Raw genomic sequence first — 57,671 nt, forward strand, 5'->3', positions numbered from 1 at the left:
CCTATACATATCTTGCCTTTCACGTAGTATGCGTTCACACCGCAGGCATCTGCAATCTTTGTCACTGCTGACTTTATTGTGTCTCCGTCAAAGCTCACTGATATTGCTTCTTCTGAGGTCAGTACGGCTTCTGAGGCTGATACGTTCCAGCCTCCAGACAAAGTGCCCAAGAATGTCTGTAAATCTGTGATAAGCGTAGAGGCCGGGCCGGTATAAGAGAATGTGTATAGCGTCAGTTTGTCACCGTCGGTAGTCTCAACAGTCTTAAAGAAAAGGGTCTTGCCAAGAATGGATGACATATCGGAGAACTTCGGACTCCACTGGTATATTCCGTCACCACTGCCTGCCGGGGCGTATGTCTCCAGCATCACGTAATCTCCAAGGGTGGTCCCGGCAGGTATTACACCACCTCGCGAAGATTTCCATGATAACGTCAGGCTTCCGTCGCCGTTGATGTTGTCAATCATCTGACCGGAGTCTATTACGGTATCGCCTGTTATGAAGTCGGCTTCACCTATGCCTGTTATTTTGGTCAATTCTTCATATGTCATATTTCTGTATGTATTTCTGGATGTGGCTCTATGAGCGATAAAGTGAATTTTGCCATTCTTTGGTTCCACTGCTGAAATGGCTGACAGTCTTGATAAATCATGTGATACACTGTGTCTGGAAAGTAAGAGGTCTTTAGCATGAAATATCCTTGACCCAGTACCTCAGAGCATAATAATGAAAACTTGTCTATGAATTCACGGTCACTTTTCGCACAAAGGTGTATCTCCAGACTCACGCTCTTGCTGTCTTTCTTGCCAATGGAATCCTCCAGACAAGCTATTCCGTGCTTCAGGGCGTTACTGTTACTCACCGGCTTTTTTAAGGGAGCAGGGGCTATAAGATTGGACAATGATCCGTCTTCAAGCCCTAAACCGTATCTTTCCCATGCGTCAACCCATCCCGAGGTCAATGCCGACTTAAAATATAACTTTCCTTTTGGCATATCATAATCGTTTTAACGTACTTCGAATATCGTTCAAATGCTCAGTGAACGTTGTCAATATCTCTTGGTTTGAGTTCCTTATCGCAAGCAGGTACTCGTTCGCGGTGCGCATCCTCGCGTTGATTTCCTTCACTACGTTCGAGTCAGGTGAAGTAACGCCTCCTAACGCCTGGATAGATTCCAGTATTCGCACTCTCACGTCGTTTCCTTGCTCCAATGCCATCTGCTGCGCCATTGCTATACCAAGGTATGTCTCAAACTGGTCGTATGTCGCTGCCTCTGCCATATTCATCGTCGCTGTCTGGTCTGCATGGTCGCCAAGTCCAAGCATTGTAAGTATCTCCTTCGATTGCTCCGACATTGCGTCACGGGTCTCTGATATGGCGGCTCCAAGGTTCTTCAGTAGCGTCGCTCGCTCCTCATCGGTAAGACCCTCGTTCTTCATTATCGACGCATACTTGGCCTTCCATTCCTCAAGCTTCTCGTCAAATTGGCCGTTAAGCACAAAGGTATCGATAAACTGCCGGGCCAGGGTCTCTGAAATAGACTTGCTGAAATCTTCCGCACTCGCTTCCATATCCATCAATGATGACAGAAACGTGTCGCGCATACCGTCGAATGTCGTATCTTCTTCCATCAGCTCTGTCAGTCCTATAGCGTCCATAATCCCGTTGGCTTCCGAGGCAAGACTGTCACGCATCTCTTCCATCGCCTTCCGCAGTTCTTCTAAGCGTCTTAGTCTTTCTTCCTCGCCTAAGGTCTCGTCTTCCATTATCTTGCGGTAGGCTTCATTCCAATCCTCTGCCCACTTGCTGAACTTCTCGCCGAGCACGTTCTTCTTTATCAGTTCCTCCGCCATCGTCTTTGCTATCGCCTTGCTCCATTCTTTAGCGTCTTTGTCCAACGATGTAAGAGTGTCCAAAAATTTGCCCTCAAGATCTCCGAAGGGAGATTCCCAATCATCAGCCTTAGCATACCCCATCGAGTCCATTATCCGCTGAGCCTCTTCCGACAGGTTCGCCCGCATCCCGTTCAGTTCTTCCCTCAGGGCAATCAGTCCGGCAGATTTCTCAGCGTCTGTCAGGGTCTCATTCTCTATAAGTGCTGCAAAGCGTCCCTTCCATTCCTCAAGCCAAGTGTCAAAGGCCTCGCCAAGCAGACTCTGTTCCACTAACTGCTCTACCATCACGCGGGTTATCTCCCTCGACCATTCCTCAGCGTCGCTCTCCATATCTGTCAGTGTGTCGAGGAAACTGCTATGGAGATCATCAAATGCCGACGCGGCTTCACTCACGTCTTCTGCCATCAGGTCTGAGAATCCGGTCATCTCCATTATCTCCGATGCTCCCGCCTTCAGACTCTCCCTCATAGCGTCAAGTTCCGCCTTCAATGCGTTCACTACTGTCATATCACCGGCTTCCACTGCTGCCTTATACCGGCTTCGCCAGTCATCAAGCCATTTCCCGAAATCCTCACCTAATACAAGCTGCTTCACAAGGTCTTCCGTCATTGTCCTCACTATCTCTTTCGACCAGTCCTCCGCATCGTCCGTCATGCTTGTCAGTGTTGAGAGAAACGAGTCCTCAAGACTGCTGAAATAGTCATTCGTATCGTCCGTAGGGTCATAACCCACTATGTCGAATATCTCGTCGCGTTTCGCAGTCCCCTTTTCCACAAGACTATTCCACCTGTCTCTGAATCCCTGTATGTCTGACTCTGTCAGCTGACTTCCTTCGTCTTCTCTCGTCTTCATGAGCGCGGCCCAGTCTTCATAGAACTTCTTCAGATCCTCGTCCATTATGTTGCCGATGGCGGCGTTAAGCATAGCCTTTGCCATCATCTCCGAAAAGTCATTCGAGAAGTCTTCTGCCGAGTGTTCCATGTCCATCAGCGATGACAGGAAATTGCTGTGTAGGCTCTCAAACGTCGTTTGGGTCAGGTTCTCATTTATCGAGGCTTCCAGCTCTGCCAACTCTCCGGCAAGGTCAGCGTAATTCTCCCAATACTCTGACTTGTCATACTTGCCCGCTCCTACAATCGCATCCCAGACATCATAGAGATTGTCTCTTATGTCAGCTATCTGTTCTGGAGTCAGCTTGTACATGTCCGCAAGGCTTCCAACTTTAAACATCGTCGCCGTACTGCCGTATTTGTCCCTGTTCTTAGCCAGCAGGGCGTTTATTTTATCATAATTCGCAGCGTCAAATTCACGGCTCCAATAGTAGGCATTACTGTGATGGGCTGAATGATAACCCATCTGAGCCTCCAGTTTTGCCGCCTCGTTTTGAATCTTTTCAAGTTCCAGCTTCCTCGCCTCGTTATACGACTCAACTGCACTGCCACCTGCTTGTTTGTCTATCGACTCTTTTAGCTTGTCTATGCTCTGGGCAAGACGTTCGTTCATCTTGGTCAGCTCTTCTGTCTTCTCTGCCACCTCCTTTTCGTTCCCGTTCGTCAGCCAGCTGCTTATGCCGTCCGATGACAACAGTCCAAAGCTCAACACCGAACCTAACGCCCCTGTCACCGTATCTATGATATTTCCTAATCCCGATATTAGCGATTCTCCTATCTGTTCTATAAACTTTCCGCTCAGGATATTCTTCAATATTCCGTTAACCGCTCCCAACACGGTGTCTATCAGACTCGATATAAGCGTGCCAATGCCATCCTTCAGTATGTCCAGTATCTGCAACACCGCAGCCACTATCTGACCTATCAGACCTGCCTTGCTCAGACCTTCCGACAGGCTGTCCGTTACCACATCACCCACTTCGCCCAGACTCTCCGTAGCTCCCTCAACGCCGTCGCTTATCTCTTTCCCGGATTCTGCAAGCCCCTTCGCTGCCTTGTCCGCTTCCGACAGGGCTTTCAGTCCGTCAATACCGCCTTTCAACTGCTCAAAGGCTCCCCAAAGCTCGCTCAATTGAGTAAGCCCCGAAGTACTGAGAAATGTACCAATCTCGCTCATCGGCTGAATCACGGCCTTGGCGGTCTTCTGCAATTTGGATCCTGATGTCGTGACTGCCGAAGTAGCGTCACTATAAGCCGAGCCGGCATCTGTAATTATATTGGTTATCTCATTGACTCTCGTCTGCGCTGCCTTTATGGCTTCCTCGTTACCTGTGTTCTTTGCAATGTCGAGATCATTGTTTGCTTCTTCAAGCTTCGGAGTGTATTTCAGCAGTATGTCATTATATGCCTCCTCTGCCTCCTTTTGTTTAGCTAGAGACTGCTGATACTCTACAATGTCATTCGCGAGACTATGGAAATCCACGTCAGAGGTTCCAATCTGACCTCTTATCTTTTCCATGGCATCAACAATCACCTTCTGTTGGTCGGCTCCAAGGGTCTTGAACTTGTCTGTGCCTGAGAAGTCTTTCAACTGCTTAAGCAGTGGTTCAAGTTGCGACTTTACCACAAGCCCCAAATTATCAAACACCGTGTACCAGTCTATCTTGGCTGCAATGGCATTTGCTTCCACGGCAGACTGAGCCGCTGCCTCTTCTTTCCTCAGCTTCTCTGTTTTCCATGTCTTCGTCTCCTCACTGTCCGAGGATGATTGCACGTTGGCAATTTTCTTCGAGTATTCGCGGGCAATGGCAAGTTTCTGTTCCTGAAATGTGCCATACATCTGCAAATATGACAGCATTGCCTCTTCCTCGCTGTCTGCCTGCTCCGATAACAATTTGCGTGTCTCCTGCTGAATAGCTTTCTTACGTTCTTCATATTGCTTTATTTCGGCATCGGTGTATTCAGTATTTACCGTAGAGGAATCAAATTCCTTGCCCTCATTTGCCGAGTCTGCCTCAAACAAAGCTCGGGCATTGTCTATCTTCTTTTGTTTGAGGTCTTCATATTGCCGTTCAAGTTCCTCTGCCTTCCGCTTGCTGTCAAGGCGTATTTGCCGCAGGCTCTTATCCGCGCCTTCTGCCATAGTGTCTATCTCCGCCTGTTCCGCGTCCAGCAAAGCATCAATGCCGTTTCTTTTCGCCTCCAGTTCCTGCTTACGTATGGTTTCTTGAAGTTTCTTGCGCTCATTGATGCTTTTCTTCAGCTCAGTCAGTTCCTTGCGTGCTTCTGCTGTATCCTTTCGGCTCTGTTTGCCATCAGGATCACCGCCGAGGTCCTCATATATCTTCTTCTTCGTCTTCAAATCCTCCTGAGCGTCCTCCCAGTCCTTCTCAGTGTATTTCGAACGATTCTTCTTTATCTCATCTATTTTCTTGCTGGCACTCTTGTAGGCATTCTCTGCTTCCTTATATGCCTGACCGAGTGTCTTAACCTTTGTCGTAGTCTTCTCGGCATGCTTTTCCTCCGTCTGAAACAGTTCGTCTGCCTCCTTGACTGCTTCATTCAGCTCCTTCTCGTTGTTCCTGAGCGAAGTGAAATACGCTGCCGTCTTGCCATAAGTGGCATCACCCCTCAATAATCCACGGATGCTCATTTCCGTTTCTTTGCTGATAGTGCCTGTCTCACGCAGTTCCTTCTGTATCTTCTTCAATGCCTTCGACGTTTCCTTCTCTCCAATCTTATCCTTAAGCACACCACGCAGTTTACCCATCGAAGAGGAATAGTTCTCGCCATAGTTCTTGTTCGCCTCGCTTAGTGCCGCCTCCCTGCCTCGTGCCAATGCAGCTTCACGTGCCGCCTTTGCCACTGCCTTGTATGCTCCTTCAACATCAGCAAGTGTTGCTATCTCCTTGCCAAGTCCGCTCAGATAACCTCCATACTGATCGAGAATCTTCTGTTTCACATCACGATACTCATTCGTACCTTTCTCTGCCTTCTTCAGTTTCTCAAACAAGGTGTCTATCTGCTTCTGCTCAGCTGCCATCTCCGCTTGTGTATCACTGAAGGTAGCGTTCATCTGTTTCTGAGCTTCAGTAGCTTCACCGGCTCTGTTCCTGAATATCACAAGCGCAGACGCAATGCTCAACACCGCAGTCGCTGCTGCCACGTATGGATTCGCAAGCATGGTCTTGTTCAATAGCTGCTGAGCCGCCGCCAACGAGCGCAGCAGCCTTATCTTCAATGTATATTTTCCGTTCAGCAGGTCTGTCACCACGGAAACGCCCACCACAGCCGTCTTATAGCCTCCGTATGTAGCCACCAACGTCATCAACACCTTGCCTACTGTCTCATAGTTCTTCGCCAAACTCGTGCCAATCTCAATCGCACCCTTCATCACGCTCTCAGTGTTGGCTCCTATCTCGCTTAGCGCATCATTCACCGCTCCTTCCAGGTTACTGTAAGCTCCGGCAAGCGTCTTCGACTGCTCTTCAAGCATTCCGTAATACTTGCCGCCCTCGCTCGTCGCGTCAATGAATGCCTTTCTCACCATCTCCGCGCTTATCGCTCCTGCCGACATCTCGTCTTTCAGCTTCCCGATGCTCTTGCCCGTTGTCTGAGCCATCTGGTCAAGTGGGTTGAACCCCGCGTTCACCATCTGCATCAGGTCTTGACCCATCAGCTTGCCTGTCGCGCTCATCTGCGAGAACGCCAATGACAGCGACTTGAATTTCTCCGAGTCGCCCATGCTCACGTCACCTATAGCCTTCAGGTTTTCCATTATCTCATTCAGAGGCACGCCAAACCCAAGCATCTGCTTTGCCGAGTCTGCCAACTCGTTCATCTGCATCGGGGTCTTCACCGCATACTCCCTTATACTGTCAGTCAGAGCCTGTGCGTCCTGCTTGTTGCCCAACAGCACCCTGAACGAGGTTTCAAGGCTCTCCATCTCCTTGCGTGCCGCAAACACGTCACTCACAAATTCCTTCGCGGCCGTCACCGTGAAAAAGCCCATTGCTGCCCTCTTGATGTTATCGAATCCGGCTGCTCCCTCATTGCCTGCGTCTCTCAGTTTCCCGCCAAGCCTCTCCGTTGCGGCCGTTGTCTTCTCGATGGCGTCCGTCGCTTCCTCTGCGCCTTTCGCCTCCTCGCGAGACGCAGTCTTCCCTGCCTTGCCGTTCTTCTCCATCGCCGACGTGTTACGCTCTATCGAGGCCGACAGTTTTTCCATCGTCCCCAACAAGCCTTCCATCCTCTTGCTGTAGTCATCCGTCGAAAGCCCTGTCTTCTTCACCTCGGCAGAAGCCTTCTCCATCTGTTCCACCACGCGCTTAGACCCGGCACTGAATCCGCTGTCGTCAAGCCTTATCGGTATAGTCACTTCTTCCATCTTTCTTTCCTTTAATCATTTCTTCCAGTTTACGCATCGCCTCCGGGTCATCCCCGTCAAGCAGTTTCCCGCCTGCCGACTCTGGCACGCTTTCCATTTCCTCATTGCTCAGGTATATCGTGCTCAGTCTGTCTGCCAACACTAACTGAAGGTAGTCATAACTTTGCTCAAAAACGATTTCCTCGTCCCTGTAGCCCATTTCCTTCAACTGGCAGATAAAAGTGCCTATCAGCGTCTTGCCGCCAAAGGTCAGCGTGTTCCTCTCGCTCTTCTTCTTCACCTTAATAACTTCCGCCATGTGCTCACGCTCTTCGTCTATTCCGTAGTGCTTCATTATCATGTCCATATTCTCGCGGGTCATGACTATCATCAGCAGCGCGGCAAGGTGTTCCGTTTTCAGACTGCCCATAATCCTCCGTCTCGTCTTCATTCCCGAACCGTTATACAGGTCCTTCCTCGTGTTCGGAGTTGCGTGTATCGCCAATATTTGGGCACAGATATCCTTCTTAGTTTCCACAAGCCTCAGACATTCAACATGCGGTTCCAACTGCATCATACGCATGTCTATCTCCAACGCTTCCATATAACTTTTCAAAACTAAGGTTTTAGCAAGGGTCAAAGGATATAGGTAAAGCGACTTCCGCCCTACCTTGAATTCGTGCGGACGCTGAATTATTATATCCGCGAATTCTTTCTCAATGTTTTTCGTTTCTTCCATAGTGGAGAGGCGGGAGTCGAACCCTTTCCTACGCTTTATTTCCTGTCACCGGACAACCTCCCCATTTAAGAGGTGCAGCCTTCCACCGCACCTCACCTACAGCTCTCGTGGTCACACCAACGGCACCGTACCGATGCTGATGTCAGCAAGGTTGCCGTCCTCGTCTGTCTGACCCTTAGTCTTCCATTTATAGACGGCTACGGCTCCGTCTGTGCTGTCGTACTTCACAGAGATGTGCTGACTCACACCGGTAAGTTTCACCGTACGTGCACCTTTACGCGACGGCTTCACCTCCACGTCACCAGCATCCTCAATAAATCCGGGCTTTACTTCCTCCGAACCTATTCTGCGCTCGATAGTAAGCACATACTTGTCAGGATCCTTGTAGCGGCCTTCTGCCTCGCCACCTTCAATCGTGGCCTCAGTCTCCTGACCCTCTTCTACACTCAGGCTGGTTGTGCCTTCCTTGATGTCGTTATAGGTTGTCTCACCCATTACGACCGTGCACTGCTTCCAGCCCATCACCTTTTTTGTCTTTGTTTCTGCCATTGTTCTAATCTTATTAAAATGTTATTCAAATACTTGTAGCCCCCGTGCCTGGCGATTCATCGCCGGGTCCTTCTTCCCTTCCTCGCCTTATAAATGACTAACGCCACCCCAAGCCCAACAATCAATAATAGTAATATGTCATTTAGCCCTGGCGTTCTCTCCTGCGAGGTCTTTTCTTCGGTCTTTTCCGTTTCACGCACGCTCCCCTTTTGGAGTGTGTCCCGAGCCAGGTGCTCCACACGGGTCATTCTACCCGCCACACTGTCTGTAGTCGCGTTCGCAATCAGATTGTCTCCCGATTTCTTCAACGACAGGCGTGTCCGTCCCTGCTTGCTCGAATACTCGGCGCCCTCGGGAAGGCTCAGTATCGCCTTCATCGGTATTGTCAGACCTACACTGTCCCCCGTTATGGGAAGAATCAGTGTCTCCACTGTCACGGATTCTCGGCTTACCCATTGCAGGCTGTCGCCTCTGATGGTCGTCCGTTCCTCTGTATGATGACTCCGGCAGCTCGCTGCGGATAGGGCAATCATACCAATAACGGCATGTATTAGCACGCTGCACAGCTCGCTCCAGCCTAATGATAGCTTTATAAAGTTTCTCATTCTCTTCACGCATTTCTGTCAGACTCTGGCTCACGTCCGAATACATCTCCTTATATGTGTCATGCACTTCCTTCGCCGTTCGCGTACGACGCAAGTCGCGGCTCAACAGCCATGCTATAGCTGCTCCTATACCGCCTGGCACTGCCCACTGTAAATAATGAAGTATTGTCTCAAACATGTTCCTTATCTAACTTTATTACTCAAACATTTTTCACCCGTCTCTCCACTACACCCTCAGCCCCAAAAGAGCCACCGTTCCAGGCAGTTTCGCTGCCTGCCTTTCTTCACATTATTCGTGTCTCTTTCAGCCACTTCTTCACGTCGAAGCTCGGGCATGCCTTAGCCGCAAGTTCGTTATGACCTACTACTTCAGCACCGGGATGCTGCCTTAGGAAGTTCTTCACATACTTCTTCAGGGCTTCCTTCTGAGCCACAGTACGTGTGTCCTTGGCTGTCTGGCCGTCAACTGCCAAACCACCTACATATACCACGTGGCGGCTTGTGCCGTTATAGCCGGCGGCTCCATTCGTCACCTCCCAAGGGTCAACGTTTTCGTCCTCGTTGTATGGTACAAGGTTCTCCACGCCTCCGTTGAGATGTATCAGGTCTGAATAGCCTACCTGCTTCCAACCGCGACCGCCCTTCGATTTCGGGTCGGTGTGCCAGTGCCGGATCTCGGCACTGGTCACCTCACGACCTTCTCGCGTGGCTGTGCAATGGATTACGAGTCTCTTCAACTTGCCCATGGTCATTCAACAGCTGCTTTTGCCGTGGTCAGCGTAAGTTCTGCCTTCTTCGACGGGTCACTGTCAAGGGCCAAGGTCAGAGTGCCTGTACGGTCGGCTCCGTTTGCGTTGCCGCTTGCGGTCACGGTTATCTTGTTGTTATAGTCAAGTACCGCGTAACCCTCAGGCACACTGCCCACAATGTGGTAGTCACCGCTCGCGGTCACAACCGCACTCTTCACGCCGCCATCAGCTTCGAACTCAAGTGCAGCAGGCTCAACCTTGATCGTCTTCGACTTCACGCCGAACTTCGGATCTGAACGGGTGTCCAGCACTATCACTTCCTCGCCGAAGGCAATGTTGGTGTCAACCTGCATCTTCATCTTCAGGAAGTAAAGCTCGCCTGCGTTCGTCAGCTTGTCTATCTGGATCACGTTCTCGTCATCAGGCAGGTTCACACCGGCAAAGAGGTTGCCTGTCTCGTCTGGAGCACACAGGGTTGCTACAATCACTCCGCTTGGCCAGCCTGCAAGGGTCTCAATCTTCACGCCCTTGAAACTCTTGCGGTTCAGCATCGTCTCGTCGCTGTTCTTGTCCTCACGCTCGGTCAGCTCCTTGTCGTAGGCTTCCCAGTCTGCCATGCTCATCAGGTAACGCAGGTTCTCGTTCTCCTTGATGGTCTCGGGGATGGCTTCCTTCACCGCATACAGCTTGTCGATCATCGACACGGCTTCTGTGCTCACGCGGATCACGTCATCGTCATGCTCCATGCGGTACAAGATTCCGTTGAACAGCTCGTCATCGGTGTTGCCATATACGCCGTTGATGTAGTGGTAGCCCAACTCAAACTTCACCTGCTTCGACAGGGCGTTCAGCAGTTCGCTCTGCACCTGAGGCGGAAGCTCAGTGAACACAAGGTCGCCGGTTGGTTGGAATGGACGCCAGATGTTGTACAGCAGGTTGGGATTGAACGTGGTGAATGCCATGAACTCCTCAGGCTCCAACACGTGCTCCGAATAGTTGAAGTGACCTTTTGAGTCCTTCCAGTCGGGCATCTCCTTCACTTTCTGAAGCATCTTGCCTGTCTTCAAGCGAGGGATGCTCAGCTTCTTCGTCACGTTGGGTATCACGCAGATCAGTCCCTTATCGACTATCTGGCAACCCAGTACGGCAAGGGTGAACAAGCGTTCAAGTACCTCGCCATTGTAGTTGGTGTTTTTAATTACTAATGCCATTTCTCTATAATTTAATATGTATCGTATTTCTTCTCAGCCCCCGTGCCTGCGGATTCATCCGCAGGTCAGCAAGCCCTATCGGTTACGGCCTTCGTCGTATTTAGCTTGTATCTGAGCCTTTCGCTCGTCCCAGCAGCTCTTCACTCCAGTGCCCGCATTGATGTCTTCCATCACGCGCTTCGTGGCCTTCAGTTCGCTCAAAGCCTTCTTGCCTGCATCGAAGTCTGATTCAAGCAACGCGGCAAACGCCGGACGCGTCTGTGCCGTTATCTTGCCACACTTCTCTGCCTCGTTCAGGAGGTTCTCCTTCTCTGCCTTGACGGCTGCTTCCTTCTCAGCCTTGTAGGCGTCGTTCTCGCTCTTCAGACGGCTATTCTCTAATGCAAGCGCTTCTGCACCGCTCGCCGTCTGTGTCAGCTGCGCTACTATCTGAAGCGCGGCCTCCTCCGAAGCGCAGTCCTTGAACTTCGGGGTCTTTTTCAGTTCTTCTAATAATGCCATTTTGTTTTCGTTTTGTGGCTCAATCATGAGCCGGTTATTGAATGTATTGTATATCTCCTCTGGGGTCATCTTCTCCGACAGCAATGTCTCGGACGATACACTCAGGTTTTCCTCAACATCATAGATTCCGTCTATAAAGCCTTGCGCTAACGCTTCCTCTGCGCTCAGCCAGTGGTCTCTGCCATCAAAGTATTGGCTCCTTATCTCATCCTCGCTCTTCCCAAGCCGTTCCGCATACATCTTGCACAGAGTGCCTTCAAGCACCTCAAGCTCCTTGATGCAGTCTTGCATGTCTTCCTTCGTCCCCCAGCAGCCGCCTCTCACCGTGTGGATCATCAGCCTCGCATAACGGCTCATCTCCACAGGCTTGCCACACAATGCTATCGCGCTCGCCATGCTTGCCGCTATTCCGTCTATATATATGTGTATGTCGGCCTTGCTCTGGCGCAGAGCGTTGAATATCGCTATGCCGGGATATACCTCTCCGCCCACGCTGTTAATCCTCACGTCTATACGGCCGTACTGCTTCTCGGCTTCAAGAAGGTTGCGCATCACGTCGCCGCAACTCACCTCGCCGCCTATCTCGCCGTACAAAAGGAGGCAGCAGCTGCCGTTACCTGGAATGATATTGAAGAATTTTTTCATCGCTTTTTCTGAATTTTGCTGCAAAGTAAATACTTTTTTTCCTTCCTTCCAAATCACGGTTTTATCATGAAACGTTATACAACTATAAAGCTATCATATACTTACATCTAAAACTCCTGATTTGCAAAACTCCTTTTTTTTCACCAACTTTGCACCAAAATTTTCAATAGCAATGGCAGATTTGACTAATCAACAGAAAAGGGATTGGGCAAAGACCCTTTACCTTAAGGAGAACCTTACGCAGCAGGAAATTGCCGACCGCGTAGGGGTCTCACGCGTATCCGTCTCCAACTGGATCCGACAGAACAAGTGGGAGGAGCAGCGCACTGCTCTCACTCTTACTCGCGAGGAACAGGTGCGCTCGCTCTATCGCCAGGTCGGAGAGATTAACAAGACAATAGAGGCAAGACCTGAAGGTGAACGCTTCGCTAACTCAGCCGAGGCTGACATCATCGGTAAACTTTCCAAGGCCATCAAGCAAATGGAAACTGAGGTGGGAATCGCCGAAGTCGTTTCCGTACTCACCAAGTTCATAGAGTTCCTTAGGCCGCAAGACCATCAGAAGGCTAAGGAAGTCGTGTCTTGGGCTGATGCTTTCATTAAATCTATATTGTAGCATGAAACAGATTGATAAAAACGCTCTCGCTAATTGGGAAAAATACAAGGAAAACGTTTATCGTTCAACTCCTGTTGACCAGAATATGTCTCATGCCGAACGTGAGAAGCATCGCGCCTGGCTTGAGGCTCATCCCGTCGAATGGATTAAGTTCTTTTTCCCTGGATATGCAAAATACGAGTTCGCCGACTTCCAGAAAAGGGCTATACGACGAATCCTCGCCAACGACGAATGGTTTGAGGTGCTCTCATGGTCGCGTGAGCTGGCTAAATCCACAGTCACTATGTTCATCGTCTCTTACCTCGCCCTCACTGGCAAGAAGCGAAATATCATTCTCACTTCTAACAGCAAGGACAATGCCGTCCGTCTTCTCGCGCCTTATCGAGCCAACTTCGAGGCTAATGGACGAATCATCGCTTATTATGGCAAGCAGCAGTCCATCGGTGCGTGGACAGAGGAGGAGTTCATCACCAAGTCGGGTGTCGCTTTCCGGGCCATCGGTGCCGGACAGTCACCGCGTGGTTCACGTAACGAGTCCATTCGTCCTGACGTACTACTCGTAGATGACTTCGACACTGACGAGGATTGCAAGAACCCCGACATCATACAGAAACGGTGGGAATGGTGGGAACAGGCGCTTTATCCCACTCGGTCAACTTCTGAACCTACACTCATCATCTTCTGCGGAAACATCATCGCCAAGGACTGCTGCGTAACTCGTGCAGGGGAGATTGCTGACCATTGGGACATCGTCAACATTCGCGACAAGCATGGTAAGAGCACATGGCCAGAGAAAAACTCCGAGGAGCACATCGACCGCACACTCTCCAAAATATCCACAATGTCACAACAGCATGAGTATTTCAACAATCCCATCAGTCAGGGCGAAATCTTCAAGGACGTGGTATATGCCAAGGTGCCGCCGCTTTCCAAGTTCAAGGCACTCGTCATCTATGGAGACCCCGCGCCTGGCGAGTCTAAGGGAAAGAAGGGAACGTCTTTCAAGGCGGTCATGCTACTCGGAAAACTCAACGACAAGCTCTATGTCATCAAGGCTCGACTCGCTCACGCGCTCAACGCTGAGTTCATCGACTGGTACGTCGAACTCCTTCAGTTCGTCGCCAACAAATCTAATGTCTATTGCTGGATGGAGAACAACAAACTTCAAGACCCTTTCTTCCAGCAGGTCTTCAAGCCGCTCGTACAAAAGGTCAGGAAGGACAAGGGCATCGACCTCTACATCCGAGGCGATGAGGAGAAGAAGACGGAAAAGGCCACTCGCATCGAGGCAAATCTTGAACCAATCAACCGTGCGGGCAATCTCATCCTCAACATCGACGAGAAGGACAACCCGCACATGAAGGAACTCGAAGACCAGTTCAAGCTCTTCACTCTTAACCTCAAATATCCTGCCGACGGTCCCGACGCTGTCGAGGGTGGACTGAGAAAGCTCAACTCCCTCATCTCAGCCCTCGAACCGCCCGTCAAAATCAATGCATCACAACTTCGTTCTAAAAATAAGTACAGACTATGACAAACTTCATATCTATAGCTGACTACGATGCCAGCATACATCGGGAAATTCTCGACAGCCTCGTGCGTGAGGACATTTCTATCATCGACATCTGCGAGGACAGGGCCATTGCCGAAATGCGCTCTTACCTCGCCAAGCGATACGACTGCGACGCCATCTTCTCTCAGGCAGGTGACAACCGTCATCCCCTCGTCCTCATGATGGCTCTCGACATAGCCATCTATCACATCTTCTCCATTCACAACCCCGTCAAGCTATCCCAACTCCGAAAGGATCGCTACGAGAGGGCAACCGAATGGCTTAAGGCGGTCGCTAAGGGCGACATCTCCATCGAGGGAGCACCGCCCGCACCTTCTGATATTCTGGTATCAAACCAACCAATGAGAATTGTTTCAAATCCAAAAAGACATAATCACTTCTAAGATATGGCACGCAAAAAGAAAAACAACAGAATTTCCGTCGGAGGTCTCAGACCTATGCCGGGACAAACCAAGCCGAACACCATCATTCTTTCGGCTCCTAAACGCTTCGGCATCGACATCTCGTCGTTCATCAGCGCCGTCAATGCGGCTGACAACATAGATTTCTACCGTCGTACTCGTCTCTATGACCTCTACGACGACATAATGATTGACACTCATCTCACCTCCGTTATAGAGCGCCGGCGCAATGCCGTCAACGGCACTCACATCTCTTTCCAGCGCGACGGCATTCCCGACGAGACCATCAACGAGCAGCTGCGCTCGCCATGGTTCGGCCGACTCGTGGGCGACATCATCGATGCCAAGTTCTACGGCTTCTCGCTCATGCAGTTCTATCGCGACGAGCACGGGTGGGTCAACTACGACCTCATACCTCGAAAGCATGTTGACCCCGTACGTCGTGCCATCATGCGCTTCCAGGACAACATCTCAGGCACTCCCTGGGACGAATATCCCAACCTCCTCTTCGTAGGACAGCCGCGAGACCTCGGTATGCTCGTCAAGGCAGCTCCGTGGGTCATCTACAAGCGCAACGATGTCGCCGACTGGGCACAGTTCGCTGAAATCTTTGGTATGCCCATAGAGGACTATACCTACGACAATGGCGACGACGAGGCGCGTGAACGTACCATTCAGGACGCCAAGGAGGCGGGTGCGCTCAAAAAGTATATTCACGCAAAGGACGTCGAACTCAAACTGCTCGAATCCGGAAACAAGACTGGTTCAAGCGACCTCTACGACAAACTTTGCGAACGCTGCAACAAGGAAATGTCCAAGCTCTTCCTCGGCAACACCCTAACCACCGAAGCTCAGTCAACTGGCTCTGAGGCTCTCGGCAACGTCCACAAAAAGGAAGAGGATCAAATCCTCAAAGCCGACCAGAAGTATGTCCTCAACGTACTCAACTACGACATGACCGACATCTTCACCGCCATGGGCATTGACACCTCTGGCGGCGAATTCGTCTTCCCCGAACCCAAGTCCATCGACCTCACTGCCAAGGCAAACATCCTCGTACAGCTTAACTCCAACTGGCGTCTCCCCATCTCCGACGACTATCTCTACGACACCTTCGGAATCGAAAAACCAGAAAACTACGACCAGCTCAAAGCCCAGATCGAGGAATCCCACCTCCTCACCCAAGTCCTAAACTCCAACCTCCAATTCCCCCAATCCGACGAGACCCCATCCACCTCCCCTACACCCCCTACAAAACCTACACCCTCCTCATCCGCCAAGCCACCGTTCCCGACAGTTTCGCTGTCGGGCAAATCCCCCATCTCCTCCTTCCTCCGCCGTTTTTTCGCATTAGCCCCTCTACACCGAGGGGCAGCTTTAGAATGGTAGTCAACTCCCTCTACTACAATTCCCCTCAGCCCTTCAAGGCCGAGCAAACCACCATCTCCATCTCCGATGAAGTACTCACCGCCGCCCTCCAATCCATCTACTCCCAAAATCCCAACCCAACCACCCCCACAATAGAACCCCACCTCTTCGCCGCCATCTCCAAAACCCTCCTCTCCGCCCTAAAAGAGCCACAGTTCCCGGCAGTTTCGCTGCTGGGCATTGACCCCATCCTCCCCGCCCTCCGTCATTCCATCGATGTCTTCGCCGCCTTCAAGGTCCACCGTGCCCAATCCGACATGGCAGCCCGCCTCCTTGATTCCAACGGCAATCTAAAGCCGTTCGAACAGTGGAAAGCAGAAGTCCTCCCTATAGCCTCCCACCAGTGCGGCACTTGGCTCGAAACAGAATACAACACCGCAGTCCTCCGTGCCCGTCAAACCGCCCAATGGCAGCAGTTCCTCGCCGAGAAGGACGTCCTCCCCAACCTCAAATGGCTTCCCTCCACATCTCCCACCCCCGGAGCCGACCACCGTCTCTACTGGAACACCATCCTCCCCATCGACCACCCCTTCTGGGACCAGCACCGCCCCGGCGACCGTTGGAACTGCAAGTGTTCCCTCACTTCCACCGACGAGTCCCCCACGCCCGTCCCCTCCGAAGAAGAGCCACCGTTCCCGACGGTTTCGCCGTCGGGCAACAATCCCCATCCCGGTCTCGCCGGCAACCCCGCCAAAACCCGCGCCATCTTCTCCCAAGACCACCCCTATTTCCCCAAGGACTGCAACCACTGCGCCTTCTACAAGCCCAACGTCAAGTCCCGACTCCGCTCCCTCTTCAAGGCGCAAACAAAAGACTGCTACAACTGTCCATACATCGATGGATGTATTGATAGGGTAACAAAGACTCGCAAAGAAAAAAAACACTTCAAGAACCAAGCTATTTTAGAGGAAGCCATTAAGTGGGCTGATACACATCTAAAAGAATATATTTTGGATAATAATAAAAAAGCATATAGATTATATTTACATGACAAAGAAGGCAATACAGTAGTAATTAATAAAGATTATATAAACGAAACTTATTCAAAGAATAAAAGAAATAGAAAATTGGCAAAGACAATGAGTTTAGCGACAATGGTAGAAGAATGGATGCCATTAGCAAAAATCGTAAGAACAGAGGATGGAATACATCACTCGTGCAACTTTCTTGTCTTTGAGGCGACATACCTTGATGTTACAATAGAAGCGAAAGCAAGAGACCATGGGGCATATAGCATTCTACATACTATGAGAATAAAAAAGTTGGAAAATCCCCCCGAACGCACGGCTAACGCCGCCGATATGAGTGGACTAACCAACTTCTCGTCGCAAAATTAGCAATATTTCCACAATCCCCAAACAAAATCCTCAAAAATATTATGAACATTAACGATTTTAAACGAAAAATACAAGAAAAGCAGGCTCAAATAACAAAAGCCATACACCATTCTCTCCCAATCAAGATTGGAAGAAAAGCCGCCGACCACTTTCAGGACAACTTCCGAAAAGGCGGTTACGTCAACAACGGTCTCATGCCCTGGCCACAAACTCAACGCCAAAAGGCGGGAGGCGACCATGCCTATTCCCAATATGGTCCTCTCCTCTCTGCCCGCAACTATCTCTTCGGCTCCATACGCTACGTCCCAGGCGACGCAACCGTAACCGTAGGCACTTCCGTACCCTACGCTGCCGTTCACAACCAGGGAGCAACCGTCACCACTCATCCAACCGTCACACCCAAAATGCGAAAGTTCGCATGGCGACAGTTCTTCTCTGCCAAGGAAAAGAAGGGAGACCAATCCCCCGAAGCCTCCAAGTGGAAAGCACTCGCCCTCACTAAGAAGCAAAAACTCGATGTCACGGCCCGCATCCCGCAGCGTCAGTTCATCGGACCGTCCGCTGAACTCAAACAAAACATTCAGAATACAGTAGAAAACGAAATCAGAAACATTTTAAATTCATAAAACAATGGAACAGTTCTTACTATCACTGCTTAGGCACATCGCCTACAACTTCCCGCAACTCTCACTCGTAGCAGAAGACTGCGGACAACTCGAAACCCAGGAAGACAACTATCCTGTCACTTTCCCATGCGTACTCGTCGGAAACACAGACATCAGCTGGACCGACCTCGACGAGCAAGGCTCATCACAACGAGGAACCGCCACCATCACCGTACGCCTCGCCATCGACTGCTACGACGATGTCCACATCGGCTCCACACAAGAATCCTCCATCGCCAACCGCTACCGCCTCGCCACCGATCTCCACAACTCCCTCCAATCCCTCGAATTCGACAACCTCCCCAACATCTACCCCCTCACCCGCCAGCGCTCCCGAGACTACACCCTTCCCGGCAACATCAAAATCTACGAATCCCTCTACACCTTCCTAATCTCCGATTAAAAGCCACCGTTCCCGGCAGTTTTGCTGCCGGGCATCACTTCCCCTCCTCTTCATCCCGAAACAGCTCCAGCTGCTTCGCCGTCAGCCTCGGCATCCTCACCCGTGGAACAGGCTTCAGAGCAATATCTTTCAATTCTCCCACCTTCTTCCTTATTATCGCCATAATCCTCCCTTCGCTGATAAAAAACTCCTGTTCCGAAAGCAAACGCAGAGCATCGTCGAAGCGTAATCTCTGCTTCTCCGTCAACTCATAGTAACGACGGCACAATGCCTCGTCACGCAACCTAATCAATTCGCTGTTCCGTCCTTTGCCCATATTGATAAAAAAACACTGCAAAGATAATCAATAATCATAAAAAAACAAAAGAATGACCGCACTTTTTTATCAGTACAGCCATTCTCGTTTACTCTGTCAACACTTTCTTCCTACAATCGGCAGAAACTCGGCTCAAGCCGTCTCCAAACACCATCCTTGTCTCTCTTCGAGAAATAATAGTTCAAAGCCGTACCCTGAACAACGTTGCTCTCCTTGAACAACTGCATTATCTCACCATACTCACTGTCAAACTTGCTTTCAAGCTCATACAACTTGCTGATGCTCTTGTAGTCCAGCTTGCCCTGCTTGTTGCGTTCCAACAGCGTCATCGCCAACTGGTAAATCGGGTCATCAGCACCCTTCTCGCTCGCCTGCATGTACTTCTTGAGGTACTCCAACAGCCGCTCCGCTGCCATATCAGCACGCTCGTCAAACGTCTTTACCTTGTTGCTCCTTATCTCAAGCTTCAGGTCACCGTGGACAATAGTGTAGCTCGTCTGGTCGCCAAACCGCGTCATGCCATACTCTGACATCACCTTCTTGAACGACTCGCTCTCGCCGTCAAGCCACTTCTTAAATCCTACAACTTCCGACTCTATCAGCTCAACCTTACCGAACACGTCATTCATAAACGCGTTCCTCAGAGTCTCGTAAGCCTCCTTACGGTCTTCACGCTGCTTCTTGTCCTCACTCTGCAACTGCTCCAACAGCTGCCTTCTCTCTTCAGGACTTAACCCTGCCAAATCAATTTTTGCCATAAAAAATTATTTTAAAAAGATAATAAAAAAGTTCTTCATTCTCTCCTCCTCAGCCACCGTTCCCTGCGGTTTTGCCGCAGGGTCCATCACCCTGCTCTCTCCTCCTTCTTCGAGTTTATCGCCCTCATCTTCTTAGTCAGCCTCTTTAGCTCCTCGCAGTCCAGTTCCCTGAACTCCTTACCCGCTATCCGAGGCTGCCGACAAAACTCATTCACCTTCCCCCAGTCAGCCGTATCAACACCATACAACTGCATCTGATGCAAAGCCATCGAACGGCACTTCTTCTTCTCCCTGATCAGAGCGGCGCGTTTCAACGCCTCGCCCACCGGCTCTCTGTTAGGAACCATCCTCTCCATCGAGTCGCAGCAGCTGTAATACTCGCTCTCAGTCATCTCGCGCAGATGCACCGTCCGGCCAAATGTGAACTGTTTCACTATCTGCTCCTTCAGCTCTTCCCTGTCGCCACTGTAAGGCATTCGGTTCAATGCTGAATAAAACCTTGCATAGTTTTCCATTCTCATCTCTCCTGTATTGTCCGCACGCCACTCTCATAATACACCGTCAGACCGCAGCTGCTCGCCACGTCAAGCTCCAACTTGCACCCCTTCGACTGCTCCCAGCCGTCCATCATGCAGATAGCGTCACATTCAAGCAGCATCTTCATGTCCGCCTTCATGTGTACACGCCAGTCCTCACTCTGGTCAACGCCATTGTCAAACGGGTTCACCGGCTCATAACCACAGAACCTGCAATAAGCAGCACATAGCGCAAAAGCAACCTTACGATCCTCCAAGTCATGGTGCGCTATCGCACCGCTAATGTAAATCTTCTCTTTCTTCATAATTCTTAATTCTTAATTTATAATTCTTAATTCTTCACTCTTCATTCATCATTCTTCATTTAGCAATGTTCACCTTCTCCGCAACCCTCAGCCACTTGATCATCCTCGCTGCATAAACCGGGTCAGTCAGTTCCACAACCCTGCAACCAGGAGTCTTCGCCTTACGTAGCCTAATGTCACACTCAGCCTTCTCCATCCAGTCCTCCACCACCAGCGGAAGGCTCATATTCCTTATCAATATCTGATACTTTTCCATCTTTATAATATGTTTTAAAAATCAATCTTAAAGCCACCGTTCCCCGCAGTTTTGCTGCGGAGTCATCCCCTCTCATTCCTTCAAAGCATATTTCTTCGCCCCCTCCTCCCATATCACAAACGGAACCCCGGGAACATCCATAAACCTACTCTTGCAAGTCGCCTTAAACCCCTCAACATATATCTTCACGTCCGCATCATACTCCACCTTCTTCGCGGCCCTTCCCTCAGGCCTCGTCCCCTCAGCATGGCTGATGAATATAAGCAGCTTCCCGGGATGAGCCTCCTTCAGCTTCTTATAACCAGCATAGTTCAGACCGCTATACTGAAAAGAATCCACTATCACGATTCCCGCGCTCTTCTTACGCTTCAGCCGCTCGCTAAGGTCTTCCATCGACTCCCTGTCCAATATCTGAAACCTACGGCTCACCTCTGCCATGCCATGCCTCTGCAACGACTTCTGTACGCTCAGTCCAGTGCTCTCCTCCAGACTGTCATAAATAACCTTATCAAACTGGCAAAGGTACTTAGCCAACTGCATCACAAAGCTTGACTTCCCATTACCGCTGTTCCCCCAGATAATCCAAGTCCCGCTTGCAGCAGGCTTACCCATGCTCGCCTCCCATGCTCCGCCAAACTCCAGCACCTTCCGCTTCATCTGAAGCACCTCAATAGGACTATAAGCCCTCTTCATCTTCTCTGCCATATCCATCCTCCCCTCATCTACATTCAGCCACCGTTCCCTGCAGTTTTGCTGCAGGGCCACCGTCCTCAGCCCCCGTGCTTGCGCTGTCAGGCGCAAGAGCGTCCCCCACAGCTCTCCTCAGCTTCTCAATCTCCGTATATACCCTCCTCAGACCGCCGCCGCTGCCGTTCACTATCTTCATCACGTCACTGCCCTGAGGAGCGTTCACCTTAGCCACTATCGCCGCCTGAGCCTTCAGGAACTTTACACGCTCCTTACCGTCCTCTGGCGTCACCCGGCTGAAGCCACCTCCAAATCTGCTCAGCATCTCCGCATAACCAACCTTCATCCCCTCGACGTTCCTGTCTATCTTCGCCTTCAGACCGTCGGCTCCCATCATATACCAGCCGCAGCACCTCTCAGTAGCGTTCCACAGAGCCTTCAGCTCCAAAAAAGCCTCATACTGCAAGTCTCCAGCCTCGTCCAACACCACCAAAGGCATGTCCAGCGTCTTCATGTAAGCCACCAAGTCCTCATACACGTCATAGTAGCTACCCATGCTCGTCACGCCAAACTCCTTCGCTATCTTCCTCACCATCTTACGCTTCGTCTTCACCTGACTGCAGTCCACGTATATCGCGTTCTTGTGCGTCTTCACATACTGACGGGCTGTAAATGTCTTCCCTATGTTCGGTATGTCGCACAATATCGCGCTCACACCACTCTCCTGGCACATCCTCAACTGAGCTGTGACGAAGTTGTACGTCGGGGTCTTAGCCGCCTTCCATTCCATCTCCCTTCTCAGCTCAACGCCAAGACGCCGCGCCATGCCTACCCAGCCGGCATCGCTCACCTGTCGCTCCCAAGCTCCTTTCTTCACTGCATTATACACCGATGCCGATATGCCCAAGGCAACAGCATGTTTGTTGTCACTCGGATAGTTCTCTCTGTCCGACGTAATCGCCGCTACTATCCGCTCCTTAATCTCTTTTGTTATTTCCATTGCAATACCATTAAAACGTTATTATAATCATTATCAAATCACTCTTAATTCCTCAGACACTCGCCACGCCCGCCTCCGACCAGCGGCCTGCATCCAAGTATTCCGAGAAATCCTCCTCATCATCGCCATCTCCACACATCATCCCACTGGGTAAGCATCCGTCTCGTCCTCGCTCATGCGCAGCCAAGCCACCGTCCCAGGCAGTTTCGCTGCCTGGCTCTTCCTCAGCCCCCGTGCCTGTGGATTCATTTGCAGGTCCACAGCCCTCAGCCTCAATAGCCTCTATCTCCTCCATCTCTTCCTTCTTCATCACAACCACCTTCTCTATCTTCCCTTCATTCATCATCTTGTCAAACTTAGCCACATACTTCGCCTGTTCCAGATAAGCCGCCTTGTCCGCCTCCGTCTGCTCCGCCGTCGCCTCGTTATACCTTGCCACCTTCTTGCACACGCAGATAAACTCGTCGCCCTGCCACAGATATACCTCTGTCACGTTCCCCTCGCCGTCTGCAAGCCAGTAGGCATCCACCTTCATGTTCCGAGGCTCAAGCTTCTCGATCACCTCCGGACTCGGCAAGCTCCACTGCTCATAGTTCACCGTGCAGTACATGTTCTGCCTTATCGTCGTGCTCGTCTTCTCACCGATATACCTCAGCAGATAGCTCCTGTCCCAAGGTCTCAAATCGGGGTTCTGCTTTGCCACAAGCACGTCCCACCTCGTCATGCCGGGGTACATCTTCTGGTTCGGGTGCAACTGGTGGTTATAAACCTCGATGCTCCGCAGGTCATCGGCCACAAGCTCCTCATAGTCGTAGCTCTTCTCCTTGTAGGTGTCGTTCTTCTCGTCATACACCTTCTCCACCTTCGGACGGTTAGCCTCCAACTTCGACCACCAACGGCCTATGCCCGCCTGCAGCTGCTTCTCCGTGCCGTACTTCTTTGCCCTGTTGAAATGCTCCGCGCGCTTCTCCCTCGAATTGCCGGGGTTACACCACCTCACCATGGGGAACACCACGCCAGCCTTCATCAGTCCGTCACTGTAAGATTCCACCAAGTGGTGCTCCACCTCAAGCTCCATCGGAGTGTTCATGCCGTTCCTCTCCAACGTACGGAACATATCCCGCATGCAGTCGATGAACAGGTCACGCGTCTTCAGCCTGCTGTAGGCCTTCCCCACCACACAGCCGCTCACCACGTCGTATGCATAGTACGCCTTAACCCTGTTGCCGTTAGGCATCGGCCTCGGAAGGTCACGGTCATCAAGCGACACCTTGCTCAATGCCCACACCGCATGCGCCCTCAGATGATAGGGGCGGTACTCGTTGTTGAAGTCCCACTGCGTGTCGTGCAGCTTCGCCCTCAACGCCTTGTTCTTCGGAGTGTTCAGGTAGTTAGCTATCGTCGCCTCGCTCAGCACAAGTGGATTGCCCTTCTTATCCACATAGTCCTCCGGCGAGAACATCTCTCCCGTCTCAGGGTCTGCCACTACCAACTCACCCCTCACGAACATGTTGTACATCTCGGCCACCGTAGTGTTGTACGGACGCTCAGGCAAACTGTCCAAACTCAATATCAGCCGCTCTGTCTTGTAGCTCACCTTCCTCGTGTTCTGGTTCCGGAACTTCTTCGAGATCAATGTCTCGTAGCCCTTCTCCTTGAACTCCTTCAGCGTGTCCCTGAACCGGTGCGCGCTCATCGGCAGCGTATGACCCGTCTCAGCCTTGTAGTAACTGATCAGACTCACTATCTCTGTCCAGTTCACCGTCGTGCCGTGCATCGCCTTACGCATCACGTTCGCGTCACCAACCACCGACACTATCGCCTCCAGCACACTCGCGTTCACCGTGTACTCGTTCACCTTCTCAGCCGGCAGCGAACCGCCATCCTCAAAACGGTAGCGGCTGAAATACTCACGCGCCTTCGAGTCCATACGGTAGTGCTGACCAAACCACTCACGAAGCACGTTCACCTCCAGCTCGCCATACTTCTCCTTAATCGCGTCCCTGAAACGCTGAGGCAGCGTAGCCACCTCCACCAACGCGTAGTTGCCCAAGCCCTTGCCCGCACGCACCACGTTTATCTGGCCTCTCTTCTTCATCTGCTTGTAGTTCGATACACTCATTATCGGGGCAAGAGTAGCCGTCGGCAACATCGAGGGATGTACACCGCCAAGCATACGGCTATGGCTCCAGTCTGCCTCGCCATTCACCAACTCAGGACGGTCATCCTGAGTCAGGTCGTTTGCCGATATGCACAATATCTTGCCGTAATACTCCATCTCTCTCCGCCTCCTTACAGTCCCTGGGCCTTCATCTCCGCTTCGGTCTGAAGCTCTACAAAAGCGGGAAGGGTCATATTTTCCTCCCTACGCTCCATCTTGCCGTCTATCCACAACTCCACGTCGCCGCTCTCCTTATAAACAACCAACTTCACTCTCTCGCCCCAACGCTGCGTCATCGTGCGCTCCAGCTCCTCATGGGTGGTCTCACATTCCAACGAGTCGGCACTCTTCCTCACACCGCCACACTGAGTCATCGCCGTGTGACGGATCTTGTTCGCTATCGCACTCCGAGTCTGGTAGGTCAACGCCTTCCATATCGTCTGACGGCTCACGCCAAACGCCTTCCTCAACTTCTCCATACCTTCCTGCTCTACAAATATTCGCTTATCCATTGCTCATTCCCTCCTTAGCTTAATTGTTCCCTAATCCATACAATGTCTTCATCACACAACGCCTGGTCGTAATTCAACTTGTACATCACAACCTCACGCTCGCCTATCAGACGGCATGCCTGTCTGCGCATACCGATGTCATCACGCTCGCTCGACTTCTCAATCAGATACTCGGCTGCCTCACTCAGCAGCTTCCTGCTCTCCTGCTCCTCGCCCTTCAGGTGAGCAATCTCACCGCGCTGGCGCATCACCTCGCCAAACAGCTCCATAACAAGACGCGAACCGCCTATCTTCTTCCACTCCGCGCAGAACACGTCCTTGTCCATCTCACCGGCTGCCATATATACAGCCTCAATTCCCGCATACTCGTCGGCAGACAACGTCACGCCAGTACGAATCTCAAACTCTTTCTGTGTCATTTTTCTATTTTTTTTGATGATTATTCTTCTATCTCAGTTTTTTTTCGTATTTTTGCGCCCAAGTTGACAGTGTTAACACTATCAATAGGACTTTACAACGTAACAGATACAGAGTGGAACAAACTCCCTTTTTTTTACACTCAAATCACGTTAACAATGTAAATCCGCTGCAAAGATAGTGATTTCTCACGATATAACCAAATAAAAATCGAAAAATATTACGAGATATGGCAGAAAATAATAAAAATATCGAAACTATTCACGATAGAATCGCTGTATGTGTTCAATATTATGGCAATGGAAAGAATACTGTATTCGCTGATAAACTCGGTGTAAGCGAGGGGAATATACGTGGATATATCAAGGGTGTTGTCCCTAAAGCAGACATTCTTGAGAAAATCGTGAGAAATTACGATATTTCTCCAGAATGGCTACTAACCGGTAAGGGTAGCATGGTAAAGGGCAATGATGCAGCACTACCAAAAGCCATACACACAACCAATTCCACCGATGGCATCCCACTCATACCATTCAGCGCAATGGCTGGAGCACTCACCGACGAACGCACAGCACTCGAATATGAATGTGAACGATATGTCGTGCCCGCTTTCAAGGGTGCAGACTTCCTCATGCCCATCAAAGGCACATCCATGCAACCTACCTACAACTCTGGCGACATCGTCGCTTGCCAACGTGTGCCTATGAACTCCATTTTCTTCCAGTGGAACAAGCCTTATGTCCTCGACACCACACAGGGACCGCTCGTTAAACGAGTAAAGCCCGGATCCGATCAAAACCACATCACACTCGTCTCCGACAATCCCGACTACGACCCCTTCCAGCTGCCACTCGAGCAGATCCACGCAGTGGCTCTCGTCATAGGACTCATACGCCTCGAATAGACACGCGCACGCATTTTTATCCCATTCCAGCACCATTACAAACACCTAAATCGCCCACTGTCAGCCGCTTACTATATATATAAATAAGGTGTCTTAATAAAAAATAGGGGGCTTTTCGCCCCCTCTATCTTCCATAATCAAACATATTCAGCCTTCTACCCCTCACTTTCCACCATTTTACAGCCTTTTTTTCAACGCAAAATGTAACCCTAAATGTAACCCTAAACTTTCAAAAAGTGTAACCCTAAATGTAACCCTAAATGTAACCCTAAACTCAAAACGCCCCATTTCAGCCCACAAAAAAGGGGAGCCAAACGACTCCCCAACACGTCCCGGTCTTCCTCATTGGAACGCCATTCAAATACTATCCAAAAGCCATCCTGACAGCCATACCAGCAGCCTTCCAATAACCATCTCGACAGCCTTCTATTCCTCCTCCTCAATCCCTTTCCCAGTTATCAGCGTCGATTGTTTTATTATGGCTTTCTTCGTAGCCACAGATCCATTCCCCGACAGTCCTGCATGAAGCAGGTAATTCTTCGTCGCTCCAACATCCTCAGCCGTCAGAACCGAATATACTGCCGTAATACTTGAGAAATAATAGTCCTTACGCTCCATGCGTCCGCGACCCACTAAATGTACATGAATAACCTTTGCCATATCTTTTCTGTTTTTGGGTGCAAATATACCAAATAATTATTATATGGAATAATTTTCAATCTTAAATATTCCAAAATCCCCTCATTTTCCCACTTCCAAACCAATTAATCCACCCCAATCCCATACAAAAAAAATCCGAGAAAACACTTAAGGAAAATTAGTATAATTAGCCAAAATGAATTATCCTTATTTTCCTCAAAGCAGAAAAACCACAAACATCCCAAAATTCCCCCACATAATTCACAAATAATATACCAAATATCAATTATATGGAATATTTTCTAATCCAAAAGCCACATAACTCCTCAAATCCAATCCTCCCCTCCCATATCCAACCGATTCGCCCCCTCAAATCCACATAAAAAAACCGCCTACAGCCCCCTTTCCTCTCACTTCCCTAATCCCTTACTCCAACATCGAAATCCCCTCAAACGTCCTTAGAACGCCCCAAGAACACCATTAACAACGCCCTATCTCCCTATCACCCCTAAACATTCCATCTCTCAGATCTCCCAATGTAAAAATCCCCCTTCAATCTCTCCCATCACATCAATCTCATGTAAACCCAATGTAAAGCCCTGTAAACCATTTCGTTTTTCTCCCCTCATTCTCCCACACTCCTCTAACTCTCTCACTCTCATTATCTTCCATCTTAATCCACTCTCCCTCATACATTCCACTTCGTTTTCTCCCCCATATATATAGATAATCTTTTACTATATACATACTATTCGGATTATTGCCCTACATTAATATAGATGCAATATCTGTCCGAAAGACTGCATGAGTAGTATTTTTACCAAGTGATCCTTATTCCAAATGGTACAGAGAACATTACCGGATGTTCCGTCCAGATGGTATGCGTACTGCTACCGTTAGGAATATGCCAATATAATGTCGGCTCCATGTATAGCGTCCATTTTGGAAGGAACTTGTACTGTAATCCCAGGCTAAAGTTGGTTGACCATTGCAGCGGTGGTGTTATATGCCAACTGTCTGTGCATGCAGGTATATTGCCCACAATATATTTACTGTTAACCTTCCCATATACAGGAATGTTAAGTTGCAGACCGGCAGAACTGTATGCTGACAGCTGCCTGTAGTCAGCAATATGATAAGACACGCGGAACGGAACACCGAGGTAGTGGATATTCTGTTTCTTACCTATATAATATTCCCCACTGCCCATCACGCTTCTCGACTTCAGAATAGAATATTGCAGACCGGTTTCAAGACTCCATTTTTTTGAAAGAGGCTTACTCAAAGATATGCCAAACGTGATTGATCGGTCGTGTTGTTCCCGCTCTATAATGTCACCTTGGTTGTGGTCGGCTATCTCCATTATGGCAATTGTATCTGCCGGCATATTCTCATGCTCTTTCATATGCAAGTAGCGACTATAGTCTTCCCAAGTGGTTACATTTTCCGGGAAAGCCGGAGCCTCGGAATCAAAATCCTGTTTGCCTGTGGTTATAAGCCGGTATATATTCTGAGCCAATGCCGGACCAACCGAACCGGTGACAAGCATTTGCCACTTGTTGGTTTTCTTCTTTTCATCATTCTCTGCAAGTTCATAATCAGGGAATATAATTCGCGGCATTATGCTGTCCGTAGTAATTTCTGTGCTGTCCTGCTCATGTTCTGCCACTTGTGTATTGCAAATCATTTCAACAGCCGCAGAGTCAGGTACAAACATAGTATCTATTGTCTCAATGGTGGTGACATTGGAAGCCGCCATATTCTCATTGCCCGATTTCTTGACAGCGTTTCTTTCCTCTACAGGCTTTGGAATGTCATTAGCATCTACAGGCTTTTTTGATTTACCAGTTTTAGCTAACTCTGGTTTCTGCAGTCGGGACGAGTTTTTCTTCGAAACAAAAAAGTACAGCGGTATAGCTATAATCAACAACAAGATAATAGCCAAGAGTCTGCAATCCATAATCTTTCGAAGCATCGCCTTGGCTCTTGATAATTGGGATGAGGAACTATGAGGCTCTATTCCAAGAATCTCAGCAATTTCCTTGTGTGAAAAACCGTCTACGGCATATAATCGTAAGACTTTGCCGTATCCATTTGGCAATTCGTCAATAAGATTGAGGATGTCCTGAAGAGCCACTGTTGAATCGGATGATACACCAGTGACTGCAACCGTTTCGTCTTCATCAGTTATAGAGACAAAACTAATCTTACTTTTTCTCTCAATATATTTCAGAGCTACATTTCTGGTGATGGTGCTCAACCACTCGTTGAATCGTTGAGGGGTGTTGAGATTATGTAAAGAAGAAAAAGCAAGAACAAAAGCATCATGGACGAGGTCTTTGGCCGTATCCTCGCCCTCTTTTGTGATTTTAATGCACAGCCCCAACATTTTAGGGTAGTACATATTGTATAATGTCTCAAGAGCGTGTGAGTCTTTTGTCTTCGCCCTTTCTACCAGCGTTTTTATGTCCATATTCCTAAGAGTGCCATATGTCCCCTCTCATTTTAATATAGATACCTATGATGGCAAAAAGACTGCACAAAGAAATGTTAAAATACGATTTCCCTATTGCTTGTTTCTTCCCACATTGTCGTTTGCATTCATTTTTCGAGCAGGAATTTCATAATATGCTGGGTGAGACCATCCTCTACGTCCTTTCCGAATGGCGCGACCGACAGTCCCCTAATACTTCTTTTTCAACCAATACGAGAACACTGGGTCTTGGATTACCGTTGAATCGGGAAGGATGTCTATCAGGTCCTTGTCCTGAAGAGCTTTTCGTAGGTTTTTGATATTGGCTGATGTGCCAAGGTCGTATCTTGAAAGAACCTCACGCGACGAGAAGTTTTTCTCGCCATTGGCTATGGCTTGCAGAAAAGCGATTTGTTTGGCAGTGAGATTGTCAATGATATTGCTGAACAACAAACTGAGCTGGTTGACAAGCGACTCAAATGCCGACTCTACAATAGCAGCATCGCACGTTTCCGAGGTATGCAACCATGACAACTGTGCGAGTTGCTGGACATAATATGGATGACATTCCACCAGTTTGGCAATGAGCGACGCATCATCCCGCGAGATATGTTTTCCCGTTTCATCGAATCGTCGGGTTATGTATTTCACCCATTCCTCCCGACTGATTTTGTCTAAAAACATCATATCGCCAAATTTATAAAACGGCATCTCATAGTTGCTGAATATATCGAGAAGCATGTGACGTTTACTGCCAAACATACAGTAACCCACCCTGTTGTGCATCTGCCAGTGTGAGCGCAGTTTTCGTTGAAATCCCAAAGGGTCGTCATAAACATTTACATTCTGGAATTCATCTATACAAATTATGAACTTCTTTCCCTTTTCCTCCGCTATCTTTTGAGGAAGGTCGAGAATCTCATCAAACGAGTATTGTTTATCCTTGAAATCAATCCCAAATGCCAATTCATATTTCATACTACTGTCGCTGAGTGACAACTTTGGTCCAAAGGTGCCAACATATTTCCTTGCGGCAAGTATAAACTCGTCCATCTTCGTGAATGAGGCAGTCAGAATTGCATTCACGTATGTTTGATAAAACTGTGCTTCGGTGCGGCAGTTGAATATGTCAACCTTGCATATAAGAAAATCCTTGTCCTGCTTGATCTCCTCAAGAACATGACAAACCAATGATGTCTTTCCCCACCTGCGCGGAGAAATTATTGTAGTATTGACAAGTCCGAGAAGATTGTTCCTCAATTTCTTGGAATCCTCCTCGCGATCGATGAAATTCATACCGTCAGCTATCTTTCCATATACAAAAGGTATATCCATATTATTCTTTATTCTAATTACACTGCAAATATAACAAATCTATTTGAAATAAAATGATTTCAAATCAATTGGTTTCATTGATTTGATTATATTTAACCTTAATAGTATCTATAATTAAGAAAATTAAACGCTGTTGATAGTCAATAAGGTCAGTAAACAAAATAGTTTCTCAGACCACGACATAAATGAAATAGTGGCAAACAGTTGATTTTTGGTGGTGAAAGTTTGGAGGAAAATTTTGTATGAATCATTAAAATGAGTAATTTTGGAAACCGTAGTGCTTCAATACGACACACCCATCCGCAACAAGAGCCTCTCTAAGGAGAGTTTCAAGGTTGAAGGAACAGATGTGACACGCATATATGCCAACAATGCTCCCGAAAGGGCAGAAAAAGGAAAGGACGGACAGTATGTCATCATCGAAGTGAAGGCGGAAGTGGACCTGAATGCCCGTCCGCAGATGCCTTCAGAGGCTGACAAGAAGAAAAAAGAGGAACGCGACCGAATGCAGGGAGGTCCGGGACTGCGTGCAGGATGGAGCACTGGAGGCAACGACTCATATCCTGGCAATGCCTTCGTCACACAGACGAAAGACATAAAGACTTCAAAAGGCAAAAGCTACAAGGCAAACGAGACCCAGATAGAGGCCAATGCCGGGCAGTGTCTCGTGGCAGACGATTTCAGACAGGAAGATTTCGTCAGCCCATATACAGGTCAGGCCTTGCCTTACAATATATATCTGCCGAAAGACTACAATCCGGCGGAAAAATATCCGTTAGTGCTCTTTATCCACGATGCGGGAGTGGCAAGTGGCGATGTCACCCACACCCTCTATCAGGGCAATGGTGCCACCTCATGGGCTGAGCCGCAGGCACAGGCAAGATACAAGTGCATTGTGGTGGCACCAGAATATCCGGTCATAACTGTGGATGACAACTGGAACTACAGTCACCATCTCGATACTACCATAGCCTTGTTGAAAGACTTGCAAACGCGCTATTCCATCGACCCGAAGCGCATCTACACCACAGGCCAGTCAATGGGTTGCATGTCATCCATAGTAATGATGTTGAAAGAGCCCGACCTCTTTGCCGCACCCTTGCTTGTTGCCGGAAAATGGAATCCGTCGCTCATGGGACCGTTAGACAAACAAAATATCCGTACCAAGGTAGCCAGCCGCCTGTTCAAGGTAGGGTAATAAAAGCGGCATCACTCTTGATGCCGCTTTTTTCTGTACTAAAGGAGAAACGGTGGACGCATCTTTTTCAAGTGGACTTCTATATATTTCTCTTCCTTTTCTTGGAAATATAGTTTTTATTTCGTATTTTTGCAGCGTGAAAGTGTTTGTTTGATAAAATGCAGATGATATGAGCAGATTCAAGTACCCTGTAGATACCGACCAGTTTCAGAGAATTCGTGAAGACGGCAAGGTGTATGTTGACAAGACCGGCATGATGTATAGCCTTGTCAACAAGTATCAATATGTCTTTCTTGCCCGCCCACGCCGTTTCGGAAAGTCGTTGTTGTGCAACACCTTCAAGGCTTATTTCCAAGGTCAGAAGGAACTGTTCGAAGGACTGAAGATTATGGACTTGGAGAAGGAATGGAAGACATATCCCGTGCTGCATTTCACAATGAGCGGACTGAAGAACCTTAAGGTAAGTGAGGCGAAGACAAAGCTGGGAAACTTCATTGCCGACTACGAACGACTATATGGGCGTAATACGGAGGAGGAAACTCCTGGAGCACGCTTCCGCGGCTTGATTCACAGGGCTTGTGAAAAGACGGGCGAACGTGTCGTGGTCATCCTCGATGAATACGATGCGCCTGTTATGCGATTGCTCTACGACACAAAACAGCTTGAAGAAATGCGTATGATGCTACGTGAGTTCTATCAGGTGCTGAAGGATGAGGGCGCGTATCTTAAGTTCGTTTTTATCACTGGAGTCACGAAGTTTTCTCAGATGAGCATTTTCTCGGAGCTGAATAATCTGAATCAGATATCCATGATAGACGAATATTCTGGATTGTGCGGCATCACCCAAGAGGAGCTCAACACCGCCTTGCGCCCATGTGTCGAGGAATATGCATCCAACCTTGAGATTACAACCGACGAGGCATACACCTTGCTGAAAGCGAAATACGAAGGCTATCACTTTGCAAGAAAGAGTCAGGATATATATGCTCCTTTCAGTCTTATGCGCGCCCTCAACAACAATACGACAGACAACTTCTGGTTTGAGTCGGGCACATCGGCATCGCTCATTGAGCATCTCAAACATTTCCCCAACTTCAACCCTCTCGACTTCGATGGGGTGGAATTGTCGTTGGAGGATTTCAATGTGCCATGCGAAAACGCTTCGACACCTGTCCCGATGCTTTATCAGAGTGGCTACCTGACAATTGATTATTATAATAAGGAGGATGATGTATTTGTACTTCATTTCCCCAACTACGAAGTGCGCCAAGGTATGGTGTATAGCTTGACAAACTATCTGATGGATATATCCGATTGGGACAGGAATGCCACCATTCTTGCCATGGCACGCGCCCTGAAACGTGGCGACCTGTCATCGGCACTTACCGAACTCCGCTCCTACATAGCCTCCTTGCCCTACGACATCATCACCCGAAAGGAATGGATGGCGAAGAAGAAAAAGGAGGCATTCTATAAGTTGCTGATGTACGTTGTGTTCTCGTTGCTCAACAGCAAGGTGGACACTGAGGTGAAGAGCGTTCTCGGTCGTGCCGATGTGGTTATCAAGACCAAGAACGACATCTATGTCCTCGAACTGAAAGTCGATGACACCGTAGATAACGCCTTGTCTCAGATAGACTCCAAGGGCTATGCCATTCCCTACGAAGCCGACGGACGCCAGCTGACAAAGTGCGGAGTGACCATATCCTCAGAGGCTCGAAACATTGTGTATTGGCGTGCAGTGGATAATGAAGGCAAGGTCATTGACGAGCAGGAGTATGAATGACATTTGACCGCCCATTAGAACGATACTGCATAGGACTGCAACCAAGATGCTCCTTGGTGAACTTACCGAAAAAGGAAGTGTTGGGAAAACCGAGGCGCATGGCTATTTCCTTGCATGAGAGAGAAGTGTTGAGCAACAAGTTGCGAATCTGTTCGGTGAGTTGCTCCTTGATCCATTTCGACACAGTCTTTCCTGTCTCTTTCTTCACAATATGTGAGAGATACTTTGACGAGACACACAATTTGTCGGCATAGAAAGAAACGGAACGATGCTGGCATCGGTCTTCTGACAACAGGATGAGAAAGTCGTGGGCAATGTTCTTGTTGATGGGGCTATTGGGTTGTACATAATCCGGCATGGTTTCCTTTCTTCTTTCGCACGCTGACATGAACTCAAACACAAGAGCTTGGGTTATTGAGTCGGTGATGCGCCCACTGTATATAGTGTCGTGTTCGTCGTTTTTTATCTGCAACAGGCGTTTGTAACCCTCAACCAGTTGCATCTCTTTTTCGTTCAACGAAATGAGCGGACGTTGATATGCAAAGAGGAAATTTGACATCGACTCTTTGTCGGGCACCACCAGCTCTTGGTATTTTCGCATGGATATACAAAACAAGTCGCAATCGAAGTCGGTAGTTATCAAGGCTTCGGTCATGGTATGCATACCGCTACAGAATATAATGTCACCGGCTTGGGCTGTGTAGTTGACATTGTTAAGCGTGGCTTCCAGTCTGCCGTGCTTGCATAGTATGACAAGCGCAAAGTCAACTTGATTGATCTGCCTCCAGAAAGGCAGATTGTTCACGTCTTCAATTATCGTGAGGTTTTCATCGGAGAATAATTCTTTTCCCAATCCACGTGTGAATCTTCTGTTGAAATCCATTACACTCAGTCTCTTTTCCATTCTTTCTGTTTAATGTAAAAACACGTGCAAAGATAACCGATTTTTCGAACATAAGAATGTTCTTTTTATATCTTTTTATGTTCAAAATGACAGATTATTAACTCTGTATTAAAATATGGAACAAAAGAAACGTCATTTAGGACATTATGTATCTAAATATTATTGTATTTTTGCATCCAAAAACAGATAAAATAGATATTGGCATGAAAATGGAAAGAAATTGGATTGGTGTGCTTTGCCTGTCTCTCATGATAATGACGGGATGTGGCGACAAGAAGACCGGAAATGAAGTATTGAGAACGGTGAATGTGGCGGAAGCCGTCTCCACAGATGGTGGAGAGGCGGTGTCGTTTCCAGCCACTACAAGGGCAGCCGAGGAGGTGAACGTGTCGTTCAGGGTGAGCGGACCGTTGACCAAGGTGACGGTAAACGAAGGCGACTATGTGAGAAAAGGCCAAGTGTTGGCTGTCATGGACCCGAGAGACTATCAACTGCAGTTGGCTGCCACACAAGCCGAATACGACCGCATCAAGGGCGATGCAGAAAGAGTAATCGCCATGTATAAGGAAGGTACGACCACCGCGCAAAACTACGACCAGGCGAGATATGGACTTCAGCAGATGACACAGAAACTTGCCAACCACCGCAACCAGCTCGCCGACACCCGATTGGTGTCACCCGTGGCAGGATATGTCAAGGAGAAACTGCACGAGGCGGGAGAGACGGTAAGTGCAGGCATGCCTATCGTCACGGTGTCTTCGGGCGACAGGATTGAGGTGGAAATCAATGTCTCGGCAAGCGACTATGCACGATTAGGGCAATTGACGGACTTCCGCTGCTCCATCTACGCGCTTGGTGGCGACAGTATGCCGTTGGAGCGCATCAGGACGAGTGCAGTGGCTAATGCCACACAACTATATACTGTCCGTTTTGCCATCAAGGGCAACTATAACCGCAAACTGCTTACGCCCGGAATGTCGGCTCTCGTGAAAGCTTTGTCGGCAAAGGGCTCCAGTACGGATGTCACCATACCCTCGTCGGCCATCATGAACAAGGACGGCCATACTACGGTTTTCATCTTTTCTGAGCAATCCAAGAAGGTGACAAGAAAGGATGTCGAAGTGAAGGCCATGCTACTTGACGGAACGGCACAGGTGACCGGATTAAAGGCTGGCGAAAAGGTGGTGACCACCGGTGTGCGACATCTCATAGACGGACAACGGGTGGAACCCATGAAAGCAACATCTGAAACAAACATAGGAGGAATGTTATGAACATCAGCAAATGGGCACTCAACAGGGGCGTTCTTATCCATGCGTTTGTCGCCGTTCTCATCATCGGAGGCTTATGGGCTTTCACCCAAATGCCCAAACTCGAAGACCCTGCCATAAGGGTGAAGCAGGCTTTGGTGGTTGCCACCTATCCCGGTGCCTCGGCACACCAGGTGGAACTGGAACTCACCGACCCCATAGAGAAGTCAATACGCCAGATGCCAACCATCGACCATATTGAGTCGTCGTCGTATGCCGACATGACCATCATCACCGTAGAACTTCACCCCACCGTGAAGGATGACGAACTCGAACAGCAGTGGGACTTGCTGCGTCGCAAGGTGGAAAACATCAAACCCTCACTGCCTAAAGGGGCACAGGTGATGACCGTGGCAGATGATTTCGGCGATGTGTATGGCATGTTCTATGCCCTGACCGGCGACGGACTCTCCGACCGCCAGCTCAGCGACTATGCCGAACTCATCAAGCGAGAAGTGCTCACAATCGACGGTGTGACACGTGTGGATATTTACGGCAAACGACCTGAATGTATCAATATCAACCTGAAAGAGGAGAAGATGGCAAATCTCGGAGTGTTGCCAACAGAAGTGATACAGACGCTCAACGGACAAAACGCCACCTCGTATGCTGGATATTATGACAACGGGACAAGAAGAATACGTGTCACCGTGGATGACAAGTTCCGCTCGGTGGAAGACATTGCCGACATGCTCATTGCCGGACACGACGACGACCAGTTGCGCATACGCGACATTGCCGATGTGAGCAAGGGTTATGAAAAGGTGACACGCAACGCCATGCTGCGCGACGGAGAGAGGGCGCTGGGCATCAGCATAGCCTGTTCGGGCAGTCACGACATACTGAAAGTGGGCGACAAGGTGGAAGAGAAACTCGGGCAGTTGGCAAAGAGAATGCCCGTGGGGGTAGAATATCATAAGGTGTTCTTCCAACCAGAACGAGTGAGCGACTCGCTCTACACCTTCCTGATCAACCTGCTCGAATCGGTGGTGATTGTCGTGGTGGTACTTATCTTCTTCATGGGATTCAAGTCGGGACTCATTCTCGGCATGTCATTGGCGGTAATCGTTTTCGGCTCGTTTCTCGTGCTCAACGGTTTCGACGGCACGTTGCAGCGTGTTTCGTTAGGTGCGTTCATCCTTGCCATGGGTATGCTGGTAGATAATGCCATTGTCATCGTAGATGGCATACTCGTTGATCTCCGCAGAGGCAAGCCACGCGCCGAGGCTCTCACCTCCATAGGCAGGAAGACCGCCATGCCGCTGCTTGGGGCCACGCTCATCGCCATTCTTGCCTTCATGCCCATCTTTCTCAGTCCCGACACTTCTGGAGTATATGTGCGCGACCTTTTCATAGTCATTGCCGTGTCGCTGTTGCTCAGTTGGCTGCTTGCCCTGACCCACGTGCCACTGATGGCAAACCGCCTGCTCCATCCTAAGGTGAGCGAAGGCGAGACATACAAGGGCAAGGCCTACGACATGCTCGACAGGGTGATGGGCATCTGCCTGCGCCACCGCCTCATGGTGGTCGGGGCAGCCGTAGTGCTGCTTGTGGGCAGTCTGTCGTGCTATCCATTTCTCCAACAGAGTTTTTTCCCCGACATGGAATACGACCAACTCTACATCGAATACAAACTGCCCGAAGGCTATAACAGCACACAAGTGGAGCACGACCTGGAACAGATGCGAACGATGTTAATGCAATGCAAGGACGTAACGCACGTCACAACCAGTATCGGCGGCACACCCTCACGTTATAATCTCGTGCGCTCCATAGCCACTCCCTCGTTGGCATACGGCGAACTGATAGTCGATTTCACATCGCCGGAGACGCTCGTGGCACATCTCGACTCTATGCAGCGGACACTCAACGACCGATTCCCCGATGCGTATATCAAAATCAAGCGTTACAACCTGATGTACAAGAAATATCCTATAGAGATATGTTTCAACGGTCCCGACCCGCAGGTGCTGCACCAGCTCACCGACTCCGCCATGGCTATCGTCAGAAACAGCGACCAGGTGTGCCTGCCCACGTCAGACTGGGAGCCACGGGTGCCTGTGCTCACCGTTGACTATAACCAGTCGGCGGCACGCACCAGCGGATTGTCGCGCGGCGATGTTTCCCTCTCGCTCATGTCCTATACCGACGGTATTCCTGTAGGCACGTTCTACGATGGCATTCACCCCGAGAACATCTATGTGAAATGCCATACCGACAAAGGGGAAGAAGTGGAGAACCTCGACCGTGTGAATGTTTTCGGCATGATGCCCAACGTGGGCAATGTCTTCAACCGCAGCACCGTGCAGAAACTCATGAGCGGACGTCTCGACAAGGATGATGTGATACGTCAGGTGACCAGTACCACCCCCTTGTCGCAGGTGTCAAAGGGGATAGACATCCGTTGGGAAGAACCCGTTGTGGTGCGCTACAATGGGCAGCGCCAGCAAAGGCTCCAGTGCTCGCCAGCCCCGGGTGTATCGACAGAGTCGGCACGCCAGTCGATAGCCAAAGCCATAGAGTCGATAGCCCTTCCAGAGGGATATTCACTCTCGTGGGAGGGAGAATACAAGGCAAGCGCCCAATCCAAACAATATCTCTTCAAGGGCTTCCCGCTGTCTGTTGTGATGATGTTGCTCATACTCATCATGCTGTTCAACGATTTCAGGCGTCCCGTCATCATCTTCGCTTGTATACCGTTAGTTGTGGTGGGTGTTTTCCCGTCGGTGCTCCTTTCGGGAAAGGATTTCGGATTTGTCGCCATCGTGGGCATACTCGGACTTATCGGTATGATGATTAAGAATGGTATTGTGCTCATCGATGAAATATCGCTACAGACATCACAAGGCAAGCAGCTCGACAGGGCACTCATCGACAGTAGCAAGTCGCGTCTGCTTCCTGTGATGATGGCATCGCTCACCACCATCCTCGGTATGATACCTCTCATCTCCGACTCTCTCTTCGGGTCGCTTGCCGTCACCATCATGGGTGGCTTGGCAGCAGGCACTGTCATCATTCTCATCTTCATACCAGTGCTATATTCGCTGATGTACAAAAGGAAATAAAACATGAAAAGACTGATATACATAATGATTGGCATAGGCATGCAACTCAATGCCACAGCCCAAGACTCACTGACCATCGACCAATGCAGGGCAATGGCAGTGGAGCATAACCGCCAACTGCAACAAGCCCGTGAGCAGAGGGAAAAATCGGGCTACGACGTGATGGCAATGAAAGCAAACTACCTGCCCAAGCTTGACTTTCAGGCCTTCAATCTCCTCAACACCACATCGGGCAGTATCGGGATGCCTTCCGCCCCTCTTCCCATTTATTCATACAACTCGCAGATGGGGCAGTTCCTGCCTGCTGTGCTTACCGATGCCTCCGGCAATGTGACTGGACTGTCGCAATATGCGGAATTTCCGGCAATGACCGTGAAGTATAAGATGCCCAACCTTTTCAATGCCTCGCTCTCACTTGTGCAACCCATATATATGGGCGGGAAGATTGACGCAGGATATACGATGACGAAAATCGGACAACGCATATCAGACGAGAATATACGTATGACAGAGAGCGAGGTGATTGTCAGCGTGGAGGAGGCATACGCTCTTGCAGTGAAGGCAAGCGAGATGGTCGATGTGGCAAAGTCATACCGGCATCTACTTCAGGAACTGCTGAAAACGGTAGAGTCGGCAGTGCGCCATGGAATGCGCACCAGAAACGACCTGATGAAGGTGCAGGTGAAACTCAACCAGGCCCAACTGTCTGTCACGCGTGCCGATAATGCCTACGACCTTGCCCGCATGAATCTGTGTCAGGTCATAGGCATGCCCTTGTCGTCGCCTCTGCTCATTGCCCGTCCCGACATCACATCAGCATTGGTGGAGGAAGTCATGTCAGCCACCGACGACAGTCTTCAGGTGCTCTCCCGACCAGAGTATGCCATCCTCAACGAGAAGGCAGAACTTGCCCGTCAGCAGCTGCGCCTCACCCGATCCGACTATCTTCCCCACCTGGCGGCATTTGCCTCGGGCGGATACACCAATGGCGGTAAGGTGACGGTCGATGCCACCAGTTCGCTTGCCGGCACCCAGCGTATGTATGACCACACGCTCATCGACCAGTTCTCAGGTTGTGTCGGTGTCACGTTCTCCATGCCCATTTTCCATTTCGGCGAGCGTAGGGGCAAGATACGTTCTGCCAAGTCGTCTATACGTATGGCGGAAATAGAACTGGCAGACAAACGTGAGAAAATGACACTCGAACTCGCCCAAGCCCGAAATACGCTTCGCGAACAACTCACTGCTCTAGAAATAGCCCGACTGTCGGTGGAACAAGCCACCGAGAATCTCCGTCTCTCGCGCAGCTCTTACGATTCGGGCATGGAGACACTCAGCGACCATTTAGAGGCGCAGTCGTTATGGCAGTCGGCACTTGCCGACGAAATAGATGCCCGCACTCAATTGATTGTCGCCCTGGGCAAATGGCGCAAGGCGGCAGGGAAATAATCCTTGCCGCCTCATCTTTCTCACTTAGGAATGAGAGTTGGTCGAGGAAAAAATAAAGGCACGCTGAATCTCTTCAGCATGCCTTTGTTGATTTTTACTAATTATGTGTGTGTTTCATTATGGTATTAGCGTCATTTTGTCTTCTCCAAGTCGAAGCTGAACGTGGCGGGAGTGAAACCAGGCAGTTCTACCTGTTTCTCTCCTTCACCTATGAACACTTTTCTGGCTGTTATGCTGAACTTAAGTTTCTTGTCAGCAACGCTGTATGCCGCATTTTCTCCTGCATCGACCTCCGTCTCAATAATAAGGGTCTGGTCAACGTCGCTTTCAGACTGTGCAGGTATGGTAAGGGTCAGCTTTAACGGTTCTGGATCAAGAACAATCAGTATGCTGTCTTTTGCAGAAGTGAGTGCTGGCTTGTAGCCGATTTTGTAGTTGATGTCGCCCACTGCCTCCACGATGTTGTCAGCTGCTTCCTCATCGTTGATAATTGACATGACGATGTCCTTAATTGGGAACTTTTCCACGGTCACCGTGTCGTTGTCTACCTTCGCGCTTACTTCCACTCCGGCAGGAGTCTCTTCTCCTTCCGAAGCCACGATTGTTGACGTTGCCATTCTTCCTTTGTAGTCGCCATACATGGTCTGTGTGGTAATCTCTGTAGGAACTGTTACGTCATCATCGTCGTCGCTGCAGGAAGCGAGGCTGATTGTACACCCTAAAAATAATAACATTGCGAATGCTTTCGCCGTTTGAATCTTTTTTTTCATGGTTTTTTTTTTAAAGTGATTATAATACTTACTGTGTTTTTCACTCTCATAAACAGCTGCCGAGTGCAAACCTTGCTCCATATTGTGTTAATAAAACCTAACAATGCATTTGCCTATAGGGGCAACGAGCAGAAGTAGCTAACGATAACTATCCTCCCTTTCACGGCGTTTCAGTAAAAAATGAGGGAAAAGAGGTTTGACATGGTCTTAAAGTAAGACAAAAGGGAAAAAAGCGAGACCTTGCAACTAAACATTAAGTTGTTACGTCAAACAGGCAAATAACCCAATTATTAATTATGAAAAGAGTAACAACAACTATCATTGTTTTATTGGCAACAATATGCCAACTGAGTGCACAGAGTCTTATTGGAATAGTAACAGACGAGAATGGACAACCAATGGAATTTGCCACGGTTTCACTCCGTTCTCTTCCCGACTCTGTCATCGTGGCAGGTTGCATTACTGACGCGAAGGGACAGTTCAGCATCGAAAGGAAGAATGCAGGTGACTTCATACAAATTTCATCCATAGGATATGGCACTAAGAACCTGCCAGTTTCTGCATTTACTACATCACAGACAATAAAGATGCAGATTGAAGCTGGCTTGCTAAATGAAATCGTTGTCAGCAAGACTCGTCCGAAGACAAAGCTCCTTGGCGATGCTGTGGTAACTACCATCGAGGGGTCGATACTTGAACATGCGGGCAATTCGCTTGAGGTGCTTGCAAAAGTCCCTGGAATGATAACCAAGAATGGAAATCTGGAAGTAATAGGACGTGGCACACCTGTCTATTATATAAACGGCAGAAAGGTGACTGACGACTCTGAGCTCCGCAACCTCATGTCGGAAGACATCAAGTCGATAGACGTTGTAAGCAATCCTGGTGCCGAATATGGTGGCGAGGTGAGATGTGTAGTGCGCATACGCACTGTAAAGCGACAGGGCGATGGTTTCAGCTATGCGCTTACGAGTCAGGCTCAGCAATACATATACGACAATCATGATTTCGACCCATCATGGTCGGTTCTCGACCTCAACTATCGCACTGGCGGTTGGGATATCATTGGAAAACTTGTCTATTACAATCAGCACAGCTATCAGAAAAGTGACCAAATGAGCGGTAACACTTTCGTCAAGATGCCAGATGGCAGCGTGAAGCATAACCTGATGGAAGGTCCTTTCGCTTTCATTGGTCACAATAGCGGAATAAGCGGCGATCTCGGATTGAACTGGCAGATTAATGAGAACCATTCTCTTGGAATGAAGATGAACTATGGCGGAATGCTGTTTGGTAATCAAGATATCGTCTTTGAGGACAAAGTATATGCAAACGACGAGCTGATTGACATTGTACATTCCGCATCCCATACCACCACACCTTCTTCTCACACCTTTACGGGCAATATATACTACGACGGGAATATCAATAAACTGCATGTGAACTTCAATGCGGATTTCAGCGACTCGGGCTACAAAAAGGAAACAAACGTGAACGAAAGCAGTCAGAACGACCCTGCCTTCGTAGAAAACTTATCAGACGGTTATGCACGAATGGGCGCAGGAAAACTTGTACTCTCCTACCCCATCTGGAAAGGTCAGTTTAAGATCGGAACAGAGGAGACATACGTAAGCGCAAAGCAGAAATACAATTCTACCAAGACGGAGATTCCTTCGTCGAAAGCTAAGATTGCCGAGAACAACATCTCTGGCTTTGCTGAATATGCCATACCTTTCAAACATGTTCAGTTGGTGGCTGGCTTAAGATTCGAGCATGTTGATTTCGAATACACCAACGAATGTAGCCCGAAGGATAATATCAGCAGAACTCACAATAACTGGTTTCCTTCATTCAACGCCTCAACCAAGATTGGCCCTGTAGGTGTAAACATTGGATATACCACAAAAATCAAGCGACCACGATATGACCAGCTAAGTACAGAGATGCAGTACAACAACAGGTTCTTGTATCAGACGGGCGACCCTACGCTTCTTAACGAGATACAGAACACCCTCTCGCTTAATGCCAACTGGCGATGGCTCACTCTTACCGGAGCATACGAAGTGGTTGACAATGCCATCTACCAACTCGGCTATCCATACGACGATGACTGCACTGCTATGGTAAAGTATTCCAACGCAAAGGAGACGGTCCGCAAACTCAACATCTATCTCAATGCATCACCCACCGTTGGCATATGGAATCCACGCTATACTGTAGGTATGGAGAAGCAATATTTTGAAACTACCGTTATTGACCCGCGTGAATCAACAGGTACGCGTGTAGTGAAACGCAACGACCCGATGTTCTTTGTTCAGGCAAACAACTCATTCAAGTTGAAGCAGGGATGGCTGATAGATCTTGACTATCAATACACGTCGCCCTTTGACTACGTGATGTATAAGTTTACCAAACCGAAACACGGTCTAAATCTTGCAGTCAGCAAGTCGTTTCTCAAGCACGATGCACTCAACGTCCGTCTTGCATGGAATGACATCCTTAACAAGACAAAGGAACACGTATGCACCGACTATGGCAACTTCATCCACAGCCAGAACAATGATTACAATTCTCCATGCGTCCAGCTTCGCCTCTCATATCGTTTCAATACGGCAAACAGCAAGTATAAGGGAACTGGTGCTGGAGCAGATGCAAAGAGCAGGATGTAGAAAATGGTAACAGTCGGCTGTCGCATTTAGGACAGCCGACTGTCATAAGCCGAATGCGGGCGAAGCATAAGCACTGTTTCAAAATCCTGTAAAGTTACTTTTATCTTCTGTTTTGACGAGCCTGCTTCATCTCCTCATACTTTTTCTGCTGAGATTTGGTAAGCACGGCTGTGACTTGTTTGTCAATTTTCTCAAATTCAGCGCGCATCTGTTCGCGTGTTGGGCGTTCGCTCTTCTCCTTGCGCTTTGACTCTAATTCGGTGTAGATAGCTGTTATCTTCTTCTGTTGGTCGGCAGTGAGATCAAGTTCCTTTGTCATCTGTGCAACTCTGTTTTCCACTGACATTCTTTGACGTCCACCGCCACGTTGTGCCGACATAGTGCCTGCTCCTAATAGGACAGCCAGGGCTAATACGATAATCTTTTTCATAATGTACCTTTTATTTAATGAATTAATACTTAATGTTATACCTTTTGCTATTATGACGAACAAGAAAGCAAATGGTTTAATCATCAAACTCAACTTTCACAGGAAAGGGAAGTTGAGTAAAAACTGGGGCGCCAGAGTTCTTCGTCACCCCCTCGAGAGTTCCGTTTAAATGATATTTACGTTTAGACAAATGTTTTAGGTTAGAAGTGTTCGGTGCTTACCAAAAAAGGGAATGGCCAAGACGACCATTCCCTTACTTTTATATTTAAGGATAAAGCCTTGTGGACGATTAGTCTGCAAGCTTAGCCTTGATGAACTCGCGGTTGAGGCGTGCGATGTTGGCGATAGACTCGTTCTTCGGGCACTCAGCCTCGCAAGCGCGGGTGTTGGTACAGTTACCGAATCCGAGCTCTTCCATCTTCATAACCATTGCCTTGGCGCGTTTTGCGGCCTCTGGACGGCCTTGTGGCAGCAGTGCGAGCTGTGATACCTTGGAGCTTACGAAAAGCATTGCAGAGCCGTTCTTGCAGGCTGCCACGCAGCATCCGCAACCGATACATGTTGCTGCGTCCATAGCCTCGTCGGCATCTTCCTTCGGTATTAGGATAGCGTTGGCATCCTGTGGCTGACCTGTGCGCACTGTGGTATATCCACCAGCCTGAATAATCTTGTCGAATGCAGAGCGGTCGACCATACAGTCCTTGATAACTGGGAATGCGGCAGAACGCCATGGCTCAACAGTGATGACATCGCCATCGTTGAAGCGACGCATGTAGAGCTGACAGGTTGTTGCGCCTGTTGCAGGTCCGTGTGGGTGACCGTTGATATAGAGCGAGCACATACCGCAGATACCCTCGCGGCAGTCGTGGTCGAATACGAAAGGCTCCTTGCCTTCCTCTATAAGTTCCTCGTTGAGGATATCAAGCATCTCAAGGAACGAGGTGTCATCTGGAATATTCTTCATCTCGCGAGTGTCGAAGTGACCTTCTGCCTTTGGACCATTCTGACGCCAGAACTTAAGTGTGAATGAAATATTTCTTGCCATGATTTTTAATTCTTATAGTTACGTGTTTGTACTTTAATTGCCTCATACTCAAGCGGTTCCTTGGTGAGTTCAGGTGCATTGTCGTCGCTGCCCTGATACTCCCAGCAACCTACGTAGAAGAAGTTCTCGTCGTCGCGCTTTGCCTCGCCTTCCTCTGTCTGGTACTCCTCGCGGAAGTGACCACCGCAAGACTCGTTGCGTGAGAGAGCGTCGTAAGCTACAAGCTCGCCCATGAGGATGAAGTCGCGGAGGTGGATAGCCTTGTCAAGCTCGATGTTCAAGCCTTCCTTGCTTCCTGGAATGAAGAGGTTGGTGTTGAACTCCTTGCGAATCTTCTTGATGAGTTCGAGACCTTCCTTCAGGCCAGCAGCTGTACGACCCATACCAACGTGCTCCCACATGATGTGACCAAGCTCCTTGTGTATTGAATCTACAGAGCGCTTGCCCTGGATGCCCATCAGGCGGTCGATTTCCTTCTGTACACCCTTCTCTGCCTCGTCGAACTCTGGACGGTCTGTCGGAACCTTTGGCCAAATTGCCTGGTCGGCAAGATAGTTCTGGATGGTGTAAGGCAATACGAAGTAACCGTCGGCAAGACCCTGCATAAGGGCAGAAGCACCGAGGCGGTTTGCACCATGGTCAGAGAAGTTACACTCACCGATGGCAAACAGACCTGTGATGGTGGTCATGAGCTCGTAGTCAACCCAGATACCACCCATTGTGTAGTGAACGGCTGGGAAGATCATCATTGGGTTATAGTACTTCACGCCATTGATCTCGTTTGCAAGCTCGCCTGGATTAACGTCGGTGATTTCCTCGTACATGTCGAAGAGGTTGCCATAGCGCTGGCGAACGACATCGATGCCGAGACGCTCGATAGACTCAGAGAAGTCGAGGAACACGGCAAGACCAGTGTTGTTTACGCCGAAGCCCTTGTCGCAACGCTCCTTAGCTGCACGAGAGGCAACGTCGCGTGGAACGAGGTTACCGAATGCAGGATAGCGGCGCTCGAGATAGTAGTCGCGGTCTTCCTCTGGAATGTCGCTACCCTTCTTTGTGCCTGCCTGCAGAGCCTTGGCATCCTCAATCTTCTTAGGAACCCAGATACGGCCGTCGTTACGCAGAGACTCAGACATAAGGGTGAGCTTAGACTGCTTGTCGCCGTGAACAGGGATACATGTCGGGTGAATCTGAACGTAAGAAGGGTTGGCGAACATAGCACCCTTACGATAGCACTGAACTGCAGCTGTACAGTTGCAGCCCATGGCGTTTGTAGAAAGGAAGTAGGTGTTGCCATATCCACCAGTGGCTATTACCACAGCGTTGGCAGAGAAGCGCTCGAGCTTACCAGTAATGAGGTTCTTGGCAATGATACCACGGGCACGTCCGTCTACAATAACCACATCCTCCATCTCATAACGAGTGTAGAGCTTTACACGGCCGGCGTTTACCTGGCAGCTGAGAGCAGAATATGCACCAAGCAGGAGCTGCTGACCAGTCTGACCCTTAGCATAGAATGTACGAGACACCTGAGCGCCACCGAACGAACGGTTGGCAAGCATACCGCCATACTCACGTGCGAAAGGAACGCCCTGAGCCACACACTGGTCGATGATGTCGTTAGACACCTCAGCAAGACGATAGACGTTAGCCTCACGTGCACGGTAGTCACCACCCTTTACAGTGTCGTAGAACAGGCGATAAACAGAGTCGCCGTCGTTCTGATAGTTCTTTGCAGCGTTGATACCACCCTGTGCAGCGATAGAGTGAGCGCGGCGGGGTGAATCCTGTATGCAGAAATTATATACTGTGAAGCCCATCTCTCCGAGGCTGGCGGCAGCACTTGCTCCAGCAAGACCAGTACCAACGACGATGACGTCGAGCTTGAGTTTGTTCTTAGGGTTCACCAGGCGCTGATGAGCCTTATAGTTGGTCCATTTCTCAGCCACGGGGCCTTCAGGAATTCTTGAATTCAAAATCTTAGCCATAATTGTCTTTTATAAAACTATTATTGTTTAAAAATGAATGTTAGCAGCAAAGGCTTGGAGCAAGTTTAAATGCGAAAGCCAATACTACAACGAGGAATGCAAGCATAATAATGGTTGTGTAGGCAATGCCGATAGTCTTCCAACGCTCGAACCAAACCTTACCACTCCAACCCAGTGTGTGCATAGCGCTCCAGAAACCATGTGAAAGATGGAACCAGATAGCGACAAGCCATATGATGTAGAGAACTACGAACACAGGATTTGCGAATGTGTCAACGATGTAGGCAAAGCCATCGGCAGGATCGTGGACAGTAGCAATACCAGTAAGTTCTGCAAACATCATGTTGTACCAGAAGTTCCAGAAGTGCAGCAGCAGTCCAAGGATGACGATAACACCAAGGGCAAGCATGTTCTGCGATGCCCACTCCACTTTTGGATTGCGCTCACTAACCTCATAACGCTGAGAGCCGCGAGCCTGACGGTTCTGGGCTGTCAACATAAACGCGTAAACGATGTGAACCACAGTCAAGGCAGCCAAACCCATAGTTGCCACTACAGCATACCAATTGGCGCCGAGGAACTCACAAATCATGTTGTAACCCTCTTCTGAGAACAACGCCACCAAGTTCATACAACCATGGAAGGTCAAGAACAGAACAAGCGCAACTCCTGTCAAGGACATCACAACTTTTCTACCAATAGATGAATTACATAACCACATAAATGATTGAATTTAATTATTTAAATGTTAGAACTAAAATTAATTTCAGATTCTCCATTTTCGCATGACAAACATGCGGCAAACCGTGTATCACTACTACCTTGTATTAAGTATATACTATGTTTTAGACCGCAAAATTACTATAAAAATATGATAATTCAAAGCAAATTTAGCCAAAAATCAATTTTTATTCTTAATTTTGTGGCGAAAAATCCAAATTTAGCGCTACAGATACGGTTTTTTGCCGTTTTAGCGCATAATATTATTCAAAAATGTCAATGACACTTAACTATGACGTTATCGTGGTCGGTGCTGGCCACGCAGGATGCGAAGCTGCAACAGCAGCCGCTAACATGGGAGCAAAGACTTGCCTCATAACAATGGACATGAACAAGATTGCACAGATGAGCTGCAATCCTGCCATCGGTGGTATTGCCAAAGGACAAATCGTAAGGGAGATTGACGCTCTCGGAGGACAGATGGGTATAGTGACCGATGCCACAGCCATACAATTCAGGATGCTGAACAGAAGCAAGGGACCTGCAGTATGGAGCCCTAGAGCTCAATGCGACAGAGAGAAATTTATCTGGAAATGGAGAGAAACTCTTGACAGCACTCCTAATCTGGACATTTGGCAGGACCAAGCGGAAGAACTGATTGTTGAGGAAGACAACGGAAAGAAAACCACAACTGGAGTGAAAACCATTTGGGGAGTGACCATAAAGGCAAGATGTGTGGTGGTCACCGCTGGAACATTTCTAAACGGCCTTCTTCACATCGGAAGGAAAATGGTGGATGGAGGAAGAATAGCCGAACCTGCCGTGAAGCACTTCACTGAAAGCATAACAAGACACGGAATAAGAAGCAACAGGATGAAAACCGGCACTCCTGTTAGAATAGACAAAAGATCGGTGGACTTTTCACTTATGGAAATACAAGAAGGAGAGAACGACTTCCACCAGTTCAGCTTTATCGGACAACACAAGGTTTTGAAGCAACTGCCTTGCTGGACTTGCTACACAAACAAAGAAGTGCACAACACACTAAGAAGCGGACTTGCCGACTCTCCTCTGTACAACGGACAAATACAAAGCATCGGACCAAGATACTGTCCGTCTATAGAAACAAAACTCGTTACTTTCCCCGACAAGGAACAACACCCGCTCTTTCTCGAACCCGAAGGTGAGAACACAAACGAGATGTACCTTAACGGATTTTCATCATCACTGCCGATGGAAATCCAAATTAATGCGCTTAGACGAATACCTGCACTTAGAAACGTGAAAGTCTACAGACCAGGATATGCAATTGAGTACGACTTCTTCGACCCGACGCAACTCCAGCACACTCTCGAGTCCAAAATCGTGGACGGACTGTTCTTTGCAGGTCAGGTGAACGGTACGACAGGATATGAGGAAGCTGGAGGACAAGGAACCATTGCGGGAATAAACGCCGCACTGAAATGCGGAAATTCCGCTGAGAACGGCGACAGCAATTCTGCAACCAACAAATTCATACTTCACAGAGACGAGGCATATATAGGAGTGCTCATAGACGACCTCGTGACAAAAGGAGTAGACGAGCCATACAGAATGTTTACCTCAAGGGCGGAATACAGAATACTACTGAGACAGGACGACGCTGACGCAAGACTAACAGAGAAAGCATACAACCTCGGACTGGTGAACAGAGAAAGATACGACCACTGGATGGAGAAGAAACAAGGAATCGACAATATCATCCGTTTCTGCGAAAGCACCCATATCAGAAAGGACGAAATTAATTCCGCACTCGAAAGCCTCGGCACTACCCCACTCCGCGAAGGCTGCAAACTGGCAGACCTCGTAAGTCGCCCGCAGCTGAATTTTAAAATCATCGGAGAACTCGTGCCTTCGCTCAAAGAAACCATCGAAAAACTGCCATCGAGAAACGAAGAAATCGCAGAAGCTGCGGAAATAAAGATGAAATACAAAGGATATATTGAGCGAGAAAAAATGGTGGCAGACAAAATGCACCGGCTGGAAGACATAAAGACAAAAGGTCACTTCAAATACGAAGAACTCGCACAATTATCTACGGAAGCAAGACAGAAACTATCGGCCATCAACCCAGAAACACTTGCCCAGGCAAGCCGCATACCAGGTGTATCACCAAGCGACATAAACGTAATGCTGGTGCTAATGGGAAGATAAATGTTTCACGTGAAACATTAAAGTTAAACAAAACATAATAAACGACTGAAAATGAACAACAAAACATTAGTGGAGAATCTACGATGCATCCCTAATTTTCCACAGAAAGGCATTAATTTTAGAGATGTAACAACACTGTTTAAAAACCCCGAGTGTATGCAGATAATGCTCGATGAACTATACGAGCTCTACAAAGACAAAGGCATCACTAAAATTGTTGGAATCGAGAGCCGTGGATTTGTCATGGCTTCTGCACTGGCGATAAAACTGGGAGCTGGAGTGGTACTGTGCCGTAAACCTGGAAAACTGCCTGCAGAAACCATACAAGAAAGCTACAGCAAGGAGTATGGTACAGACACGATAGAAATACATAAAGACGCCATCAATGCGGAGGATGTCGTATTGTTACACGACGACCTGCTTGCAACTGGCGGTACGATGAAAGCTGCCTATAACCTCGTGCAAAAATTCAACCCGAAGAAAACCTTTATCAACTTCATCATAGAAATAAAAGACGAAGGTCTACACGGAAGAGACATATTCGACAAAGACACGGAGATCACAACGCTGCTCGACGTATAATAAAAAAAACAAAGTGTGTCCAAAACATCCAAATACTACGGATATTTTGGACACTCTTGTTTCACGTGGAACCGAAAGGGGACTATTGGATATTTAAATCTATTGGGTATGACAAAGGAAGAAAACGAGAAAAGAATTGAAAGACTTAAAGCAATAGTGTTAAGCATGCCTGAAAAACCGGGCAGCTACCAATTCTACGACTCTGAAGGCACTATAATTTACGTCGGGAAAGCAAAGAAACTAAAAAGCAGGGTTTCTTCTTATTTCCATACGGAAGTGGACAGATTCAAGACAAAAGTACTGGTGAGCAAAATATGGAACCTTACTTATACCGTCGTGAATACAGAAGAAGATGCCCTATTACTCGAAAACAGCCTCATTAAGAAATACAACCCTAAATATAACGTATTGCTTAAAGACGGGAAGACATATCCGAGCATTTGCATAACAAACGAGGAATATCCAAGGGTGTTTAAGACAAGGACTATAAACAAGAAATGGGGAACTTATTTCGGTCCTTATTCGCACGTTCCGTCCATGTACGCTGTGCTTGAACTGATAAAGAAGTTATATCAGCCTCGAACTTGCCAAATTCCGCTGAAAGGAGAAGAAATAAGGAAAGGGAAATACAAGGTTTGCCTGGATTATCACATAAAAAAATGTGGAGGACCTTGTATTGGGAAACAAAGCCAGGAGGAATACCTGAAGAACATATCTCAAGCCAAGGAGATATTAAAAGGAAACACCAGAGAGGTGCTGAAAGGTATGAAGGAGGAGATGATGAAATTGGCGGAAGAACTAAGATTTGAGGAGGCCGAGGAGATAAAGCAAAAATACGACCTCATTGCCAATTTCTGCGCAAAGAGCGAAGTGGTGAGCCATACGATAAACAATGTTGACGTGTTTTCCATCACAAACGACGAGAATACGGCATACATAAACTACATCCACGTGAGCAATGGCAGCATAAACCAGTCGTTCACGTTTGAATTCAAGAAGAAATTGGAGGAAAGAGAAGACGAGTTGTTAGCTCTTGGCATAATAGAGATGAGGAAACGATTTGGCAGCGTTTCGAAAGAGATTATCGTACCAATACCTATCGACATCGAACTGGAAGGAGTTACAATAACTATACCACAAAGAGGCGACAAAAAGACCCTATTGGAACTCTCCATCATGAATGGCAAGCAATATAAATTCGACCGCCTGAAACAGAAAGAAAAGCTCAATCCGGAGCAAAAATCGGTAAGGCTGATGACCGAATTGCAGCAACTGATGAAGCTGCCCAGACTGCCATACCAAATAGAATGTTTCGACAACTCAAATATCAGCGGAACCAATGCGGTGGCAGCATGCGTGGTGTTCAAAAAGCTGAAACCAAGCAAGAGCGACTACAGGAAATATAACATAAAAACAGTGTCGGGACCTGACGATTACGCATCGATGAAAGAGGTGGTGAGAAGGCGATACGAACGGTTGAGAGACGAAAACGAGCGTATGCCAGACCTTATTATTACCGACGGAGGCAAAGGACAAATGGAGGTAGTAAGGGAAGTGGTGGAAGACGAACTTCAGCTCGACATACCGATAGCTGGATTGGCAAAAGACAATAAGCACAGAACAAACGAACTGCTCTATGGTTTTCCGCCCGTGACTATCGGAGTGAAAACAGATAGCGAACTGTTTCATGTATTGACCAGAATACAGGACGAAGTGCACCGCTTTGCCATCACATTCCATAGAGACAAGCGTTCGAAAAGCGCATTACACTCCGAACTGGACGACATAAAAGGCATTGGTCCGAAGACAAAAGAGACGCTTTTAAAGCAATTCAAGAGCGTGAAAAACATTAAGGAAATAAGCTCTGAAGAGCTAAGTAAAGCCGTAGGAGAAAGCAAGGCAAAGCTGATAAGAGAATATTTTGAAAATAAAAAAGAGTGAAACTCTTGATTATATAAAATAATTGTCGTACATTTGCAGACAGAAAAATAAAGAAATAATGAGAATAGTAATACAACGCGTCAGCCGAGCGTCGGTGACAATAGAAGGAACTGTGAAATCGGCAATAGAAAAGGGCTATTTGATTCTTATTGGTGTGTGTGAAGAAGACACCATGGAGGACGTGGAATGGCTCGTGAGAAAGGTCGTAGGACTACGTGTTTTTGACGACGAAAACGGCGTTATGAACAAATCTATAATGGATGTGGACGGCAACGTACTCGTCATAAGTCAATTCACGCTGTTTGCAAGCTACAAGAAAGGCAATCGTCCGTCGTGGCTAAGAGCAGCAAAACACGAGATTTCCGTGCCCTTATACGAAAGCTTTTGCAACAAGCTAAGCGAAGCTTTAGGAAAACCTGTTGGTACAGGAGAATTCGGAGCGTACATGAAGGTAGAACTCATAAACGACGGTCCGGTGACTATTTGTATGGACACGAAGAACAAGGAATAGTTGACAAGTTGACTATTAATAAAAATAATATATTTAAGTGATGGAGAAAAGAAAGATAAACAAAATTGAAAGTTATGTTTTGTATGCAGCAATTGTGCTTTATCTGTTGTGCAGTTATATGGACTTACCAAGCGTAATAGAATACTTTGCGATTGTGGTTTGGGGACAATGCATGGTCTATCAGTTGGTAAATTGGAAAGAAAACAAGAAGTCTGACAACTATTACAATCTCTTCGTATTGGTTGTATTACTTGCAGTCTTATTCAGTCATATTTTTAAATTATAAAAGAGATGGACGAAATAACAATAAGAGAAGCCCAGAAGATGGTGGACGACTGGATAAAGACATACGGCGTGCGCTATTTCTCAGAGCTTACAAACATGGCAGTGCTCACGGAAGAAGTGGGCGAACTGGCAAGGATAATGGCACGAAAATATGGCGACCAAAGCTTTAAGGAGGGCGAAAAACATGACCTTGGAGACGAGATGGCCGACGTGCTTTGGGTGCTGATGTGCCTCGCAAACCAAACAGGCGTTGATCTCACAGAGGCATTGAATAATAACATCGAGAAGAAAACATCAAGAGACAAAAATAGACATAAAAATAATAAGAAGCTGACGAGTTGACAACAAAAAAAAGATTATATGAGTGAACATTGCAATTGTGGTCATGACCACGAACATCATGAAGAAAGACCTCTCAACAAGATTGAGCAGGCATTAAGTAAGTATCGCACAAACATTTCTGACGAGGAAGTGAGAAATGCAGTAAGAAAGATTATTGCAGAAAAAGTGCATGAGAACGACAATCTCGAAGTGAAGAAATTCCTTATGGGTAGCGTGGAACTTACTACTCTGAAAACCACCGACTCTGAGGAAAGTGTACTCGCATTCACAGAAAGGGTTAACCAGTTTGACGAAGCATATCCTGCCCTACCCCATGTGGCGACGATTTGCGTGTATCCTTGCTTCGCAAAGACTGTAAGCGAGACATTGGAGATAGACGGAGTGGAAATAGCATGCGTTTCAGGCAGTTTCCCTTCGTCACAGGCTCTTATTGAGGTGAAGGTGGCCGAGACTGCGTTAGCCATAAAAGACGGCGCCACAGAGATTGATATCGTAATGCCTGTAGGCAAATTCCTCAGCGGCGACTACGAGGGAGTGGCTGACGAAATAGAGGAACTGAAGGCTGTCTGTGGTGAGCACAAGATGAAGGTAATACTGGAAACAGGATGCCTCAAAACAGCCGAGAACATCAAGAAGGCTTCAATAATTGCGATGTATGCCGGAGCCGACTACATCAAAACCTCTACAGGTAAGCTCGAGCCTGCCGCAACTCCTGAGGCAGCTTACGTGATGTGCCAGGCCATAAAGGAATATTACGACGAGACAGGCATACAGATAGGTTTTAAGCCTGCTGGCGGCCTTAACTCCGTCATGGACGCACTAATCTACTACACGATAGTTAAAGAGGTTTTGGGCGAGAAATGGCTTACTAACGAATGGCTGCGCTTAGGCACCAGCCGTCTTGCCAACCTACTATTGAGTGAAGTTGTAGGCGAGGAAACGAAGTTCTTCTAAGCAAGAAAATAAGTTTTTTCCCCATTTTGGCTGACAATTGGGAAATATTTTCCCGTTATGGCTGACCAATTTCATTAATTTGCATTACCTTTGCAGCAGAAAACAAAAACATGTATAACTTTTAAAATTTTAAAATTATGGAAGAGAACAAAAAAACAAATCCGTTAGCAGATGAGCAACTCGACGAGGTTAATGGCGGTCGTTTGGACCGTGAACTGTTAATAGAGTCGGAGAGGGAGCTTAGACGTAAATACAATTAAAAGGTATAATAATAAAAGAATTGCTCATGTATCGCATGTATATGACATGATATCAGTTTACAAGTAGGGACACCCTGATAAACATTTGATTTATAAAAGGGTATTGAAAAGAGCTAGTGTAAACAACAAAAAAGCGGGAGAAAGTAACAATCTCCCGCTTTTCTATTACTATTTGTTACGTTGAATCACATAGTCAATATAAGCTGTGAGCGATGTGCGTATTTCCTCACTAACAGATTCAGAATCAATAAATTCCATGCATTTCTGGCGCAATTCAAGCATCTTCCGTTCAGCATATTCTATACCCCCATTATTCTTTGTGAAATCAACGAGACGTGCTATTTCGTAACGCGTAACATCGTTACGTTTCACCTTCCTTGCAATCTCTTCCATTTCAGAATCGTGAGTTGAGTTGAGAGCATATAAGACAGGGAGCGTAAGTTTTCCTTCAGCCATATCGTTTCCCGTTGGCTTTCCTATTTCCTTTGAGTCATAGTAGTCGAAAATGTCGTCTCTAATCTGGAAGATAATGCCAAGGTTTCTGCCAAATTCCTTCGCCAACTCTATCTGGCTATCATTAGCGTTCACCGACAGAGTTCCCACTTCGCAACAAGCCTCAAACAATGCGGCAGTCTTCATTTTTATAACATCATAATAAATATCCTCAGAAAATTCTGTGTTCTGAATATTGCTGAGCTGAAGTATTTCGCCGTTTGAGAGATTCCTACCTAATTCTGCGATTGAACGAAGTATATCTGAATTATTGGTGTAAGAGATGTTCAGTAGAGCGGTTGAAAGCACATAGTCTCCCACAAGCACTGCCACCTTATTATTATATACCGCATTGACAGAGGGTTGTCCACGACGCTCTTTACTCTCGTCCACCACATCGTCGTGAACAAGACTTGCAGTATGAAGTAGTTCAAGTCCAACAGCTGAGCGCAGGGTTACGTCGTTTACTCCACCATAGTTTTTCGCAATAAGTAAAATGAGTAATGGTCGCATGCGTTTTCCTCCCCGATGCTTTATGTGTTCGAGCACTTGGGAGAGTAGTCCTTCGGTATGAGAAAGCGACTCGTTGAACAACCTTACAAAGTCGTCAAATTCGCCATCTATTGGCCTTTTTATGATAGATAATCTTTCCATTCTCAGAAATTTTCGACAAAATTACTGAAAAAAATGCGATATTGCGAAATTTTTTAGTAATTTTACGCACAAAATAGCTAGAATTATGAATAAAATGTTTCTTTTAGACGCTTATGCGCTAATTTATCGTGCATATTACGCATTTATTAAGAACCCGAGAATTAATTCTAAGGGGTTGAACACATCGGCAATAATGGGCTTCGTCAACACGCTGAACGAAGTGATGACAAAGGAGAATCCAACACATCTCGGAGTGGCATTCGACCCTTCGGGACCTACTTTCAGACACATTGAATTCCCGGAATACAAAGCCCAGCGAGAGGCTTGTCCTGAGGATATAAAAACTGCTGTGCCGATAATAAAAAAAATACTGGAGGCTTATAGGATTCCAGTACTTGAGGTGGAAGGATTTGAAGCCGACGACGTGATTGGCACTCTTGCCACAAAGGCGGGAATGAGTGGCATTGAGACTTACATGCTCACACCTGACAAGGACTACGGACAACTCGTGGGAAATAATGTGTACATGTACAGACCTCGTCACAATGGAGGATACGAAGTGATGGGAACTCAAGAGGTAATCGAAAAATATGGGATTGACAACACGAGTCAGGTGATAGACTTGCTTGGACTCATGGGCGACGCCTCTGACAATATTCCTGGTTGTCCTGGCGTGGGAGAAAAGACTGCCGTGAAACTCATAAAGGAGTTTGGAAGCATCGAATCACTACTCCTCAACACCGACAAACTGAAAGGAGCACAGAAGAAGAAGGTGGAGGAAAACGCAGAACTTATAAGGATGTCGAAATATCTCGCAACCATAAAAACTGATGTGCCCATTGAACTCGACCTCGACGCACTGCAAGTGAAAGACGCTAACCAACAAGAATTGGAAAAACTATTCGAGGAACTTGAGTTTAAGACCTTTGCAAAGAGAATTCTTAAAAAAGATAAACAAGAACAAAAAAAACAGAATTTACAACTCGACCTTTTTGCAGATTTTCCGACAGAAGGTAAAGAAGAGGCAGAATTTTCAAGTTTTGAGACGATAAAAACGATAAATCACGAGTACAAACTTCTTGAAAATGAAGAGGAAATAAAGCAACTTTGTGATTATTTCTTAACAAATGAAATTCTCAGTTTAGACACAGAGACCACTTCACTTAGCCCGATAGACGCAGAACTCGTCGGACTGAGCTTTTCGGTGAAGGAAAACGAGGCTTTTTATGTTCCTGTGCCAGCTGACCAAGA

At 48.1% G+C, this 57,671-nt stretch carries 52 protein-coding genes (2 of these 52 cut by a window edge); 22 read left to right on the forward strand and 30 right to left on the reverse strand.

Translation table 11 applies throughout. The annotated features are described in order from the left end of the window. The 9 genes from CIK98_RS12380 to CIK98_RS12420 form a co-directional block, all read right to left on the reverse strand. On the reverse strand, positions 1-551 hold the 5' portion of the coding sequence (locus CIK98_RS12380; RefSeq protein WP_094384671.1) for a hypothetical protein. It extends 3,739 nt beyond the left edge of the window; the window shows 551 of its 4,290 coding nt (coding positions 1-551); the start codon lies at positions 549-551; its stop codon lies beyond the left edge, outside the window. Beyond that, the gene (locus tag CIK98_RS12385) at positions 548-994 is read right to left on the reverse strand and encodes a hypothetical protein (protein ID WP_094384673.1); all 447 of its coding nucleotides are present in this window, start codon (positions 992-994) and stop codon (positions 548-550) included. Before CIK98_RS12385 ends, CIK98_RS12380 begins: the two co-directional genes overlap by 4 nt. A 1-nt stretch (position 995) precedes the next feature. Next, positions 996-7,172 (reverse strand): tape measure protein, encoded by a 6,177-nt coding sequence (locus tag CIK98_RS12390; protein ID WP_094384675.1) that lies wholly within the window; start codon positions 7,170-7,172, stop codon positions 996-998. Then, positions 7,141-7,767 carry a hypothetical protein gene (locus tag CIK98_RS12395; RefSeq protein WP_141210538.1) on the reverse strand — a complete coding sequence of 209 codons (627 nt, stop codon included), beginning with the start codon at positions 7,765-7,767 and terminating at the stop codon, positions 7,141-7,143. Before CIK98_RS12395 ends, CIK98_RS12390 begins: the two co-directional genes overlap by 32 nt. Before the next feature lie 234 nt (positions 7,768-8,001). Next, complete coding sequence (locus CIK98_RS12400; protein WP_094384679.1) at positions 8,002-8,439, reverse strand: hypothetical protein; 438 nt, start codon at positions 8,437-8,439, stop codon at positions 8,002-8,004. A 249-nt stretch (positions 8,440-8,688) separates the two neighbouring features. Next, a complete protein-coding gene (locus CIK98_RS17735; RefSeq protein ID WP_141210539.1) occupies positions 8,689-9,222 on the reverse strand; it encodes a hypothetical protein in 534 nt (177 codons plus the stop codon). Positions 9,223-9,328: 106 nt separating this feature from the next. Next, positions 9,329-9,790 carry an N-acetylmuramoyl-L-alanine amidase gene (locus tag CIK98_RS12410; protein WP_094384912.1) on the reverse strand — a complete coding sequence of 154 codons (462 nt, stop codon included), beginning with the start codon at positions 9,788-9,790 and terminating at the stop codon, positions 9,329-9,331. Positions 9,791-9,792: 2 nt separating this feature from the next. Continuing rightward, complete coding sequence (locus tag CIK98_RS12415) at positions 9,793-11,004, reverse strand: BACON domain-containing protein (protein WP_094384683.1); 1,212 nt, start codon at positions 11,002-11,004, stop codon at positions 9,793-9,795. Positions 11,005-11,079: 75 nt separating this feature from the next. Next, positions 11,080-12,150: a head maturation protease, ClpP-related gene (locus tag CIK98_RS12420; protein WP_094384685.1), complete on the reverse strand. Its 1,071-nt coding sequence runs from the start codon at positions 12,148-12,150 to the stop codon at positions 11,080-11,082. A 172-nt stretch (positions 12,151-12,322) separates the two neighbouring features. On the opposite strand from CIK98_RS12420, the gene CIK98_RS12425 reads away from it, so the two are divergent. The 7 genes from CIK98_RS12425 to CIK98_RS12455 are packed head-to-tail and all read left to right on the forward strand — an operon-like array spanning position 12,323 to position 18,573. Further along, a complete protein-coding gene (locus CIK98_RS12425; RefSeq protein ID WP_094384687.1) occupies positions 12,323-12,766 on the forward strand; it encodes a phage terminase small subunit-related protein in 444 nt (147 codons plus the stop codon). Position 12,767: 1 nt separating this feature from the next. Next, entirely contained in the window at positions 12,768-14,300 is a 1,533-nt protein-coding gene (locus CIK98_RS12430) for a hypothetical protein (RefSeq protein ID WP_094384689.1), read from the forward strand. Beyond that, a complete protein-coding gene (locus CIK98_RS12435; protein WP_094384691.1) occupies positions 14,297-14,722 on the forward strand; it encodes a phage protein Gp36 family protein in 426 nt (141 codons plus the stop codon). The genes CIK98_RS12430 and CIK98_RS12435 overlap by 4 nt, the downstream gene beginning before the upstream one ends. A 3-nt stretch (positions 14,723-14,725) precedes the next feature. Then, a complete protein-coding gene (locus CIK98_RS12440; protein ID WP_094384693.1) occupies positions 14,726-16,129 on the forward strand; it encodes a DUF935 family protein in 1,404 nt (467 codons plus the stop codon). Beyond that, positions 16,123-17,505: a phage minor head protein gene (locus tag CIK98_RS12445; RefSeq protein ID WP_094384694.1), complete on the forward strand. Its 1,383-nt coding sequence runs from the start codon at positions 16,123-16,125 to the stop codon at positions 17,503-17,505. The genes CIK98_RS12440 and CIK98_RS12445 overlap by 7 nt, the downstream gene beginning before the upstream one ends. 41 nt (positions 17,506-17,546) lie before the next feature. Beyond that, positions 17,547-18,131 carry a phage virion morphogenesis protein gene (locus CIK98_RS12450; RefSeq protein WP_094384696.1) on the forward strand — a complete coding sequence of 195 codons (585 nt, stop codon included), beginning with the start codon at positions 17,547-17,549 and terminating at the stop codon, positions 18,129-18,131. 4 nt (positions 18,132-18,135) lie between these two features. Then, positions 18,136-18,573, forward strand: coding sequence for a hypothetical protein (locus CIK98_RS12455; RefSeq protein WP_094384698.1), 438 nt, complete (start codon positions 18,136-18,138; stop codon positions 18,571-18,573). Between the two features lie 34 nt (positions 18,574-18,607). Here CIK98_RS12455 and CIK98_RS12460 read toward each other — a convergent pair whose 3' ends face one another. From CIK98_RS12460 to CIK98_RS12505, 10 genes are all read right to left on the reverse strand, one after another. Next, on the reverse strand, positions 18,608-18,889 hold the full coding sequence (locus CIK98_RS12460; protein WP_094384700.1) for a transposase: 282 nt from the start codon (positions 18,887-18,889) through the stop codon (positions 18,608-18,610). A gap of 110 nt (positions 18,890-18,999) precedes the next feature. Beyond that, positions 19,000-19,647: a DUF3164 family protein gene (locus CIK98_RS12465; RefSeq protein ID WP_094384702.1), complete on the reverse strand. Its 648-nt coding sequence runs from the start codon at positions 19,645-19,647 to the stop codon at positions 19,000-19,002. A gap of 86 nt (positions 19,648-19,733) precedes the next feature. Further along, a complete protein-coding gene (locus CIK98_RS12470) occupies positions 19,734-20,162 on the reverse strand; it encodes a hypothetical protein (RefSeq protein ID WP_253249726.1) in 429 nt (142 codons plus the stop codon). 2 nt (positions 20,163-20,164) lie between these two features. Continuing rightward, complete coding sequence (locus CIK98_RS12475; RefSeq protein WP_094384705.1) at positions 20,165-20,488, reverse strand: DUF4406 domain-containing protein; 324 nt, start codon at positions 20,486-20,488, stop codon at positions 20,165-20,167. A 55-nt stretch (positions 20,489-20,543) separates the two neighbouring features. Beyond that, positions 20,544-20,714, reverse strand: a complete 171-nt coding sequence (locus tag CIK98_RS18280; protein ID WP_172409939.1) for a hypothetical protein — start codon at positions 20,712-20,714, stop codon at positions 20,544-20,546. Between the two features lie 102 nt (positions 20,715-20,816). Further along, positions 20,817-21,437 (reverse strand): ATP-binding protein, encoded by a 621-nt coding sequence (locus CIK98_RS12485; RefSeq protein ID WP_172409940.1) that lies wholly within the window; start codon positions 21,435-21,437, stop codon positions 20,817-20,819. A 25-nt stretch (positions 21,438-21,462) separates the two neighbouring features. Beyond that, positions 21,463-22,431 carry an AAA family ATPase gene (locus CIK98_RS12490; RefSeq protein ID WP_094384709.1) on the reverse strand — a complete coding sequence of 323 codons (969 nt, stop codon included), beginning with the start codon at positions 22,429-22,431 and terminating at the stop codon, positions 21,463-21,465. A 52-nt stretch (positions 22,432-22,483) separates the two neighbouring features. Then, positions 22,484-24,709, reverse strand: a complete 2,226-nt coding sequence (locus CIK98_RS12495; RefSeq protein WP_094384710.1) for a hypothetical protein — start codon at positions 24,707-24,709, stop codon at positions 22,484-22,486. A 14-nt stretch (positions 24,710-24,723) separates the two neighbouring features. Then, positions 24,724-25,104: a hypothetical protein gene (locus tag CIK98_RS12500; protein ID WP_094384712.1), complete on the reverse strand. Its 381-nt coding sequence runs from the start codon at positions 25,102-25,104 to the stop codon at positions 24,724-24,726. A gap of 14 nt (positions 25,105-25,118) precedes the next feature. After that, entirely contained in the window at positions 25,119-25,523 is a 405-nt protein-coding gene (locus tag CIK98_RS12505; RefSeq protein ID WP_094384714.1) for a hypothetical protein, read from the reverse strand. 227 nt (positions 25,524-25,750) lie between these two features. On the opposite strand from CIK98_RS12505, the gene CIK98_RS12510 reads away from it, so the two are divergent. Then, positions 25,751-26,425 (forward strand): S24 family peptidase, encoded by a 675-nt coding sequence (locus CIK98_RS12510; RefSeq protein ID WP_094384716.1) that lies wholly within the window; start codon positions 25,751-25,753, stop codon positions 26,423-26,425. A 426-nt stretch (positions 26,426-26,851) separates the two neighbouring features. Here the strand turns inward: CIK98_RS12510 and CIK98_RS12515 are convergent, their stop codons facing one another. The 4 genes from CIK98_RS12515 to CIK98_RS12525 form a co-directional block, all read right to left on the reverse strand. Then, complete coding sequence (locus tag CIK98_RS12515) at positions 26,852-27,085, reverse strand: hypothetical protein (RefSeq protein WP_094384718.1); 234 nt, start codon at positions 27,083-27,085, stop codon at positions 26,852-26,854. A 555-nt stretch (positions 27,086-27,640) separates the two neighbouring features. Next, complete coding sequence (locus CIK98_RS18285) at positions 27,641-27,811, reverse strand: hypothetical protein (RefSeq protein WP_172409941.1); 171 nt, start codon at positions 27,809-27,811, stop codon at positions 27,641-27,643. Between the two features lie 70 nt (positions 27,812-27,881). Next, positions 27,882-29,537: a sigma-70 family RNA polymerase sigma factor gene (locus tag CIK98_RS12520; protein WP_094384720.1), complete on the reverse strand. Its 1,656-nt coding sequence runs from the start codon at positions 29,535-29,537 to the stop codon at positions 27,882-27,884. Between the two features lie 210 nt (positions 29,538-29,747). After that, positions 29,748-30,872: an ATP-binding protein gene (locus CIK98_RS12525; protein ID WP_094384722.1), complete on the reverse strand. Its 1,125-nt coding sequence runs from the start codon at positions 30,870-30,872 to the stop codon at positions 29,748-29,750. 265 nt (positions 30,873-31,137) lie between these two features. Here CIK98_RS12525 and CIK98_RS12530 point away from each other — a divergent pair, with 265 nt between their 5' ends. Both CIK98_RS12530 and CIK98_RS12535 read left to right on the forward strand, forming a co-directional pair. Beyond that, positions 31,138-32,070, forward strand: coding sequence for an alpha/beta hydrolase-fold protein (locus CIK98_RS12530; RefSeq protein ID WP_253249727.1), 933 nt, complete (start codon positions 31,138-31,140; stop codon positions 32,068-32,070). Between the two features lie 169 nt (positions 32,071-32,239). Then, positions 32,240-33,856 (forward strand): ATP-binding protein, encoded by a 1,617-nt coding sequence (locus CIK98_RS12535; protein ID WP_094384724.1) that lies wholly within the window; start codon positions 32,240-32,242, stop codon positions 33,854-33,856. On the opposite strand, the gene CIK98_RS12540 is transcribed toward CIK98_RS12535, so the two are convergent. Further along, complete coding sequence (locus CIK98_RS12540) at positions 33,831-34,760, reverse strand: helix-turn-helix domain-containing protein (protein ID WP_094384726.1); 930 nt, start codon at positions 34,758-34,760, stop codon at positions 33,831-33,833. The two genes, CIK98_RS12535 and CIK98_RS12540, sit on opposite strands and share 26 nt — an antisense overlap. A 209-nt stretch (positions 34,761-34,969) precedes the next feature. On the opposite strand from CIK98_RS12540, the gene CIK98_RS12545 reads away from it, so the two are divergent. The 3 genes from CIK98_RS12545 to CIK98_RS12555 are packed head-to-tail and all read left to right on the forward strand — an operon-like array spanning position 34,970 to position 40,584. After that, on the forward strand, positions 34,970-36,034 hold the full coding sequence (locus CIK98_RS12545) for an efflux RND transporter periplasmic adaptor subunit (protein ID WP_172409942.1): 1,065 nt from the start codon (positions 34,970-34,972) through the stop codon (positions 36,032-36,034). Further along, positions 36,031-39,135 (forward strand): efflux RND transporter permease subunit, encoded by a 3,105-nt coding sequence (locus tag CIK98_RS12550; protein WP_094384729.1) that lies wholly within the window; start codon positions 36,031-36,033, stop codon positions 39,133-39,135. Before CIK98_RS12545 ends, CIK98_RS12550 begins: the two co-directional genes overlap by 4 nt. Before the next feature lie 3 nt (positions 39,136-39,138). Beyond that, on the forward strand, positions 39,139-40,584 hold the full coding sequence (locus CIK98_RS12555) for a TolC family protein (RefSeq protein ID WP_094384731.1): 1,446 nt from the start codon (positions 39,139-39,141) through the stop codon (positions 40,582-40,584). A gap of 131 nt (positions 40,585-40,715) precedes the next feature. Here the strand turns inward: CIK98_RS12555 and CIK98_RS12560 are convergent, their stop codons facing one another. Beyond that, positions 40,716-41,354: a DUF4840 domain-containing protein gene (locus tag CIK98_RS12560; RefSeq protein WP_094384915.1), complete on the reverse strand. Its 639-nt coding sequence runs from the start codon at positions 41,352-41,354 to the stop codon at positions 40,716-40,718. A 296-nt stretch (positions 41,355-41,650) separates the two neighbouring features. Here CIK98_RS12560 and CIK98_RS12565 point away from each other — a divergent pair, with 296 nt between their 5' ends. Continuing rightward, positions 41,651-44,023 carry an outer membrane beta-barrel family protein gene (locus CIK98_RS12565; protein ID WP_094384733.1) on the forward strand — a complete coding sequence of 791 codons (2,373 nt, stop codon included), beginning with the start codon at positions 41,651-41,653 and terminating at the stop codon, positions 44,021-44,023. Positions 44,024-44,123: 100 nt separating this feature from the next. Here CIK98_RS12565 and CIK98_RS12570 read toward each other — a convergent pair whose 3' ends face one another. The 4 genes from CIK98_RS12570 to CIK98_RS12585 form a co-directional block, all read right to left on the reverse strand. Beyond that, complete coding sequence (locus CIK98_RS12570) at positions 44,124-44,453, reverse strand: Spy/CpxP family protein refolding chaperone (protein ID WP_094384734.1); 330 nt, start codon at positions 44,451-44,453, stop codon at positions 44,124-44,126. 289 nt (positions 44,454-44,742) lie between these two features. After that, positions 44,743-45,498, reverse strand: coding sequence for a succinate dehydrogenase/fumarate reductase iron-sulfur subunit (locus CIK98_RS12575; protein WP_094384736.1), 756 nt, complete (start codon positions 45,496-45,498; stop codon positions 44,743-44,745). 5 nt (positions 45,499-45,503) lie between these two features. Next, complete coding sequence (locus CIK98_RS12580) at positions 45,504-47,486, reverse strand: fumarate reductase/succinate dehydrogenase flavoprotein subunit (RefSeq protein ID WP_094384738.1); 1,983 nt, start codon at positions 47,484-47,486, stop codon at positions 45,504-45,506. Positions 47,487-47,526: 40 nt separating this feature from the next. Next, positions 47,527-48,207 carry a succinate dehydrogenase/fumarate reductase cytochrome b subunit gene (locus CIK98_RS12585; RefSeq protein WP_094384740.1) on the reverse strand — a complete coding sequence of 227 codons (681 nt, stop codon included), beginning with the start codon at positions 48,205-48,207 and terminating at the stop codon, positions 47,527-47,529. 278 nt (positions 48,208-48,485) lie between these two features. Here CIK98_RS12585 and mnmG point away from each other — a divergent pair, with 278 nt between their 5' ends. The 7 genes from mnmG (at position 48,486) to CIK98_RS18950 (ending at position 55,274) form a co-directional block, all read left to right on the forward strand. Beyond that, on the forward strand, positions 48,486-50,399 hold the full coding sequence (gene mnmG / locus CIK98_RS12590) for a tRNA uridine-5-carboxymethylaminomethyl(34) synthesis enzyme MnmG (protein ID WP_094384742.1): 1,914 nt from the start codon (positions 48,486-48,488) through the stop codon (positions 50,397-50,399). 51 nt (positions 50,400-50,450) lie between these two features. After that, positions 50,451-50,981: an adenine phosphoribosyltransferase gene (locus tag CIK98_RS12595; protein ID WP_094384744.1), complete on the forward strand. Its 531-nt coding sequence runs from the start codon at positions 50,451-50,453 to the stop codon at positions 50,979-50,981. Positions 50,982-51,089: 108 nt separating this feature from the next. After that, on the forward strand, positions 51,090-52,922 hold the full coding sequence (gene uvrC, locus CIK98_RS12600; protein WP_094384746.1) for an excinuclease ABC subunit UvrC: 1,833 nt from the start codon (positions 51,090-51,092) through the stop codon (positions 52,920-52,922). A 58-nt stretch (positions 52,923-52,980) separates the two neighbouring features. Continuing rightward, positions 52,981-53,433: a D-aminoacyl-tRNA deacylase gene (gene dtd, locus CIK98_RS12605; protein ID WP_094384748.1), complete on the forward strand. Its 453-nt coding sequence runs from the start codon at positions 52,981-52,983 to the stop codon at positions 53,431-53,433. Positions 53,434-53,733: 300 nt separating this feature from the next. After that, complete coding sequence (locus tag CIK98_RS12615; protein WP_094384917.1) at positions 53,734-54,060, forward strand: nucleotide pyrophosphohydrolase; 327 nt, start codon at positions 53,734-53,736, stop codon at positions 54,058-54,060. A gap of 18 nt (positions 54,061-54,078) precedes the next feature. Beyond that, complete coding sequence (gene deoC, locus CIK98_RS12620) at positions 54,079-55,014, forward strand: deoxyribose-phosphate aldolase (protein ID WP_094384752.1); 936 nt, start codon at positions 54,079-54,081, stop codon at positions 55,012-55,014. Between the two features lie 137 nt (positions 55,015-55,151). Beyond that, positions 55,152-55,274, forward strand: coding sequence for a hypothetical protein (locus CIK98_RS18950; protein WP_256387775.1), 123 nt, complete (start codon positions 55,152-55,154; stop codon positions 55,272-55,274). 168 nt (positions 55,275-55,442) lie between these two features. On the opposite strand, the gene CIK98_RS12625 is transcribed toward CIK98_RS18950, so the two are convergent. After that, entirely contained in the window at positions 55,443-56,420 is a 978-nt protein-coding gene (locus tag CIK98_RS12625; protein WP_094384754.1) for a polyprenyl synthetase family protein, read from the reverse strand. Between the two features lie 85 nt (positions 56,421-56,505). Between CIK98_RS12625 and polA the strand changes: the two genes are divergently transcribed. Continuing rightward, positions 56,506-57,671, forward strand: partial view of a DNA polymerase I gene (gene polA, locus CIK98_RS12630; protein WP_094384756.1) — the 5' end (the start) only. 1,600 nt of this gene lie beyond the right edge of the window; the window shows 1,166 of its 2,766 coding nt (coding positions 1-1,166); its start codon is at positions 56,506-56,508; its stop codon lies off the right edge, out of view.

Source organism: Prevotella sp. P2-180, assembly GCF_002251435.1.
Classification (GTDB): domain Bacteria; phylum Bacteroidota; class Bacteroidia; order Bacteroidales; family Bacteroidaceae; genus Prevotella.

Coding starts and splice junctions, on each gene's coding strand:
- CIK98_RS12385 (WP_094384673.1), bottom strand. CDS start 994: ATGCCAAAAGGAAAGTTATATTTTAAGTCGGCATTGACCTCGGGATGG.
- CIK98_RS12390 (WP_094384675.1), bottom strand. CDS start 7,172: ATGGAAGAAGTGACTATACCGATAAGGCTTGACGACAGCGGATTCAGT.
- CIK98_RS12400 (WP_094384679.1), bottom strand. CDS start 8,439: ATGGCAGAAACAAAGACAAAAAAGGTGATGGGCTGGAAGCAGTGCACG.
- CIK98_RS17735 (WP_141210539.1), bottom strand. CDS start 9,222: ATGTTTGAGACAATACTTCATTATTTACAGTGGGCAGTGCCAGGCGGT.
- CIK98_RS12410 (WP_094384912.1), bottom strand. CDS start 9,790: ATGGGCAAGTTGAAGAGACTCGTAATCCATTGCACAGCCACGCGAGAA.
- CIK98_RS12415 (WP_094384683.1), bottom strand. CDS start 11,004: ATGGCATTAGTAATTAAAAACACCAACTACAATGGCGAGGTACTTGAA.
- CIK98_RS12420 (WP_094384685.1), bottom strand. CDS start 12,150: ATGAAAAAATTCTTCAATATCATTCCAGGTAACGGCAGCTGCTGCCTC.
- CIK98_RS12425 (WP_094384687.1), top strand. CDS start 12,323: ATGGCAGATTTGACTAATCAACAGAAAAGGGATTGGGCAAAGACCCTT.
- CIK98_RS12430 (WP_094384689.1), top strand. CDS start 12,768: ATGAAACAGATTGATAAAAACGCTCTCGCTAATTGGGAAAAATACAAG.
- CIK98_RS12435 (WP_094384691.1), top strand. CDS start 14,297: ATGACAAACTTCATATCTATAGCTGACTACGATGCCAGCATACATCGG.
- CIK98_RS12440 (WP_094384693.1), top strand. CDS start 14,726: ATGGCACGCAAAAAGAAAAACAACAGAATTTCCGTCGGAGGTCTCAGA.
- CIK98_RS12445 (WP_094384694.1), top strand. CDS start 16,123: ATGGTAGTCAACTCCCTCTACTACAATTCCCCTCAGCCCTTCAAGGCC.
- CIK98_RS12450 (WP_094384696.1), top strand. CDS start 17,547: ATGAACATTAACGATTTTAAACGAAAAATACAAGAAAAGCAGGCTCAA.
- CIK98_RS12455 (WP_094384698.1), top strand. CDS start 18,136: ATGGAACAGTTCTTACTATCACTGCTTAGGCACATCGCCTACAACTTC.
- CIK98_RS12460 (WP_094384700.1), bottom strand. CDS start 18,889: ATGGGCAAAGGACGGAACAGCGAATTGATTAGGTTGCGTGACGAGGCA.
- CIK98_RS12465 (WP_094384702.1), bottom strand. CDS start 19,647: ATGGCAAAAATTGATTTGGCAGGGTTAAGTCCTGAAGAGAGAAGGCAG.
- CIK98_RS12470 (WP_253249726.1), bottom strand. CDS start 20,162: ATGGAAAACTATGCAAGGTTTTATTCAGCATTGAACCGAATGCCTTAC.
- CIK98_RS12475 (WP_094384705.1), bottom strand. CDS start 20,488: ATGAAGAAAGAGAAGATTTACATTAGCGGTGCGATAGCGCACCATGAC.
- CIK98_RS18280 (WP_172409939.1), bottom strand. CDS start 20,714: ATGAGCCTTCCGCTGGTGGTGGAGGACTGGATGGAGAAGGCTGAGTGT.
- CIK98_RS12485 (WP_172409940.1), bottom strand. CDS start 21,437: ATGAAGAGGGCTTATAGTCCTATTGAGGTGCTTCAGATGAAGCGGAAG.
- CIK98_RS12490 (WP_094384709.1), bottom strand. CDS start 22,431: ATGGAAATAACAAAAGAGATTAAGGAGCGGATAGTAGCGGCGATTACG.
- CIK98_RS12495 (WP_094384710.1), bottom strand. CDS start 24,709: ATGGAGTATTACGGCAAGATATTGTGCATATCGGCAAACGACCTGACT.
- CIK98_RS12500 (WP_094384712.1), bottom strand. CDS start 25,104: ATGGATAAGCGAATATTTGTAGAGCAGGAAGGTATGGAGAAGTTGAGG.
- CIK98_RS12505 (WP_094384714.1), bottom strand. CDS start 25,523: ATGACACAGAAAGAGTTTGAGATTCGTACTGGCGTGACGTTGTCTGCC.
- CIK98_RS12510 (WP_094384716.1), top strand. CDS start 25,751: ATGGCAGAAAATAATAAAAATATCGAAACTATTCACGATAGAATCGCT.
- CIK98_RS12515 (WP_094384718.1), bottom strand. CDS start 27,085: ATGGCAAAGGTTATTCATGTACATTTAGTGGGTCGCGGACGCATGGAG.
- CIK98_RS18285 (WP_172409941.1), bottom strand. CDS start 27,811: ATGTATATAGTAAAAGATTATCTATATATATGGGGGAGAAAACGAAGT.
- CIK98_RS12520 (WP_094384720.1), bottom strand. CDS start 29,537: ATGGACATAAAAACGCTGGTAGAAAGGGCGAAGACAAAAGACTCACAC.
- CIK98_RS12525 (WP_094384722.1), bottom strand. CDS start 30,872: ATGGATATACCTTTTGTATATGGAAAGATAGCTGACGGTATGAATTTC.
- CIK98_RS12535 (WP_094384724.1), top strand. CDS start 32,240: ATGAGCAGATTCAAGTACCCTGTAGATACCGACCAGTTTCAGAGAATT.
- CIK98_RS12540 (WP_094384726.1), bottom strand. CDS start 34,760: ATGGAAAAGAGACTGAGTGTAATGGATTTCAACAGAAGATTCACACGT.
- CIK98_RS12545 (WP_172409942.1), top strand. CDS start 34,970: ATGGAAAGAAATTGGATTGGTGTGCTTTGCCTGTCTCTCATGATAATG.
- CIK98_RS12550 (WP_094384729.1), top strand. CDS start 36,031: ATGAACATCAGCAAATGGGCACTCAACAGGGGCGTTCTTATCCATGCG.
- CIK98_RS12555 (WP_094384731.1), top strand. CDS start 39,139: ATGAAAAGACTGATATACATAATGATTGGCATAGGCATGCAACTCAAT.
- CIK98_RS12560 (WP_094384915.1), bottom strand. CDS start 41,354: ATGAAAAAAAAGATTCAAACGGCGAAAGCATTCGCAATGTTATTATTT.
- CIK98_RS12565 (WP_094384733.1), top strand. CDS start 41,651: ATGAAAAGAGTAACAACAACTATCATTGTTTTATTGGCAACAATATGC.
- CIK98_RS12570 (WP_094384734.1), bottom strand. CDS start 44,453: ATGAAAAAGATTATCGTATTAGCCCTGGCTGTCCTATTAGGAGCAGGC.
- CIK98_RS12575 (WP_094384736.1), bottom strand. CDS start 45,498: ATGGCAAGAAATATTTCATTCACACTTAAGTTCTGGCGTCAGAATGGT.
- CIK98_RS12580 (WP_094384738.1), bottom strand. CDS start 47,486: ATGGCTAAGATTTTGAATTCAAGAATTCCTGAAGGCCCCGTGGCTGAG.
- CIK98_RS12585 (WP_094384740.1), bottom strand. CDS start 48,207: ATGTGGTTATGTAATTCATCTATTGGTAGAAAAGTTGTGATGTCCTTG.
- mnmG (WP_094384742.1), top strand. CDS start 48,486: ATGACACTTAACTATGACGTTATCGTGGTCGGTGCTGGCCACGCAGGA.
- CIK98_RS12595 (WP_094384744.1), top strand. CDS start 50,451: ATGAACAACAAAACATTAGTGGAGAATCTACGATGCATCCCTAATTTT.
- uvrC (WP_094384746.1), top strand. CDS start 51,090: ATGACAAAGGAAGAAAACGAGAAAAGAATTGAAAGACTTAAAGCAATA.
- dtd (WP_094384748.1), top strand. CDS start 52,981: ATGAGAATAGTAATACAACGCGTCAGCCGAGCGTCGGTGACAATAGAA.
- deoC (WP_094384752.1), top strand. CDS start 54,079: ATGAGTGAACATTGCAATTGTGGTCATGACCACGAACATCATGAAGAA.
- CIK98_RS18950 (WP_256387775.1), top strand. CDS start 55,152: ATGGAAGAGAACAAAAAAACAAATCCGTTAGCAGATGAGCAACTCGAC.
- CIK98_RS12625 (WP_094384754.1), bottom strand. CDS start 56,420: ATGGAAAGATTATCTATCATAAAAAGGCCAATAGATGGCGAATTTGAC.